Source organism: Pelosinus baikalensis, assembly GCF_020819555.1.
GTDB classification, from domain to species: domain Bacteria; phylum Bacillota; class Negativicutes; order DSM-13327; family DSM-13327; genus Pelosinus; species Pelosinus baikalensis.
In genome coordinates this window covers 1-57671 of record NZ_JAJHJB010000008.1, presented here as the reverse complement: position 1 = coordinate 57671, position 57671 = coordinate 1, and the positions used below count along the sequence as shown (strand labels likewise).

55 protein-coding genes are annotated in these 57671 nt (G+C 40.3%); 34 read left to right on the top strand and 21 right to left on the bottom strand.

The features are described 5' to 3' along the window. Positions 1-129: 129 nt before the first annotated feature. The 3 genes from LMF89_RS26180 to LMF89_RS08015 are packed head-to-tail and all read left to right on the top strand — an operon-like array spanning position 130 to position 1282. Positions 130-396 (top strand): spore coat associated protein CotJA, encoded by a 267-nt coding sequence (locus tag LMF89_RS26180; protein WP_229534579.1) that lies wholly within the window; start codon positions 130-132, stop codon positions 394-396. Positions 397-414: 18 nt separating this feature from the next. Then, complete coding sequence (locus LMF89_RS08020) at positions 415-672, top strand: spore coat protein CotJB (protein WP_229534578.1); 258 nt, start codon at positions 415-417, stop codon at positions 670-672. A 16-nt stretch (positions 673-688) separates the two neighbouring features. After that, on the top strand, positions 689-1282 hold the full coding sequence (locus LMF89_RS08015) for a manganese catalase family protein (RefSeq protein WP_229534577.1): 594 nt from the start codon (positions 689-691) through the stop codon (positions 1280-1282). Between the two features lie 357 nt (positions 1283-1639). Here the strand turns inward: LMF89_RS08015 and LMF89_RS08010 are convergent, their stop codons facing one another. Beyond that, positions 1640-2218 (bottom strand): hypothetical protein, encoded by a 579-nt coding sequence (locus tag LMF89_RS08010; RefSeq protein WP_229534576.1) that lies wholly within the window; start codon positions 2216-2218, stop codon positions 1640-1642. Continuing rightward, the gene (locus LMF89_RS08005; RefSeq protein WP_229534575.1) at positions 2208-2432 is read right to left on the bottom strand and encodes a hypothetical protein; all 225 of its coding nucleotides are present in this window, start codon (positions 2430-2432) and stop codon (positions 2208-2210) included. Before LMF89_RS08005 ends, LMF89_RS08010 begins: the two co-directional genes overlap by 11 nt. Positions 2433-2812: 380 nt before the next feature. Between LMF89_RS08005 and LMF89_RS26060 the strand changes: the two genes are divergently transcribed. The 7 genes from LMF89_RS26060 (at position 2813) to LMF89_RS07970 (ending at position 12156) form a co-directional block, all read left to right on the top strand. Beyond that, positions 2813-3502, top strand: a complete 690-nt coding sequence (locus LMF89_RS26060) for a methyl-accepting chemotaxis protein (protein ID WP_229534574.1) — start codon at positions 2813-2815, stop codon at positions 3500-3502. Between the two features lie 66 nt (positions 3503-3568). Further along, entirely contained in the window at positions 3569-4834 is a 1266-nt protein-coding gene (locus LMF89_RS07995) for an exo-beta-N-acetylmuramidase NamZ family protein (RefSeq protein WP_229534573.1), read from the top strand. Between the two features lie 166 nt (positions 4835-5000). Beyond that, positions 5001-5162, top strand: coding sequence for a hypothetical protein (locus tag LMF89_RS07990; RefSeq protein ID WP_229534572.1), 162 nt, complete (start codon positions 5001-5003; stop codon positions 5160-5162). A gap of 186 nt (positions 5163-5348) precedes the next feature. Beyond that, a complete protein-coding gene (locus LMF89_RS07985) occupies positions 5349-6899 on the top strand; it encodes a sigma 54-interacting transcriptional regulator (protein ID WP_229534571.1) in 1551 nt (516 codons plus the stop codon). 305 nt (positions 6900-7204) lie between these two features. Beyond that, positions 7205-8323, top strand: a complete 1119-nt coding sequence (ald, locus tag LMF89_RS07980) for an alanine dehydrogenase (protein ID WP_229534570.1) — start codon at positions 7205-7207, stop codon at positions 8321-8323. Positions 8324-8662: 339 nt separating this feature from the next. Continuing rightward, positions 8663-10042 carry an amino acid permease gene (locus tag LMF89_RS07975; RefSeq protein WP_229534569.1) on the top strand — a complete coding sequence of 460 codons (1380 nt, stop codon included), beginning with the start codon at positions 8663-8665 and terminating at the stop codon, positions 10040-10042. Positions 10043-10194: 152 nt separating this feature from the next. After that, positions 10195-12156 (top strand): PASTA domain-containing penicillin-binding protein, encoded by a 1962-nt coding sequence (locus LMF89_RS07970; protein WP_229534568.1) that lies wholly within the window; start codon positions 10195-10197, stop codon positions 12154-12156. A gap of 52 nt (positions 12157-12208) precedes the next feature. Here LMF89_RS07970 and LMF89_RS07965 read toward each other — a convergent pair whose 3' ends face one another. After that, positions 12209-12472, bottom strand: coding sequence for an alpha/beta-type small acid-soluble spore protein (locus tag LMF89_RS07965; protein ID WP_229534567.1), 264 nt, complete (start codon positions 12470-12472; stop codon positions 12209-12211). 194 nt (positions 12473-12666) lie between these two features. On the opposite strand from LMF89_RS07965, the gene hypA reads away from it, so the two are divergent. From hypA to LMF89_RS07940, 5 genes are all read left to right on the top strand, one after another. After that, entirely contained in the window at positions 12667-13008 is a 342-nt protein-coding gene (gene hypA, locus LMF89_RS07960; RefSeq protein WP_229534566.1) for a hydrogenase maturation nickel metallochaperone HypA, read from the top strand. A 1-nt stretch (position 13009) separates the two neighbouring features. After that, positions 13010-13678, top strand: a complete 669-nt coding sequence (gene hypB / locus LMF89_RS07955; RefSeq protein ID WP_229534565.1) for a hydrogenase nickel incorporation protein HypB — start codon at positions 13010-13012, stop codon at positions 13676-13678. Further along, positions 13678-13854, top strand: a complete 177-nt coding sequence (locus LMF89_RS07950) for an aspartyl-phosphate phosphatase Spo0E family protein (RefSeq protein WP_229534564.1) — start codon at positions 13678-13680, stop codon at positions 13852-13854. Before hypB ends, LMF89_RS07950 begins: the two co-directional genes overlap by 1 nt. 71 nt (positions 13855-13925) lie before the next feature. Then, entirely contained in the window at positions 13926-15044 is a 1119-nt protein-coding gene (gene alr / locus LMF89_RS07945) for an alanine racemase (protein ID WP_229534563.1), read from the top strand. A gap of 214 nt (positions 15045-15258) precedes the next feature. Then, on the top strand, positions 15259-16041 hold the full coding sequence (locus tag LMF89_RS07940; protein WP_007935824.1) for a CheR family methyltransferase: 783 nt from the start codon (positions 15259-15261) through the stop codon (positions 16039-16041). Between the two features lie 21 nt (positions 16042-16062). On the opposite strand, the gene LMF89_RS07935 is transcribed toward LMF89_RS07940, so the two are convergent. Continuing rightward, the gene (locus tag LMF89_RS07935) at positions 16063-17223 is read right to left on the bottom strand and encodes a D-alanyl-D-alanine carboxypeptidase family protein (RefSeq protein WP_229534562.1); all 1161 of its coding nucleotides are present in this window, start codon (positions 17221-17223) and stop codon (positions 16063-16065) included. A gap of 129 nt (positions 17224-17352) precedes the next feature. Between LMF89_RS07935 and LMF89_RS07930 the strand changes: the two genes are divergently transcribed. Beyond that, positions 17353-18051 (top strand): polysaccharide deacetylase family protein, encoded by a 699-nt coding sequence (locus LMF89_RS07930; RefSeq protein WP_229534561.1) that lies wholly within the window; start codon positions 17353-17355, stop codon positions 18049-18051. 26 nt (positions 18052-18077) lie between these two features. Here the strand turns inward: LMF89_RS07930 and LMF89_RS07925 are convergent, their stop codons facing one another. Further along, the gene (locus LMF89_RS07925; protein WP_229534560.1) at positions 18078-18473 is read right to left on the bottom strand and encodes a hypothetical protein; all 396 of its coding nucleotides are present in this window, start codon (positions 18471-18473) and stop codon (positions 18078-18080) included. A gap of 197 nt (positions 18474-18670) precedes the next feature. Between LMF89_RS07925 and LMF89_RS07920 the strand changes: the two genes are divergently transcribed. Continuing rightward, a complete protein-coding gene (locus LMF89_RS07920) occupies positions 18671-19666 on the top strand; it encodes a phenylacetate--CoA ligase family protein (protein WP_229534559.1) in 996 nt (331 codons plus the stop codon). A gap of 152 nt (positions 19667-19818) precedes the next feature. Here the strand turns inward: LMF89_RS07920 and LMF89_RS07915 are convergent, their stop codons facing one another. Continuing rightward, positions 19819-20136: a hypothetical protein gene (locus tag LMF89_RS07915; protein WP_007954985.1), complete on the bottom strand. Its 318-nt coding sequence runs from the start codon at positions 20134-20136 to the stop codon at positions 19819-19821. 270 nt (positions 20137-20406) lie between these two features. On the opposite strand from LMF89_RS07915, the gene LMF89_RS07910 reads away from it, so the two are divergent. From LMF89_RS07910 to LMF89_RS07890, 5 genes are all read left to right on the top strand, one after another. Beyond that, positions 20407-20865: a YaiI/YqxD family protein gene (locus tag LMF89_RS07910; RefSeq protein WP_229534558.1), complete on the top strand. Its 459-nt coding sequence runs from the start codon at positions 20407-20409 to the stop codon at positions 20863-20865. Positions 20866-21101: 236 nt separating this feature from the next. Beyond that, a complete protein-coding gene (locus LMF89_RS07905) occupies positions 21102-21746 on the top strand; it encodes a YigZ family protein (RefSeq protein WP_229534557.1) in 645 nt (214 codons plus the stop codon). Positions 21747-21818: 72 nt separating this feature from the next. Continuing rightward, the gene (locus tag LMF89_RS26170) at positions 21819-22973 is read left to right on the top strand and encodes an exonuclease SbcCD subunit D (RefSeq protein ID WP_229534556.1); all 1155 of its coding nucleotides are present in this window, start codon (positions 21819-21821) and stop codon (positions 22971-22973) included. Next, the gene (locus LMF89_RS07895) at positions 22970-26023 is read left to right on the top strand and encodes an AAA family ATPase (protein ID WP_229534555.1); all 3054 of its coding nucleotides are present in this window, start codon (positions 22970-22972) and stop codon (positions 26021-26023) included. The genes LMF89_RS26170 and LMF89_RS07895 overlap by 4 nt, the downstream gene beginning before the upstream one ends. A 122-nt stretch (positions 26024-26145) precedes the next feature. Continuing rightward, on the top strand, positions 26146-27828 hold the full coding sequence (locus LMF89_RS07890; RefSeq protein WP_229534554.1) for a glutamine--tRNA ligase/YqeY domain fusion protein: 1683 nt from the start codon (positions 26146-26148) through the stop codon (positions 27826-27828). 339 nt (positions 27829-28167) lie between these two features. Here LMF89_RS07890 and LMF89_RS07885 read toward each other — a convergent pair whose 3' ends face one another. Beyond that, the gene (locus tag LMF89_RS07885) at positions 28168-28425 is read right to left on the bottom strand and encodes a DUF1657 domain-containing protein (RefSeq protein WP_229534553.1); all 258 of its coding nucleotides are present in this window, start codon (positions 28423-28425) and stop codon (positions 28168-28170) included. 321 nt (positions 28426-28746) lie between these two features. Between LMF89_RS07885 and rocF the strand changes: the two genes are divergently transcribed. Continuing rightward, positions 28747-29694 carry an arginase gene (gene rocF / locus LMF89_RS07880; RefSeq protein WP_229534552.1) on the top strand — a complete coding sequence of 316 codons (948 nt, stop codon included), beginning with the start codon at positions 28747-28749 and terminating at the stop codon, positions 29692-29694. A 303-nt stretch (positions 29695-29997) separates the two neighbouring features. Here the strand turns inward: rocF and LMF89_RS07875 are convergent, their stop codons facing one another. Further along, on the bottom strand, positions 29998-30300 hold the full coding sequence (locus LMF89_RS07875) for a histidine kinase (protein ID WP_229534551.1): 303 nt from the start codon (positions 30298-30300) through the stop codon (positions 29998-30000). Positions 30301-30470: 170 nt separating this feature from the next. On the opposite strand from LMF89_RS07875, the gene LMF89_RS07870 reads away from it, so the two are divergent. Continuing rightward, a complete protein-coding gene (locus LMF89_RS07870; RefSeq protein ID WP_229534550.1) occupies positions 30471-30872 on the top strand; it encodes a helix-turn-helix transcriptional regulator in 402 nt (133 codons plus the stop codon). 313 nt (positions 30873-31185) lie between these two features. Here LMF89_RS07870 and LMF89_RS07865 read toward each other — a convergent pair whose 3' ends face one another. The 8 genes from LMF89_RS07865 to LMF89_RS07830 all read right to left on the bottom strand — a co-directional run bounded on the left by LMF89_RS07865 (position 31186) and on the right by LMF89_RS07830 (position 38176). Next, a complete protein-coding gene (locus LMF89_RS07865; RefSeq protein ID WP_229534549.1) occupies positions 31186-31875 on the bottom strand; it encodes a response regulator transcription factor in 690 nt (229 codons plus the stop codon). Next, positions 31872-33056, bottom strand: a complete 1185-nt coding sequence (locus tag LMF89_RS07860; RefSeq protein WP_229534548.1) for a sensor histidine kinase — start codon at positions 33054-33056, stop codon at positions 31872-31874. Before LMF89_RS07860 ends, LMF89_RS07865 begins: the two co-directional genes overlap by 4 nt. A gap of 181 nt (positions 33057-33237) precedes the next feature. After that, complete coding sequence (locus LMF89_RS07855; protein ID WP_229534547.1) at positions 33238-33771, bottom strand: hypothetical protein; 534 nt, start codon at positions 33769-33771, stop codon at positions 33238-33240. 147 nt (positions 33772-33918) lie between these two features. Next, on the bottom strand, positions 33919-34674 hold the full coding sequence (locus tag LMF89_RS07850) for an amino acid ABC transporter ATP-binding protein (protein WP_229534546.1): 756 nt from the start codon (positions 34672-34674) through the stop codon (positions 33919-33921). Beyond that, positions 34671-35387 carry an amino acid ABC transporter permease gene (locus LMF89_RS07845; protein ID WP_229534545.1) on the bottom strand — a complete coding sequence of 239 codons (717 nt, stop codon included), beginning with the start codon at positions 35385-35387 and terminating at the stop codon, positions 34671-34673. The genes LMF89_RS07850 and LMF89_RS07845 overlap by 4 nt, the downstream gene beginning before the upstream one ends. Beyond that, on the bottom strand, positions 35384-36589 hold the full coding sequence (locus LMF89_RS07840; protein WP_229534544.1) for a M20 metallopeptidase family protein: 1206 nt from the start codon (positions 36587-36589) through the stop codon (positions 35384-35386). The genes LMF89_RS07845 and LMF89_RS07840 overlap by 4 nt, the downstream gene beginning before the upstream one ends. A 33-nt stretch (positions 36590-36622) precedes the next feature. Then, entirely contained in the window at positions 36623-37324 is a 702-nt protein-coding gene (locus LMF89_RS07835; RefSeq protein ID WP_229534543.1) for an amino acid ABC transporter permease, read from the bottom strand. A 15-nt stretch (positions 37325-37339) separates the two neighbouring features. Further along, positions 37340-38176, bottom strand: a complete 837-nt coding sequence (locus LMF89_RS07830) for a transporter substrate-binding domain-containing protein (RefSeq protein WP_229534542.1) — start codon at positions 38174-38176, stop codon at positions 37340-37342. Positions 38177-38603: 427 nt separating this feature from the next. Here LMF89_RS07830 and LMF89_RS07825 point away from each other — a divergent pair, with 427 nt between their 5' ends. Next, positions 38604-38744 (top strand): hypothetical protein, encoded by a 141-nt coding sequence (locus tag LMF89_RS07825; protein WP_229534541.1) that lies wholly within the window; start codon positions 38604-38606, stop codon positions 38742-38744. A 330-nt stretch (positions 38745-39074) separates the two neighbouring features. On the opposite strand, the gene LMF89_RS07820 is transcribed toward LMF89_RS07825, so the two are convergent. Beyond that, a complete protein-coding gene (locus LMF89_RS07820; RefSeq protein WP_229534540.1) occupies positions 39075-39713 on the bottom strand; it encodes a cyclase family protein in 639 nt (212 codons plus the stop codon). A 68-nt stretch (positions 39714-39781) separates the two neighbouring features. Between LMF89_RS07820 and LMF89_RS25705 the strand changes: the two genes are divergently transcribed. Then, positions 39782-39913, top strand: a complete 132-nt coding sequence (locus tag LMF89_RS25705) for a hypothetical protein (protein WP_255711078.1) — start codon at positions 39782-39784, stop codon at positions 39911-39913. Positions 39914-39922: 9 nt separating this feature from the next. Here LMF89_RS25705 and LMF89_RS07815 read toward each other — a convergent pair whose 3' ends face one another. Further along, positions 39923-40636, bottom strand: a complete 714-nt coding sequence (locus tag LMF89_RS07815) for a flavodoxin family protein (RefSeq protein ID WP_229534539.1) — start codon at positions 40634-40636, stop codon at positions 39923-39925. A 380-nt stretch (positions 40637-41016) separates the two neighbouring features. On the opposite strand from LMF89_RS07815, the gene LMF89_RS07810 reads away from it, so the two are divergent. Both LMF89_RS07810 and LMF89_RS07805 read left to right on the top strand, forming a co-directional pair. Then, complete coding sequence (locus tag LMF89_RS07810) at positions 41017-41916, top strand: EamA family transporter (protein ID WP_229534538.1); 900 nt, start codon at positions 41017-41019, stop codon at positions 41914-41916. A 124-nt stretch (positions 41917-42040) separates the two neighbouring features. After that, positions 42041-42664, top strand: a complete 624-nt coding sequence (locus tag LMF89_RS07805; protein ID WP_229534537.1) for a CBO0543 family protein — start codon at positions 42041-42043, stop codon at positions 42662-42664. A 544-nt stretch (positions 42665-43208) separates the two neighbouring features. On the opposite strand, the gene LMF89_RS07800 is transcribed toward LMF89_RS07805, so the two are convergent. After that, positions 43209-43478 carry a helix-turn-helix domain-containing protein gene (locus tag LMF89_RS07800; RefSeq protein WP_229534536.1) on the bottom strand — a complete coding sequence of 90 codons (270 nt, stop codon included), beginning with the start codon at positions 43476-43478 and terminating at the stop codon, positions 43209-43211. 437 nt (positions 43479-43915) lie between these two features. Beyond that, positions 43916-44818, bottom strand: a complete 903-nt coding sequence (locus LMF89_RS07795) for a helix-turn-helix domain-containing protein (protein ID WP_229534535.1) — start codon at positions 44816-44818, stop codon at positions 43916-43918. A 227-nt stretch (positions 44819-45045) separates the two neighbouring features. On the opposite strand from LMF89_RS07795, the gene LMF89_RS07790 reads away from it, so the two are divergent. From LMF89_RS07790 to LMF89_RS07780, 3 genes are all read left to right on the top strand, one after another. Next, on the top strand, positions 45046-46998 hold the full coding sequence (locus LMF89_RS07790) for a glycoside hydrolase family 127 protein (RefSeq protein ID WP_229534534.1): 1953 nt from the start codon (positions 45046-45048) through the stop codon (positions 46996-46998). 121 nt (positions 46999-47119) lie between these two features. After that, the gene (locus LMF89_RS07785) at positions 47120-48538 is read left to right on the top strand and encodes an MFS transporter (protein WP_229534533.1); all 1419 of its coding nucleotides are present in this window, start codon (positions 47120-47122) and stop codon (positions 48536-48538) included. Between the two features lie 72 nt (positions 48539-48610). Further along, positions 48611-48862 carry a hypothetical protein gene (locus tag LMF89_RS07780; RefSeq protein ID WP_229534532.1) on the top strand — a complete coding sequence of 84 codons (252 nt, stop codon included), beginning with the start codon at positions 48611-48613 and terminating at the stop codon, positions 48860-48862. 224 nt (positions 48863-49086) lie between these two features. On the opposite strand, the gene LMF89_RS07775 is transcribed toward LMF89_RS07780, so the two are convergent. Further along, the gene (locus tag LMF89_RS07775; RefSeq protein WP_229534531.1) at positions 49087-49551 is read right to left on the bottom strand and encodes a hypothetical protein; all 465 of its coding nucleotides are present in this window, start codon (positions 49549-49551) and stop codon (positions 49087-49089) included. A 266-nt stretch (positions 49552-49817) separates the two neighbouring features. Here LMF89_RS07775 and LMF89_RS07770 point away from each other — a divergent pair, with 266 nt between their 5' ends. The 3 genes from LMF89_RS07770 (at position 49818) to addA (ending at position 57652) form a co-directional block, all read left to right on the top strand. Next, on the top strand, positions 49818-50069 hold the full coding sequence (locus LMF89_RS07770) for a carboxypeptidase-like regulatory domain-containing protein (protein WP_229534530.1): 252 nt from the start codon (positions 49818-49820) through the stop codon (positions 50067-50069). Between the two features lie 382 nt (positions 50070-50451). After that, positions 50452-53904 carry a helicase-exonuclease AddAB subunit AddB gene (gene addB / locus LMF89_RS07765; protein ID WP_229534529.1) on the top strand — a complete coding sequence of 1151 codons (3453 nt, stop codon included), beginning with the start codon at positions 50452-50454 and terminating at the stop codon, positions 53902-53904. Next, positions 53891-57652: a helicase-exonuclease AddAB subunit AddA gene (addA, locus tag LMF89_RS07760; protein WP_229534528.1), complete on the top strand. Its 3762-nt coding sequence runs from the start codon at positions 53891-53893 to the stop codon at positions 57650-57652. The genes addB and addA overlap by 14 nt, the downstream gene beginning before the upstream one ends. Positions 57653-57671 lie beyond the last annotated feature (19 nt).

Sequence of the window (57671 nt, the reverse complement as noted above, 5' to 3'; positions counted from 1 at the left end):
TGTCCTAGTAAGCGGTTTTGTGCTTGTGGTTCAAAAACGACTATGTTCTAGCATTTTTCTTATTTTAAGTCACATACAGTGACACCATTACATAAAATGTAATAAGTAGTATGAGGGGAGGATGGATCAGTGAAAAGGAATGTGGATGATGCGCAGGTTGAAGAAAAGGACGAACGAATTGAAGAAAATGATGAACGGGAAGAGCTGGAAAGGGACAATATGAATATGTGGAATATGAATGATACATGTAATTGTCAAAAGACAAGCGCAAAGATGATGTTAGCCCATGCATACGTTCCATGGCAGTGCTATGATGAAGCTTTTAGTCCTCAAGAGGCGTTAAAGAAGGGAACCTTATTCCCGAGCTTATATGGTGTATATCCGATACCAAGGTAACATTGGGAGGTGAAAGCAGTGAATTGTGAAAAGCAAATGAGTATGCTAAAGAAAATTCAAGAAATGCAATTTGTTGCTGTAGAACTTAATTTATATTTAGATACTCATCCTTGTGATGTAGAGGCGATTAATGATTTCAACTGTGCCGTTCAAATGCTAGAAAAACGTAAAAAAGCTTATCAAGATGAATTTGGACCTCTTTTAAATTTTGGATTTGGCGGATATTCTAAAGAACCATGGCAATGGGTGGAAAGTCCCTGGCCGTGGGAAATATAGATGGGGGAATTGCATAATGTGGATATATGAAAAAAGTTTACAGCACCCCGTAAAAGTAACTTGTCCTGACGTAGGTTTCGCCAAGCTAGTAGTTACCCAATATGGAGGTCCAGATGGCGAGCTAGGTGCATCCTTGCGATATTTGAACCAACGATATTCTATGCCGACAAATAAAGCAATCGCCTTATTAACGGACATTGGTACAGAAGAGTTGGCGCATATGGAAATGATCGCAGCGCTGGTATATAAACTGACTGAGGGAGCAAGTCCTAAAGACTATGAAGCAGCAGGGTGGGGAGGTCATTATGTCCAGCACAATCATGGGCTGTTTTGGACAGATGCGAATGGCGTTCCCTGGTCGGCGCAGTATATAGCTTGTCTGGGTGATCCGATAGCAGATTTAACTGAGGATATGGCAGCGGAGCAGAAGGCTCGCGTTACCTACGAACATCTCATTGAGATGACAGATGATCCTTGTGTAAAGGATATGCTGCGCTTTTTATGGCAAAGAGAAGTAGTACATTTCCAACGATTTGGTGAATGTTTGAATGATATACAGGAACATATGGGAAAGAAGAATATGTGGTGTGGGTGCACAGTAGAGAAATAAGGATGAAAATAACCGCCTTAGTGAGGAGACAATCTTCTTGCTAGGGCGATTTTGTTGAATATGACCGGCAAGAACAAAAACCGAACCAACCAGAACGTAGTGAAAAGGACCGACAAGAACGGGAACGTGCTGAGAAGAAACGACATGAACAAGAAATGAAGCGACGTCCTCATGAAACAGAAAATCAATGGCACGAAAGGCAGAAATGTGAAAAAGAACGCCATGAAATAGAATTCCGTAAAATACGGGAAAATAGATAAGATCAAATAGCAAATGAAATTGCAGCTCCTTCAAGGAGCTGCAATTTGCATAATCATTATAGTTTAGCATTTGCCTTTAAAATTAGGTGGATGGCTTTTAAAATAATTGCGTATATTCTATTTCCATTTTTCGAATCGGGATATTGCCTGTAATGGTTTTTACGTGACTATATTTCACAGCTAATCGATTGGACGGAGTTAGCGCATGAATAGTAGATAGCTGGAAGCCGCGGATACCATTATCGTAACCCCCTAGGCTGGATTTTCCTTTTGGAACAGAGTTATCGAGTAATTTTCCAATAATTAATTTAATCGTTTGCTGCTTAGTCGGGTAGTATTTCATGCCCAGAAGAAAAGCTTGATTTTCAGTGGGAGCGGAGGAATGAATCAGCTCAGTAAGCCATTCTGCTTTGCCCATGGGTGAACTGATGCTGAATCCCGAAAAATCATCAGCCTTTGTTGGTAGATTTGGTATGCGTAGATAGCTAAATAATAATCGGATACTGCCGGAATAACGAGCCCATTCCATTCCAAAAAAATTGCGGGATTGATTATCGTCAAAAAGAGCTGAATCAAGGCGGCCGCTAGACAGATGATAAGCATTGTGGCCTCTTTTATCACGAATATCAATACCCTGTAACATTCCTTCGCCAACGTTCAAGCTATTATCGAACATAGCTCCAGATGCACCCTATATAAGTCTCTTGGCTGCCGATCGTAACCGTTGTACGGGCATTCTTCCATCGTAGGCCATATTGATCAATTGCCGTTTTAGCTGAATCCGCCGCATCACCGCTATAAGACTGATGACCTAAACGCAGAAAAAGTGAGGTTCGTGCAGAGAGTGGAGCTGTTCCAGTTAGACGTATCGTCCGTTCGACAAAGTCCATATTGGCAATATTGGGATGTTTGTATTGGCGTGATTCGTATTTGACAGTTGTTTTCCCCTCCATTATCAGTTGCTGAGCTTGTGCAAGATTGGGTAAAGAGAGTAAAAAAATAAGGAGTAGGAGATAGGTCATCACTTCATTCCTTTCGATAATAATTGAATATAGTCATATGCTTCTTAGACTAATGAGTATTCTAAGAAGTAAGAGAAAAATCCTTTTTGGTTTATTTGTTTAATAGGAAAACCTATAAAGATCCCCCTCTTTTACTATATTAGGGAAGAAAAAACAATGAAAATATGCTGATGTGGATAATGGAGATTTATAGTATAATATATCATAAGAGAATGCTTGGCTTTGTAACAATATTGGGAGGCGAATATGTGATTAATATTTTGTTAGTTGGTGGCGGTAGAGGTGGCGTTGGGATTATAGAAATGGTGAGTCAAGTACCGGACATAGAAGTTGTCGGGGTTGTGGATGTAAAATCAGATGCTGTAGCAATTCAACTGGCACAAAGATTAGGAATCCGTACCTTTGCAGATGTTCGTGACGGTCTTAAAATGCCAACAGTTAATGTAGTGCTAAATATTACCGGCAATCAGAAAGTAAATCAATTAATTGAAGAACATAAATCGCCGAATGTCAAAGTGGTAGATGATTTTATTACGGGTATGTTGTACCATTTAATTAAATCTCAGGTTTTAATGAGCGAAGAATTGAATGAGAAGGTTGCTGTGTTATCACAATCCGTAAGTGAAGCTAAAAGTCATATTAATAATACTCACGAAGTGATTGATTTTATTAATAAGGTATCCCAGCAGACGAATTTACTTGGTTTAAATGCAGCGATTGAGGCAGCTCGGGCGGGCGAACATGGCAGAGGTTTTGCAGTCGTAGCCACTGAAGTCCGCAAGTTATCGGAAGATAGTGTAGAGGCAACCAAAAAGATTAATGATATCTTAGGAAATATTGAAATGTCCATGCAGCATATTATTACTGGTATTGAAGAAACGGCTGCAGTAGCAGAAAAACATACAAAAAGAGAATTAATTACAGGCGCAAGCATATAGTAAAATGAGATAGCCTTCGAGCAACCACAGCTCGCGGGCTCTTTCTTTGAATGGAGGCTAAAACTGATGAATCGTAATACCGCAAGGGTAATGCTATTATTCATGGTACTTGTTATAGGTATGGCAAATCTTATAAGCATTGGTGAGACAAAGAAGCAAGCAACACCAAAGAAGAATCCGGAAACCAAGCAATCTGTACCAGTACGATTAGGCATTGACCGGATTGATGCCTATTCACAGATTTTTGCAGGAAAACGAGTTGGTTTAATTACGAACTCTACAGGGATGAATAGTTCTTTTCAGAGTTCAGTGGATGTGCTGCATGAAAAAACAAATTTAGTCGCCTTATTTTCTCCAGAACATGGCATTCGTGGTGCTGCCGAAGCTGGGGATTCTGTGAACACCAGTGTTGATGAAAAGACAGGACTGCCCATTTATAGTTTATATGGTGCAACGAAAAAACCTACCCCGGAAATGTTGGCTGATATTGATGTATTGGCTTTTGATATACAGGATGTAGGTGCTCGTTCCTATACCTATATTTATACGATGGCTTATGCGATGCAGGCTTGCAAGGAATTGGGGAAAACTATGGTGATCTTTGATAGACCCAATCCAATTGGCGGCACTATGGTTGAAGGGAATCTTATCAAGCCCGGATTTGAATCCTTTATTGGAATGTATCCGATCCCAACAAGGCATGGCATGACGGTAGGAGAGCTGGCAAGACTATTTAATGCGGAGTTTGGTATTGGTTGTGACTTGGTGGTTATTGAAATGACAGGCTGGCAAAGAACCATGAATTTTGAAGAAACCCATTTGCCCTGGGTGATGACGTCACCTAATATCCCTACACCTGATACAGCCCTTGTCTATCCTGGAACGGGTATTTTAGGTGGTACTAATATTTCAGAAGGTGTGGGAACAACAAGACCTTTTGAGTTTGTTGGCGCACCGTGGCTTGATGCATATGAGCTGGCAGAAAAAATGACAGCATTACAGCTGCCTGGAGTGATCTTTCGTCCGGCTTACTTTACTCCAAACTTTGGATTATATCAAAATGAGGCATGTGCAGGCGTGCAGCTTCATGTGATTGATAAAAGGACATTCCTGCCTGTAAAAACAGGTATTAGCTTGCTATATACGATACAAGAAATGAGCGGTGATAAATTTTCCTTTACGCGTAATGGAAAAAATGAAAGCTCTATTGATTTGGTTACGGGTGACGACAGTGTTAGAAAAGGTACATATTCTTTAAATGAGTTATATAGTTTATGGGAAAAAGAGATGGATCAGTTTAAGACTATGTCTAAGAAATACTATTTATATTAAGTAAGCAGTCGAGAGCATCTGGTAAGAAACTTCTTCACTTTTATATTAGATCCATCTTAATACAACTGGTGTTAAAGAAAAATGGAAATAAATTACAAAAACAGTTAAGAAGAGCCTGTTATATTTCGATATATTTAATATAGAAGAAGTAAGGAGGGCGGTTCGAATGATTACTAAGGTATCAAGGGTTTATCCAATTGATTTCCAAAAGCATGACAACCCGCAATCCAGGGACGGAATGAAAAAGAAACAGCAGGAAGAGTTTAAAGACGTGTTAGCGAAAATGTTAAGCAATTCACCAATAAAGCCAGTGGGATTTAAAGGATAGGGATTTAGGCCGATTTTTTCTCTAGATTCACCTAGTCGCAGCAGGAAAATAAATTTAGTTTGAAGAAGTACTATACAAAGTTGTACAATGAGGTCAACAAAATTCAGTTGGGTTTTTAACACCAGCTGATTTTGTTGACCTTATTTGGATGAAGAAATCCTGATATGTAAGAGGAGCGTGTAAAAGATGTATTTGCGAATATTATACATCGATCGTATCGGAGTTGTTCATGATATTACCGCTATCCTAGCAAAACGTAGAATTAATATCGTATCTATGGAAGTTGAGAAGAATAAAATTTATTTGGAGTGTCAGAGCGTATCTGTGCCGCAATGCAAGGAATGCATAGCGGAACTATCTTGCATTATTGGCATACAAAGAATCGACGAGATCTCTGCCATGCCATCTAAAGAACGAGCTGAACAGCTTGATGCAATTTTAACATCTGTACATGATGGTATTTTATCTGTTAATTCTGATGGTCTTATTGCACAATACAATCCGGCAGCAGCGCGGATTTTGAATTTACCTGTGAAGAAAGCAGTAGGCAAACCCTTAGGGGCTGCCTTGTTTAAAAATCTGCTAATCCAGGAAACGCTGCAGACAGGCTGTCAGTACCATAATCGAGAGGTATATATTGATGGGGGTAATAGTTATTGTGTAGTCAGTACAATTCCTCTAAAGAATAATGATAATGAAGTTGTTGGCGTGGTTGCCTTAATTCGCGATACACAAGAAGTAAGAAGTCTAATGAACAACATGACAGCTTCCTTGCCGATGACCTTTGCGGATATTCCTTATGCTAGTGTAGTTATGGGACAAGTAGTCAACCAGGCGCGGCGATATGCTGCCAGCGATTCTACCATATTAATCCGCGGGGAAACAGGAACGGGTAAAGAACTATTTGCCAGAGCTTTGCACAGCTCATCAACGAGAGCCTCCGCCGCATTTGTACCGATTAATTGTGCTGCGATCCCTGAGACATTACTAGAAAGTGAGCTTTTTGGATACGCACGAGGGGCCTTTACAGGTGCAGCCAAGGGCGGAAAACCAGGGATGTTCGAACTAGCCAATGGTGGCACATTATTTCTAGATGAAGTAGGAGAAGTATCTGCCCACCTTCAAGTTAAACTACTGCGGGTACTGCAGGAAAAGCGGGTAAGGCGTGTGGGAAGTACGAAAGAAGTGGCTGTTGATGTACGTATTATTGCGGCAACCAACCGTAATTTAGAAGATATGGTTGCGGATAAAATTTTTCGAGAAGATTTATACTATCGTTTAAATGTAATACCTCTTTTAATACCACCCCTCAGGGAGCGCTTTGAAGACATTCAACTATTAGGAGAACTTTTTTTAAGACATTTTGCTGAGAAATTACATAATCCAGTTCAGGGTTTTTCTGCTGCTGCATTACAGCGGCTGCAGGATTATAATTGGCCAGGTAATGTACGGGAACTAAAAAATATTATTGAGAGATCAGTGAATTTAGTTGATAGAACAATGGTTCAACCAGAACATATCTTTTTGGGAAGGTTGTCTGGCTCCCAGACAGCACCGCCTACGGTGCAATTTGAAAAATATCAAACATTAGAAGAGCGCCTGGCAGAAGTGGAAGTGGTTATATTAAAAGAAACCCTTCGTCGTTTTCGCTCTTCGAGACGTATGGGAGCAGTATTAGGGTTATCCCATACGGCAGTATTAAAAAAATTACGAAAATACGACTTTTCACTGGATTGAATTGGAAATTTATGGTATTTAATTCAATAAAATGGAACCTATTCGTAACAGTGGAATCTATTGTGGAAATTAATAGTTCCGGAATAAATAGTTCTTGCTGGATTTTCGACTGACCAGCGAGGTTTTAAAATGTGACTACTTTTGAATTGAAACAAGTAAAAACCTGATATTTGTTTAGATAGAAGGGCTGATGTATCACAAAAATTCTCTGTTTGGCACGGTTTTTGCATTACTATAAGATCATAATACTAATAGTGTATTTATATATTGCTAAAATAGTATAACGAAAATGGAGGGAATTTATTATGATTATTGGCGTAGCAAAAGAGATTAAAAACAATGAAAACCGTGTGGGCCTGACTCCGGCAGGGGCAGAGGATCTTTGTAGAGCAGGGCATACTGTATTAATTGAAAAAAATGCAGGTATTGGTAGCGGCTTTTCTGATGAAAGCTATAAGCAAGTAGGAGCTACGATTATCGCTGATAAAAAAGAATTATTTGATACATCAGAAATGATTATTAAGGTGAAAGAACCGTTGACGCCAGAGTATGAATTATTTCATGAAGGTCAAATTTTGTTTACGTACTTACATTTAGCTCCCGAGCCTGAACTGACGAAGGCATTATTAGAGAAAAAGGTGATTGGTATTGCCTATGAAACCATTGTAGGCCGCAATAATTCATTGCCTTTATTATCACCAATGAGTGAAGTGGCAGGTCGTATGGCAGTACAAATTGGTGCGCAGTTCTTGGAAAAGCCTTGGGGCGGCAAAGGGATCCTTCTAGGTGGCGTACCTGGGGTAGAATCAGGTCAAGTCGTAATTGTTGGTGGTGGCATCGTAGGTACGAATGCAGCTAAGATGGCTGTTGGTATGGGTGCACGTGTTACGATTCTTGATAAATCCACAGATCGTCTTGCTTACTTAGATGATATTTTTGCTGGAAGAGTAACAACTGTTATGTCAAATAGCTATAATATTGCAAAATGGGTAAAACAAGCGGATCTTTTAGTGGGCGCTGTACTCATACCTGGAGCAAAAGCCCCTAAGCTAGTGAGCGAAGAAATGGTAAAAACCATGGAAGCTGGTTCCGTCATTGTAGATGTGGCGATTGATCAAGGCGGTTCAGTTTCAACGATTGATCGAATTACAACTCATAGCGAACCTACCTATACCAAGCACGGCGTAATCCATTATTCTGTAGCCAATATGCCAGGAGCGGTGGCTCGCACGTCCACCTTGGCCTTAACAAATTCAACATTGCCATATGCGCTGCAGATTGCTAATAAAGGCTGGAAACAAGCCCTTATTGATGATGCTGGATTAGCAAGAGGACTTAATGTTTATGATGGAAAAGTAACATTTAAGGCTGTAGCCGATGATCAGAATTTACCTTACACTCCCGTAACAACCGTATTAAGCTAAAAAGTTTGCTGATGATTAAACCTGCTCTAAGACTCCCATTTTTTATAAGTGGGAGTTAAGAGCTGCTAAGTGCGATTGCGATTCAGGTGAGTAAAACGCTAATCAAGCCCCCTTTAGTAAATCAACAAAGTAGCAAAAAGCATACTCATATCTGTGCTAAGAGTATGCTTTTTGCGTATATTATAAAACAAATTATCTGAATATATAGAATAATGGGATGATTGAATTTCCGCCATATCGGTGTATGATAGTTTATAATAAGGCCTGCATGGATTGTAAGGAGGTGGTCGTAAAATAACCTACCGTAATCCCAAGTATAATATATGAGGGGGAGAATTTGTGGAAAAAAATAATGCATTGCAGGAAGGATTGCATCGGGGATTAGAGGAACGTCATATTCAGTTAATTGCATTAGGCGGAGCGATTGGTGTAGGGTTATTTCTTGGAGCTGGTGCTGCAATAAAAGCTGCCGGTCCATCATTGATACTTGTATATTTCCTGGCTGGTATTATTATGTTCTATATTATGCGTGCCCTAGGTGAAGTAACAGTTGCTTATCCCGTTTCCGGTACCTTTAGTGCCCATTCCAATATTTTCTTAGGGCCTCTGGCTGGTTATATTACAGGATGGACGTACTGGTTTATGTGGGTTGTCACATGTATGGCAGAGATTACGGCAGTTGGGGTATATTTTTCCTTTTGGGTGCCGGAAGTGCCCCAGTGGATTCCTGCCTTGTGTGCTTTGGTTTTAATGGCATCTGTTAATTTAGTCAGTGTTCGTGCTTTTGGTGAGTTTGAGTTTTGGTTTGCTTTAATTAAAGTAGTAACGATTTTAGCGATGATTGTGGCTGGATCGGCCATGATCGCTTTTGGTGTTGCCAATCATGGGGTGGCAATCGGCATTTCCAACCTCTGGTCTAATGGCGGGTTTTTCCCTCATGGTATAGAAGGTATGATTATGGCGAGTACCATGGTAATGTTCTCCTATTTAGGCATTGAATTGATTGGTGTTACAGCCGGTGAAGCAAAAAATCCCGAAAAATCCTTACCGGCTGCGATTGATAAAGTGTTCTGGCGTATTCTCATATTTTATGTTGGTTCCTTAACGATCATAATGTCGTTATATCCCTGGAATCAAATTGGCACAATGGGCAGTCCTTTCGTTTTGACTTTCAATAAACTTGGAGTAAGGGCAGCAGCTGGCATTATCAACTTCGTAGTACTGACTGCAGCCTTGTCTTCTTGTAATAGTGGGCTGTTTAGTACAGGCAGAATGCTTTATAACTTATCATTACAAGGAAAAGCTCCAACAATGTTTAGTAAATTAAATGACCGCCATGTTCCTGTAAAAGGAATTTTGGTTTCGTCAGGTTTCTTATTGATCGGCGTAGTTCTTAATTATATGGTTCCTGCACAGGTATTTGTGTATGTTACAAGTGTTGCTACCTTTGGTGCTCTTTGGATATGGGGAATTATCTTGTTGATTCAGCTGAAGTATCGCGAGAGTTTGTCACCTGAACAAATTGCACAAATCAAATATCCGATGCCTTTTTCACCTATATCCAATTGGATCAGTTTAGCTTTCTTAGCATTCGTTGCCATAGCCATGTTCTTTAATCCAGATACTCGTGTTGCATTGTATATTGCGCCAATCTGGTTTGGACTGATCGCTGCTTCGTATTATGCGGCAGGAATGCATAAAGGTAATGGTCAACAATAGATGTATCTCTTTATAATGAAAAAACACCTGCTGAAGGTGTTTTTTTCATTACTAGTGCCTACGATAAGCTCCTTTTCTTGCAGGGAAATACTGCAAATGAGACGAATAATAAGACGTTGCAGTATTGTGTTCTTAGGAAGGGTTGATTATAAATGATGGAAAAAAACGCTGTAATTTTGCAGCAACGTATAGCTTCATTTTTAGTTTTACTATTGATGATGATTATTATCTTGGCAGTGCGCATTGGCTGGCTGCAATTCATCGACGGTGATCGTATGGCCGCAAAGGTGGCGAACCAAGTGAAAGACAGCCAGATTTTACAGACGCCTCGCGGAACGATTTATGATAGAGAAGGACGGGAGTTGGCAGTTAGCAATTTAACCAAGTCCTTATATGCAGATCCTTCTGAAATTAAAGACCCGGATATTATAGTATCGCTGTTGGCTCCGTTATTAGAAATGCAGCCTGGAGATATGAAAGAGCGATTATCTGCAGGGGGACGTTTTATTTGGATCAAGCGCATGATCGAACCTGGGGTGACAAAGCAAATAGAGGCTATTATCAAAGAATCCAATCTTAGAGGCTTGGGCTTTTTAGAAGAAAGTAAGCGGTATTATCCCAATGATAATTTAGCTGCTCACGTTTTGGGATTTGTGGGTACGGATGACGTTGGTTTAGATGGCATGGAACTGGCATTGGATAAAGTCATTAAAGGAACCTCTGTGGAACACTTCGTTGATACCGATAGCCGGGGCATACCCATTTTTAAGTCTATTTTTACATTTGCTCCACCTAAGCAGGGGAAAAATGTATACCTTACCTTAGATAGTACAATTCAATTTATTGTTGAGCAGAGCTTGGATAAGGCAATGCTGACTAATCGCCCCCAAGGGGCAACCGTGATTGTCATGAATCCCCACACGGGAGAAATACTGGCCATGGCCAATCGACCTACTTATAATCCCAATCAGTTTTATAAATATAGCATGCGGGAGTGGAAGAATCGGGCAGTGGCATATAATTATGAACCCGGATCTACCTTTAAAAGTGTTGTAGCAGCTGCTGCATTGCAGGAAGGACAGTTGTACCCCGAAGAGCGATTTATTGATAATGGCTATGTAGAAGTGTCAGGGCGGCGTATTCGAAATTGGAGTGACGAAAGTTATGGCAATGTTTCCTTTGTCGAAGTTATTGAAAAATCCATTAATACCATTTTTGTACAGATTGGTATGAGGCTGGGAGCTTATAAATTGATCGAATATGCCAAGGCCTTTGGTTTCGGCAAGGCAACGGGTATTGAATTACCCGGTGAGGAAGAAGGGTTGTTATTTAGGCCAGAAGATATGCGTGACTCTGATGTGGCGACGATGTCCATTGGGCAAAGTATTGCTGTCACACCATTGCAGCTCATTACGGCTGTATCGGCGATTGCCAATGATGGAGTACTCTTAAAGCCGTACATTATCAAAGAAGTACGAAATGTGGATGGATCTATTGAGCGTGAAGGGGTCACTCAATCGGTGCGTCAGGCGATTAGCCCCGAAACAGCTAATCGGTTAACGGGCTTAATGGAAAAGGTTGTATTGGAAGGTGGCGGTAAAAAAGCTTCTATTAAAGGATACCGTTTTGCAGGGAAAACAGGTACAGCAGAAAAGCTGCAAGATGATGGCAGTGGCTATTCTGCAGGACGTTATGTAGCCTCATTTGTTGGTTTTGGTCCAGTAGAAGATCCTCAAGTTGCAATTTTAGTTGTCCTTGATGATCCTAAAGGAAGCTATTATGGAGGTGAGATTGCAGCGCCCATTGCAGGCGAAATTTTAGGAAAAATTATGCGTCATCTTAATATTTACCCTCAAATTGCTAATGAATTTCCTGCTCCAAAAGAAAATATTCAAACGAGTTCGATGCCCTTGCCTAACATTCAAGCCCCTCCAGGAAAGGTAGTTGTACCGAATGTGGTTGGAAAGAGCATCCGTGAAGCAGGAGATGCATTAACGCAAGCAGGACTATCGATTGTTCCTGTGGGAACAGGTGTTGCGGTAAGACAAAGTATAATGGCAAATACAATTGTAGAAGCAGGAACAGAGATTAACGTTTATTTTGAAGCACGATAGGAATACTAAAACAAATAAATAAAGGGCGGCTTTAAGCCGCCCATGCATACGATTAAGGCTGTTTGTTCGCATCATATTGAGCAGTTAATGTGCCGCTAGTTGCTTGAGTGGTAGTTCCGCTCATGCCGGATTCATATTGCTCAATCATTCTGCGAACCATTTGTCCGCCCACACGTCCGCAGTCAGCGGAAGTCATGGTTGCCCAACCTTGAGAACGTACTCGATCAGCAATTCCGAGCTCACCAGCGATCTCATATTTCATGCGATCGAGTGCGCTTGCAGAGCCTGGGTTAACAGGTTTGTTACTTCTGGCCATTGATAATCACCTCCTTGTGTTGGTGTAATCATAGTATCAGCGAAATAGAAAGTGATTATTCGAGTTTATATTATGTAAATAGTTCCAATCGTAATAAACATTGAATGTGAATCATTGAACTTATTGCTATGGCAGGAAATCATTCTTTCATGACGAATTAACTGTATGAAAATGGTAAACGTGGAGTGAAGTATATGCATGAAATGTCCATTGCTCAAGGAATATTGGACATAGTATTAAAAACTGCTGCAGAGCATAATGCGGTAAAGATAAGTTGCATTAAACTGCTAATTGGCCAGATGACTCAAGTTGAGCCTGAATCTCTTAAATTTGGTTTTGCGGCTTTAGCTGCAAATACAATAGCTGATGGCGCAGTGGTAGATATTACGATTGTACCTCTGGTTGGCAAATGCAATAGCTGTGGGCAGCAATTTACAGTGGAACGATATTCTTTCCTATGTCCCCTATGCCACTCCGCTAATATTCTAGTGGTATCGGGCCGAGAGTTAGCAGTTGATTATCTGGAGGTAGAATAAAGTGCAAATAAAAGTGATGACTAATATTTTAGAGAGAAATGATCAGGTTGCTGCTGCATTGCAGAAACGATTTGAAAAAGCAGGTATTTTTGTATTAAATTTACTAGGGTCACCTGGTTGTGGCAAAACGTCTTTATTAGAAAAAACCATTAAAGCATTAAAAGAAACACTTTCAATCGCTGTTATTGAAGGTGATTTATTTACGGCGAAGGATGCCGAGCGTATTGAACAGTATGGCGTACCTGTGGTGCAGATTAATACAGGCGGTGGCTGTCATCTAGATGCGAATATGATTCAAGGCGTGCTTGACTGTCTTGACCTTGGGGAACTTGATATTATTGTTATCGAAAATGTAGGAAATCTGGTTTGTCCGGCGGAATTCAATATTGGTGAGGACTGTAAAGTAACGGTTCTTAGTATTACAGAAGGTGACGATAAACCTTTAAAGTATCCATTAATTTTTAAACAAGCCAGCGCTGTTATTTTAAATAAGGTAGATTTACTGCCATATACTAATTTTGACCTAAAAGCTGCAGAAAAAGACATTACTGCTATTCATCCTGGAGTTACCCTATTGCCAGTTTCATGCCAGACTGGTGAAGGACTTGAAGCTTGGTTCAATTGGCTTATTAAACAAGTGCAAATTAAAAAAGGCAAGGAGAGCAAGTGATGTTTAATCTGCAAAAGCTGGCACAAGAAATTGAACGTGTACGCGTACATCTTCATGAATTGGTAGAAAAAAAATCAGGTAATTTAATAGACCCAGAAGTTGCAGAAGTCAGTATTCAATTAGATAAATTAATTGTAGAATATGAGAGAGTAAAAATGCAGCACGTAAGACGATGAGCGTATTTCATAGGTACAAAGCCCCGAATTAACGTCTCTTTGTCACCTATTTTTTTGCTAGGAGGTTAGATATGTTTAATCGACCTGTATGGGCAGAGATTGATTTAACAGCCATTGCTCATAATGTAACCGAAATCAGAAAAGCAACAAACCGTGATGCAAAAGTTTGTGCCGTTGTTAAGGCTGACGGGTATGGGCATGGAGCGGTAGCTGTTGCACGGACTGCATTACAGGCGGGAGCAGACCGTTTGGCCGTAGCGATTGTCAATGAAGCAGTGGAATTAAGAAATGCAGGGTTTGAAGTGCCCATTTTGGTGTTAGGGTATACGCCAGTTTGTCAGGCTGATCTAGTGGTCAAGAATAATATTACGCAAACGATATTTTCTCTTGAATCAGCACAGGCTTTATCAGCGGCGGCCATATCAGCAGGTAAAACAGCTAAAGTACATCTTAAAATCGATACGGGCATGGCTAGAGTCGGCGTTAGCCCAACTGATGCAGGCGTTTTTGCAGCAGCAGTAGCCGCTTTGCCGGGAGTTGAAATCGAGGGCGTATATTCTCATTTTGCTACTTCTGATAGCTGGGACAAGGCCTTTACCTATGAGCAATACCGGCATTTCTTAGAAGCTATTGAATACATTAAGGGACAAGGCATTCACATACCCATCCGCCATATTGCCAATAGTGCAGCGTTATTAGAATTGCCCGAGATGCATCTGGATATGGTACGGCCTGGCATTATTCTGTACGGGTTATGGCCTTCAAATGAAGTAAAAAAGAGTTTGCTGCTTAAACCAGCGATGAAGTTTAAAGCTCAAGTCGGCTTTGTCAAGGATGTACCGCCTAACTCGTCTATAAGCTATGGAAGGACTTATTATACGGATCAAAAGAGTAGAATTGCCACTCTGCCCGTAGGCTATGCAGATGGTTGGTCTCGTTTGCTGGCGGGTAAGACGCAAGTATTGATTCATGGTCAGCGGGCCCCTATCGTCGGACGAGTCTGTATGGATCAGTGTATGGTTGATGTCAGCCATATTCCTGATGTTACCATTGATGATGAGGTGCTTTTATTTGGCGGAGCTGAATTGCCAGTGGAGGAAATTGCTCAGATCATGGGAACGATTAATTATGAGATCGTATGCATGGTAGGAAAAAGAGTGCCTAGGTATTATATCAGCAAGACTTCTTAAAGAGCATCTATATACAATGCAGTAAAAAACTTGATAGGGATAACAGGTAGTATCAGACCCACTCCACCTTTATAGCTGGTGAGAGTGGGTCTTTTCTACTCTTTGCTTGAATGCTTGTCAGGAAAATTCGTCAATTGTAAGTCTTTTGGTGGGAAGGTAGGAAATTAATAGAATATGTCGAATATACTTCTAGAAATCAGTTGGAGGTGTTGGTGTGGTTGGTGAGAAAGATTGGGAGTTGTTTAAGCAAAAGTTTAATGCAAAATCAAGCATTAACCTTAATGATTATAAACCGGCTCAGATGCAGCGACGGATTAATAATTTAATGACTCGGTATGGTGTGAATACATATGTAGATTTTTTTAACTTATTGGATAAAGATGCGAAGATGTACAAGGAATTTGTTGATTATATGACAATCAATGTAACAGAATTTTTCCGAACACCAGAAAAATTCTCTGAGCTGGAAAGCAAAGTGCTGCCAGATTTATTAGCACAAAGTCCTAAACTTAATATTTGGAGTGCTGGCTGTTCTGTTGGCGCTGAGCCATATTCCTTAGCAATGATCTTAAAGGATATAACGCCAAATGTAAAACATCGAATTTTAGCTACAGATTTGGATGTAGAAATGCTGGCAAAAGCCAAAAGTGGTATATATACCAATACTGAGTTCAAGAATATTTCTACTGGCAGAGCTTCTAAATATTTTAAACAAGCTGGTACTACATATACGATTGATGAAGATATCCGTTCTCGGGTAGAATTTAAACGTCACAATTTATTGCTGGATAAATTTGATACCGGATTCGATTTAATTTTATGTAGAAATGTAGTTATTTATTTTACCGAAGAGGCAAAAGATGGCTTATATCGAAGATTTTTAGGTGCTCTTAAGCCCGGTGGTGTATTATTTGTAGGTGGCACAGAAGCCATCCTAAATTTCCGTGATATTGGCTTTAGCCAATACATGCCATTTTTTTATCGTAGACCTCTATAAAGCAAACGAGATCAGTTAGAGTTAGAGTGCTCCCCAGCTGGATAACAAACGAAAGGTACGCAATAAATATTGCAGTAAGATTTTACTATTCGTGCGTTCTTCTATGGTTTGGCCCGATGTAATGTCTACGGTTTTTATTGCTTGCTCATGAACAAGAAAGACAATTTCACCAATCTTTTGCCCCTGATATACAGGGGCTTTTATTTGTTCTGGTAGATTAACATAGACGGTAACATGCTCATAATCTGCGGTTGGCACTACTACACTTGCATTATTACTCACTACCGCATCGATCAGAGGTCCAAGGCCTCTTTCTACAGGAATCGATCCTAAAATATCACCTTTAACAGCATATTCATATAGTTCAAAGGCATCAAAGCCGTATTTTAATAATTTCATGGAGTCATACCAGCGGGAATGATCATGAAGTACAACCGCAATTAATTTCTGATTTCCCCGGGTAGCGCTGGAAATTAGGCAAGGGCCCGCCTGATTGGTGGTTCCTGTTTTGACCCCATCCGCCTCTTCCAATAACCATAATAGTTTATTGGTATTTTTGAGACTTTGATCATGTTCTTTGCCTTTTCGATCGAGCCATTCAATATTCGTTTCTTTCGTGTTCACAATCATAGAAAAAGTCGGATTGGTTAACGCATATCTGGCAATCCAGGCTAAGTCAAAGGCTGTAGAATAATGGTTGACAGCAGTCAGACCATGGGGATTGACAAAATTGCTATTGGCAGCATCCAATGATTGGGCCTTATCATTCATAAGCATAACGAAATTTTCGACAGAACCAGCCAAATGCTCCGCAATCGCCACGGCTGCATCATTGCCTGAACGCATCAAAAGACCGATCACTAGCTCCCGCATGGAAATGAGCTGCCCCGTACTTAAATGCATGGAAGAACCTGTTGTATTGGCAGCTCGAGCGCTGACCTTTACCTCTTCATCTAGTCGTCCGCTTTCAATAGCAATGATGGCTGTTAGTACTTTTGTGGTACTGGCAGGAGCATTGCGAATATGACTATTCTTTTCAAAGAGAATTTGCCCTGTTTTTGCATCTATTAAGATGGCTGCTTGAGCCTCAATTTTTGGTGGTGAGCTATTGGCAATGGGTGTAGCTAAAGTAAAGAAAAGGCAAAATAGGAGTATGACGTTACGAGCAAATGATATCCACATATGCATCCTCCTCGTGAATGGCTTTTATAGTATATTGCGGTTATGGCATAATCATGCAAAAACATAAAGCATATCTTTCTAGCCTTTTGCGTAATATCCACTGAGGTAGTGATAGGAGGTAAGGATGATATGAAACGAGGAAGTTTAGTTTTCGCAGGCGTAATAGGAATTATTTTTTCTGCTGCTATAATGGTAGACGGAGTTGTAGAGGATAATGATAAAGCAATACGAAAAGTTCCCACGACTCATAAAGTTGTGGCACTGACCGTGGACGATGGTCCACACAATATGATGACACCGCAGCTATTAGCAGTTCTTAAAGAAAAAAATGCAAAAGTAACATTTTTTGTTCTAGGCGAACATGCTGCTGCTCATCCGGAAATAGTAGCACAGGAGGTAGCTGATGGACATGAAGTGGCCTCCCATGCTTATAAGCATAGGTTTTTATCCAAAATAAGTAAGGAAGAAATGGTTGAAGAATTCGACAAGGCTGAAAAGGCAATTATGGCAGCTGCTCCGAAACCTGTATTGTTTCGTCCTCCTGGCGGAGCCTACAATGATGCTGTAGTGGCAGAAGCAGAGCTGCGTGGCTATACGACGATCTTATGGTCAGTGGACCCTGGTGATTGGCGGCGGCCTAGTGTATCTTCTGTTGTTGAGAACGTAATGAATCATGTAAAGCCTGGCAGCATTGTGTTATTGCATGACGGTCAGTATCCGCTGCCTACACCAGAGGCCCTTGGTATTATAATTGATAGACTTCGTGAGCAAGGTTACAGCATTGTTACAGTCAGTGAGCTATTGCAGTATTACGAAGTTCGTAATTAGAATGTGCTCAGCCTTTAGAGTAGAGCTTATTCAGAGTGTTGATAGGGTTCTAGATTCTGCCAGTGAGATTTGATAAGCTGATCAAACCTTACCATTGTAGCAGTGCGTTCGTTGCGCAGGCCTTGAATCGAGCTTAACAGATTTTGATTAAAAGCATAGACTTTATGCTTGGGTACAAGAAGGGGAGCAGAGTATTCTCGCAACTTTGTAGCTACTTTCATATTTACCTTAAGCTGTTTAATAACGACTCCCGGCTCTAATAAATCAGAGCCATCATAGCGATAAATAAGACAATTGGGCTGAATGCGGTCGATTACATTTTTGCATTCCCCGTCCATAACAATATCTGCATTGCAATCCGGGCAGTTTTTTGCCTGTGTGGTCATCCAAGTATGACAATTGGAACAAATCATTCCATCCATGTATACACCTCCTAGGACTAGTTTGTCCAATCATAGATGGAAATATGAAATAAATCGGCCAGGAACTAGTACCTCATCTGTGTTAAAAAAACTGCTAAAGTAGCGCATTAATCTCCTAAAGGGAAGGTTATATCCTGGAAATAGAGAATAAGAAAAGTATTAAAAACGTCTTTATGGTCATGAAAGGAGATGCAGATATGATTTGGAATCAACAAGTAGAAACCTTGTCTCGTACGGATATGACAGCATGGCAATCTTATAAACTAACAAAAATAATAGAGCGAGTATATGAAAAAAGTATCTTATACCAAATTCGCATGAAAGAATGTGGGCTGCTGCCAGAAAATATTACAAATCTGGATGATCTGAAAAAACTTCCTGTTACTACGAAACAGGATATAGCAGCTAATTATCCTTATGGACTATTAACGATGCCAGTGAGTGGTGTTGCCTATATTCATAAAACGCTAGAGGCTCAAGACCATATTGCAGTGAGTTACACCCGAAATGATATGGCTATGTGGAGTGAATTAATGTCCCGTATACTGGTTGCTGGAGGGATGAATATGACCTCCGTTTTTCAATGGGTGGGTACTGCGAAAGAAAATGCACCCAGCTTAGGGGTGCATTTTGGAATACAGCAAATTGGCTCAACCTTACTGTCTGACAGTAGGAGCAATATGCTCGCACAGATACATTTCATCGAGGATTTTGGTATTACTTCTATATTTTCTGCTGCTTCACATCTGCTCCAGCTTGCACAAGAAGCCGGTATAAATGGGTATAAGCCTGCAGAATTACCATTGCAGAATATTTTCTGTGATAGTAATCTTGTATTCCAAAGTCAAGGTGAGAAAATTCAACAGATTTATGGAAAAAAACCAATCCAAGTTTATGGCATGTATGACATTTGGGGAATGGGGATTGCAGGAGAGTGCCATTGTGATGCTGGTTTGCATGTTCAAGAGGATTGTTTTTATCCTGAGATTCTACATCCTATAAGTGGACAAGTTCTGCCCATCGGAGAAATCGGTGAATTGGTTCTTACCAGCCTGACATTGGAGGCGATGCCTCTTTTGCGTTTTACTACGGGCATATTGTGTAGTTTAGAAGACAGCCCATGTGCTTGTGGACGGACGTTGATACGAATAAGAAAAGAAACAGAAAAAAATGATCTTTATCCATGTGAATAAAGATGGTAAGTCTACACCTCATGTCGTAGTAGTAAAACCTACGGAAGCAGAAGATATTGAATTAGAAGAAAGAGCGAAGGCTTTACTGAAAAAATAATATGTACAAAGGGTTTTGAGATTTCTCATCTCAGAACCCTTTGTACATTTATTTTTTAATAGTAATCGCCACTATCACGATATTGCTTTACAATATCAATGAGATGATTACTTTCTGTATGTTTTCCTAACAGTTCAAAAAAATGATGGGAATCTTCAAAACTAACACTCCAGGAAAAGGCCCCATCTGCAGTGTAATAAGCAAAAATGATTTCTTGCTCTAGATCTTCTGGTATAATACCATCACCATCAGTGACTAAGGCGTAATCGCCATTATTTAGTGTTTCATAAAGAAGAGCAGTACAGCCATCTTCATTTTCTGTTTCATAAAAGCCGAAAGGTTCATAAAAATCTAATACTGTGTTGTCACTCATTTTAAATCATCCTTTTATTATTAGTAGTAAGAGTATAACCAATTGTTAGTATTGGTATCTATGTATCCAGGAAAAATTGCTGGACAAAGCAACTAGGATTTTAGATGGTGTTAGAATTCCAACTAAAATCAAGTCTTCTTTATCTTAAAATAGTAAGGCGCATTTGACAAGTAATTTTTGAGATAATCTTAGAGGTGTGATAAACTTTTCAATAAACAATGCATGAAAAAAATTGTATAATTTCGTTGTAAGGTACAGGAGTTGATCGATATGAAAATTTTAGTGGATGCAGATGCTTGTCCTAAAAATGCATTACAAATTTGCATGGAATTGGGACGCAAATACCATATCCCTGTCTGGACGGTAGCTAGTTTTAATCACATGATTGTATCGGATCATCATGTGGTAGTGGGCGATGGTTCTCAGGAAGCTGATATTAAGGTCCTGAATCTGACACAAGCTAAGGATATAATTGTGACCCAGGACTGGGGGCTCGCAGCAATGGTCCTGGGGAAAAAAGCGTATTGCTTAAGTCCGGTAGGGAGAATATTTTCGAATGATAATATTGAATTTTTGCTGGAGGAACGAGAAGTTAAAGCCAAATTGCGTCGTGGAGGCGGCCGAACGAAAGGTCCCAATAAACGAACGGCAGAAGAAGATAAACGATTTTATCACTCGTTGGAAGAATTGTTAGCTGACGCAGCTAGCTTGGATAATCCCCTGCAATGATGATTTGAGACTGAGGATTGCAAATTTTGGTAATGGGAATCAGAGTTTATAAGTTTTGTAAGTAAAAAAACATAAGAAATTATGAACCACAAAGGCACAATGCCGCTGATGCGGCACACAAAGGAGTGCACAAAAAAATATAAATAAAATCCTTTGTGTCCTTTGCGTCTTTGTGGTTCGTTTTATATTTTTTAAAAGGGGATATAAGGGAGTTACTATAGATTGAGGTGTATAGGATGTTATCTTTTTATTTAACGGTCAGTAGCTATGGTGAGGCGGAAATTGAGATTCAAAAATCACGATTTATTGCTTATGTACAACGTGCAGAACAGGAAGAGGCTGCAGTCGCTTTTATAGAGAAAATTAAGAAAAAGCACTGGAATGCCACTCATAACTGTTCTGCATATGTAATAGGAGGGAATGATCAGTGGCAAAAAGCAGATGATGATGGTGAACCGTCAGGTACGGCTGGTAAACCAATTTTAGAGATCATCAAGAAGAATCAATTAAAAGATACGGTGATTGTCGTTACACGCTATTTTGGCGGCATTAAGCTGGGGGCGGGAGGTCTCATTCGTGCCTATGGCAAGAGTGCCAGCGCAGGTTTAAAAGCCGTAGGAATTACCCAGCGGCAAAATCATACACGCATTGGGGTAGAGATTGACTATACTTTTTTGGGAATGCTGGAAAATCAGCTTAGGCTGCAAGGTTATCAAATTGAGGATAAAATATTTACCGATACAATACGATTGATTGTATTAGAAAAAGTGGGGCAAGAAGAAATTCTGGAACAAAAGGTTATCGATTGGACGGCAGGTCAAGTGACATTAACCCGTGAAGGAGAAGTCTATGTGGAGACGCTTGTTACTTGTCAGGAGTAGGTAATATTATTTTGTAGGAATTTTTTATGTGTATCACGAAGAAGGTAGAAAATAGCGGTAGGAGGTCGGATTGTGCGGTTTTTACATACTTCAGATTGGCATTTAGGTAGGTTGTTCCATGGGATTCATTTGACGAATGATCAGGCCCATGTACTGGATCAGTTTCTAGCTTTAGTACGTGAGAGTAAACCAGATGGGATTATTATTGCCGGAGATATTTATGATCGTGCTGTGCCGCCTATTGAGGCAGTAGAATTATTAAACCAATTAATCTCGCAGATTTTAGTAGACTACAAGGTGCCTACGATTATGATTGCAGGTAATCATGATAGTGCAGAACGTCTAGGATTTGGCAGTCGTCTATTAGCGGCTCAAGGGCTGTATGTAGCAGGGGCATTAAGTCGGGAAATAGAACCTATTATTTTATATGATGAGCATGGACCGGTGTACTTTGCTCCGCTTACCTATGGGGAGCCTGCATTCGTTCGCGAACGTCTTTCTTGTCCTGATGTTTCAAATCACGAACAAGCAATAGAGGCTATGGTGCAGCATGTAATAAGAAAAATTCCAAATAAAGCACGTTCAGTTGCTATTGCTCATGCTTTTATTGCGGGGGGCATGGAGAGTGAATCGGAGCGTCCTTTATCTATAGGCGGCAGTAGTATGGTAAATGGGGCTGTATTTCATCCTTTTTGCTATACAGCTTTAGGGCATTTACATAATTCTCAGCAGGCAGGAAATCCAAGCATTCATTATAGCGGATCACTGCTGAAATACTCTTTTGCAGAAGCTTCTCAGCGAAAAGGTATTCATTTGATCGAAATGGATAAAGTCGGGGGCATCACCGTTGAGAGAATTCCCTTATCTCCTCGTCGCGACGTTCGTTGTATAAAAGGCTATTTTAAAGATATCCTGGATCATTCCATTGATGAAGGGAATCAGCAGGATTATGTATCGGTAACGCTGCTAGATGAAATGCCAATCTTAGATGCCATGGGGAAACTGCGTGAGAAATATCTTAATGTACTGCAGATCGAAAGTCCGCGTTTTTTGAAAAAGGGTGTGCTGAGCGGCTTGCCTAAGGATCATCGTAAGCTTAGTGAAAAAGAACTATTTGCGGCCTTTTATCATCAGATGACTGGAGAAAATATGACACAGGAGCAGCAGATGCACTTAGTTAATGTGATCGAAACCGTATACCGTGAGGAACGGGAGGCGATTCTATGAGACCATTATGTTTAACTATGACGGCTTTTGGCCCCTATGCGCAACAGCAAAAACTTGATTTTAGGGAATTGCAGGATCGGACATTTTTCTTGATTCATGGCCCCACAGGATCAGGAAAAACGACAATTTTAGATGGTATGTGCTTTGCCTTGTTTGGTGATGCCAGCGGCACGCAGCGTGAAGGAAAATCCATGCGCAGCGATCATGCCGATAGTGCTGTAATTACAGAAGTGATTTTTGATTTTGCGATTGGCGAAGCTTGTTATCAAGTAAAACGAATTCCAGAGCAGGAGCGGCCTAAGAAACGGGGAGAAGGCACCACCACCATGCTGGCACAAGCTGAATTGTGGAGTATGCCTTTAGTGGGTGAACCCATTTTGCTGGCAGCGAAATGGCTGGACGTTACGAAGCAGATTGAAACACTGCTGGGCTTTAAGAGCAGCCAATTTCGTCAAGTTGTGCTGCTGCCTCAAGGTGAATTTCGTAAATTATTAACTGCTAACTCCAATGAACGGCAAGAAATTATGCAGGCATTATTTAAAACAGACCTATATCAAAGGATTGAGGAAAAATTAAAGGACAAGGCTCTACTGCTAAAAAAGGTGAGTGAAGAACAGAGCAAACAGCGTCAGTGGATTTTGCAGGAAGCCGGCGTAGCGCAAGATTATGAACTGCTGGATTCTATACAGCAAAATGAAAGGGAAGTAGAAAACGTACTCGTTCAGATCAAAAGTATCAGTGAAGAATTAAAAAGTGCTCAACAGGCTGTGAACCAAGGGGCAATCATACAGGGAAAAATTCAGGAAAAACAAAAAGCAGAGCAATTATTTGCGACGCTTATCGAGCAAAAGCCGATCATCGAAGAAGAACGAGCAGGTCTCCTGCAGGCAACGGCGGCAATGGGCTTGTTCGATGCAGAAAAGAATCGATCGAACTATGCTCAGGATGTACTGTCGTTGGAAGAGAACTGTAAGACTTATAAGGCTGAGCTGGATATTGAGATGCAGAAGCTAAAAGAGGCGCAGCAGCGGTTTGAAATAGAAGCTGCTAAAGACGAAGAGCGGGAAATGCTGGTTCGGCAAATAATCCATTTACAGCAGATTGAGGATAAAATAAAACTACTGGAAAAAGCCTTAGAAACAGCAACGATAAGAAAAAGTGAACTGCAGCAGGCAGCAAAGAAAAAAGATGCTATTGAACTCGAATATACGAAGATACAAGAAAAGATGGACCATATCATTCAAGAAGAACAGAAAGTTGTTCAACTTGCGTTAGAAGTGGGCAGCAGGGAAGTACAATGGCAGCATGCCCAAGGATTGCTTACGAAAAGTAGACTTCTAGAGGAACATAGGAAAAAATTTACCCAGCTAGAACAGCAAGTTTCTGCTTCGGGCCTGAATTTAGCAGAGCTTGAGAAAAACTATGCGGCTGCTAAAAGCAGTCTCACCACATTGCAGCATGAATGGATGCAAGGGCAGGCAGCTTTCATGGCAAGTACCTTGACAGCAGGAGAGAGCTGCCCTGTCTGTGGTTCAGCGGATCATCCTAAGCTGGCCGCTCCTAGAGGAATCATGCCGAATGAAAGTCAGTTGAAAACGGCTCAAAAGCAGTTCGAACTTCTGGAACAAGAAAGAGATACTTGCCGCAGTCAGCACAGTTTGCTGCAAACCGAGAGGGATACATGGAAAAAACGGATTGCCGATCTTGCTGGGGAACTTAAAGAGCAAGCTGCATTACCTTTGCTAGAGTTAGATCTAAAAGTTCAGACTCTGCGTCAAAAGTATGAGCAAGCCTTGGTTGGAGAACAGCAGGTCAGGAATGTGACTAAGCAGTTGGAGCAGTTAAGGAAACAACAAGAGGACCTGCATAAGGAATTCGTTCAGGTGCAAGAAGCGTGGCGTCAGGCAGAACAGTCTTTTACAGCCGCAGAAACCATAGTGGCAGAAAGACGTTTTGCGATACCCGAGGAACTGCAAGGGATGGGGAAATTGGCAGCAGCCCTAAAAAGTACCCAGAATAAGCAAGAGCAATATAAAGCAGCCTGGGAACAAGCTCAGCATCATGTGCAGCAGGGAAAACAGCTGGTAACCCAGAAGGTGACACTCTTGGAAAATACCAAATATCGCTTAAAAGACAGCAAGATAAAATACGAAGAGGAACAAAACTATTTTGTAAAACGAGTAGCAGCAGCTGGATTTATGGATCAGCAAGACTATGAGAATGCGAAAAAGAGTCCAGAGAGTATGAGCCTTACTGCAAAGAAAATTGCTGCCTTTGATTCGGAATTTAGTAAAGCTACTCTGTTCCTGGAACAGGCTGCCCAGGCAGCGGAAAATCTGGAATTACCGGATATGCTGGGGTTGCAGCAAGTAGTTACAACTATGCAAAATCGATATAATGATATGTTTGCTGCACACACGAATCTAGAGGCACTTCTAAAACGTCAGCAAGCTTGGTTGAAAAAGATCAATCAAGTGGATGAAGCCTTAGGGACATTAGAAGCCCAATATGCTGTGGCAGGACGTTTGGCAGAAGTGGCTAATGGCAGCAATGAGCACAAATTAACGCTGCAGCGATTTGTTTTAGGAACGTTATTAGAAAATGTAATTGTGGCAGCGAATGAACGTTTAAAAATGATGAGCCGCAGCCGTTATTCCCTGCAGCGAACCCTGGAGCGAGCCAGAAAAAACGCTGCTGGTGGTTTGGATCTAGAGGTTTTTGACAACTATACAGGCATTGCCAGAGGCGTGGGGACCTTATCTGGGGGTGAGACCTTTTTAGCATCTTTGTCATTAGCCTTAGGTTTAGCTGATGTTGTTCAGTCCTATGCAGGCGGCATACATTTAGATACAATCTTAGTAGATGAGGGCTTTGGTACTCTTGATCCAGAATCCTTAGACTTTGCTATCAAGGCTTTAATCGATTTGCAGCAGGGGGGGCGACTGGTGGGGATTATTTCTCACGTTCCTGAACTAAAGGAAAGAATAGATGCCCGCTTAGAAGTTATGGCAACAGAAAGAGGCAGCACAGCCTGTTTTAAAATTGGTTAATTTATATAGATTTTGGTTATTTTATCTATATACTGTAGTTGTATGTTTGCTATAAGCAGGAAAAGGGCGATAAATGACGAAATGTGTATAAATAAAAAGATAATCGAGAAGGGGTTTCAAGGATGACGACAAATACGACAATATCTTCAAACTTTATTGAAAATATTATTAATGAAGATTTGAAGAACAATAAAAATAATAAGAGGGTACATACCCGTTTTCCACCAGAACCCAATGGGTATCTGCATATTGGTCATGCAAAGTCCATCTGTCTTAATTTTGGGATTGCTCAGGATTATAACGGCTTATGTAATTTGCGCTTTGATGATACCAATCCAAGTAAAGAAGAAGTTGAATATGTTGAATCCATTCAAGAAGATGTAAAATGGCTGGGATTTGATTGGGACGATCGTATGTTTTATGCTTCTGACTATTTTGAACAGCTTTATGAATGTGCTGTTCAATTGATAAAATCAGAAAAGGCCTATGTTTGTGACTTGAATCCCCAGGAAATGCGGGAATACCGGGGGACTTTGACTGAACCAGGAAAAAACAGTCCTTATCGCAGTCGTTCGATAGCAGAAAATCTAGAATTATTTGATGGTATGAGAGCTGGAAAATTTGCCGATGGATCTAGGGTATTGCGAGCAAAAATTGATATGGCATCGCCAAATGTAAATTTGCGTGATCCTATTTTATATCGTATTATGCGAGCCGAACATCATCGTACAGGTAATACCTGGTGCATATATCCTATGTATGATTTTGCTCATCCTATTTCCGATGCCTTAGAAGGAATTACTCATTCTATTTGTACCTTGGAGTTTGAAGATCATCGTCCATTATATGATTGGCTGATTTCTTCTCTTGAGATGGAAAACCGTCCTCAACAGATTGAATTTGCACGGTTGAATGTTACCAATCTGGTAATGAGCAAAAGAAAACTTAGGATGCTAGTGGAAGAAGGTTTGGTGGATGGCTGGGATGATCCGCGGATGCCAACGATTTCTGGACTGCGCCGTCGTGGTTATACGCCGGAAGCTATTCGTGATTTTTGTGAACGCATTGGCGTAGCCAAAAGCAATAGTACTGTAGATATTGCGATGCTGGAACATTGTATCAGAGAAGATCTAAACAGCAAGGCTTTGCGAGCGATGGCAGTGCTGCGTCCATTGAAAGTAGTCATTACCAATTACCCTGAGGGACAAGTAGAGGAACTGGAAACGGAGAATAATCCAGAGCAGCCTGATATGGGCAATCGTAGTATTCCTTTCTCACGGGAGATCTATATTGAGCAGGATGATTTCATGGAAATTCCAATTAAGAAATTCTTCCGTTTGGCTCCCGGACAGGAAGTGCGTCTAAAAAATGCTTATTTTATCAAATGCGAAGAAGTGATTAAAGACCCGGAAACTGGTGAAGTGATAGAATTACGTTGTACTTATGATCCTGAAACCAAAAGTGGTACAGGAACAGCAACTCGCAAAGTGAAAGGGACGCTGCACTGGGTATCTGCTGCCCAGGCTGTTAAGGCTGAAGTGCGATTGTTTGATTATTTACTTGCAGAAGAAGAGACCGATCAAGGTGAAAAAGACTTCAAAGATGATATCAATCCCAATTCTTTAGAGAAACTTACATCTTGCATGTTAGAACCTAGCTTACTTCAAGCTACGCCTGATCAGCGTTACCAATTCATCCGCAACGGCTACTTCTGTTTGGATGCGAAGGATTCTACGGCAGAATTACCTGTTTTTAATCGTATTGTAGGATTGCGCGATTCCTGGGCAAAAGCGCAAAAAGCGTAAAAGATAAAGAGCTCGTCAACGAAGTGGCGGGCTCTTTATCTTTTGTCTTACCATAGTTTTCTTTGAAGTTCACATCATCCCCAGACCATGTAATACATGCAGCAACCAAAGGGAAACTGCAATGAAGAGAAAAGCAAAAAATCCCAATTGAAGTTCCACCATGTTATGAACTCCTTTTCTTTGTAGTTTTTTATAAATTGGAATGACTTATATACTTAGTGTTATTTTGTCCCGGAAATTTAAAAATGTACATTTTTTTGTTTTCACAAAAGAAACCCTATTCCGAACATAATAGGAATAGGGTTTCTATAAAGTAAAAACAGGGAGACTGCGTGTCTATTAGTTTTGCTGATTAGTTACAGTAGCACTACTATTGCTATTCGTTACAGTAGAAGCGTTGCCTGCGTTCAATCCCACAGCAGCGTTAGAGCTAAGACGATCTTCAATATTGGAAATATGCTGCTTCATATCTTGAGACATTTGGGTAAACATTTGTTGAGCCGTTTGGTCCTCAGTAGATGTGGCAAAAGATGCATAGGTTCCTTTAGCTGATTCAGCGGCAGCTAAAGCCTTTTCTAAATCCTTTTGTACAGTCATAAGATTACCTCCAGCATCCTTTTGTGGATGAGTTATCTGTTAGTATTCTTCCTGATTTTTGGTGTTTTATTACAGGATAATACTGGTATGGATATTTTCTATATTTAAATCGTTTACTGAAGTAAAAAAATATTGGATTTCTTCAACTTAGATAGCTGCAGTACTTTGTTCTTGAATGATCTCGGATCACGACTGTTCTTAAATGGGAATAAAGGTTATGTATTTTATAAAACTTTTCTTGCACACTAGACAAGAAAGGTTTAAAATAAAATTCGCAGCAAAAAAATAATGCAAAAGATTGGGGCGGTGATAGTGAATTTCATGAAAAGAAAGATTTCGATTGTTGGTGTACCAATGTGGTTGGGACAGACTCGTTATGGTACCAACTTAGGACCCCAGGGTATCCGTTGTGCAGGGTTAATGGAGCGTTTAAAAGGTGTCGGACAGGATGTCGTAGATGAAGGTAATCTTCCTATTGGCATTACAGGATGCTTTAGACAAAGCGGCGAGAATATTAAAAATGTAAAAACCCTTGTTGATTCAAGTGAAAAGTTGGCAGCAAAGGTTTCAAATATTATACAAGAAGGGCGCTTTCCTCTTGTTTTAGGCGGAGACCACAGCATTGCTATGGGGACATTAGCTGGTGTTGCAAAACATTATAAAAATGTTGGTGTCATTTGGTACGATGCTCATGCTGATATGAATACACCTGAAACATCACCGACTGGCAATATTCATGGCATGCCTTTAGCAGCCAGCATGGGATTAGGTCATTCGGCTTTGACGAATATTGGAGGCTACCAGGGAAAAGTGAAACCGGAGCATATTGTGTTGATTGGTGCTCGGGATGTGGATAAAGGGGAGCAGCAGCTCATTGAGGAAAAACATATAAAAATGTACACTGCCAATGATGTAAAACGACTGGGCATGGAGGTGGTCATCGCCGAGACAGTACGTTATTTATCAGAACGTTGTGATGGAATCCATTTGAGCTTTGATGTAGATGGTATTGATCCTGCAGAATTCCCAGGAGTAGGGACTCCTGTTGCCGATGGACTTAGCTATAAAGAAAGTCTGCAGGCCGTACGGTTATTAGCCGCAGCTGAAAATTTGATTTCCGCGGAATTTGTAGAGGTCAATCCATTGCTGGATAAAGATGATATGACGGCTCGTCTGACCGTTAACCTGATTGGAGCATTATTTGGTGAGACTGCTAAAAGCAAACAGGTGCAAAGAACAGATCGAAAAAGAAGTGCTGAAGCGATATGACAAGGTGGGTTTAGTTCATAAGAGTTGGTCTAGGACTTAGATTCTACCTTATTTTCATACTAACATTCTAAACAAGGCCAGGAAAGATTGCATAAAAATGTAATCTCTTCTGGTCTTTATTATGTTGCGGATATGAGATTTTTATCGCTATATAATGCATTGAGAAAATTATATATCGATTGTTATTTTTGCTAGAATGGAATAAGGGACTTGCCTCCTAGGTAACGCTGCTCACTCCTATATTCCATTCCTAACGATTGCCATGTATAATATTATTTCAGCTGCACTCGTTATTATTATAAATTATGACCGAGGTTTCTTATTCTGAGAAATTGTTATAAAGTGGTTGATCAATAGCTCCACTCGATTTAATTCTTGAAACACGAGCGGTAACCACTCTTGTTGATTGTTTACAGTATTTTTTTCGAAGACTTGTAAATAGCCTTTGATGACCGTGAGCGGATCGCTGATTTCATTTACCAGCGTAATTGCATTCGCAGCAATTGCATCGACTTGAGAATTCTTGTATACTGTAGCTTGCTTTTTAGGTTTGTTGTCTATCATTTCCAATACATCCATTTTTCTAGAAAACGTTACTACCTGCACGAAACTGCCCCTCCTTTTTTAGCATCTTGCTTTTTTATTTAACGAGAATTAGTGTCTATAAGACACTAATTCTCTGGATTGTTGTAAAATCCTGCCAAGGGAGTGTCTTATGGACAGAATAATTGCACTGCTATGATAAGCACGCTATCGTAATAATGAGGGGTGTGCTCATGGAAACAACATTAGGAGATCGAATAAAAGAATTACGGAGTGAGTTAACCCAAGAAGCATTAGCGACGATTCTTCAGGTTGATCGCTCCACGCTAGCTTCCTGGGAAATTAACCGTCGTGAACCGGATATTGCAACACTGCGGCGTATTGCCAGTTATTTTAAGGTAAGTATTGATTGGTTAGTCGGATTTGACGCGGAAGATTCGTCTTCAGATCAGGGGAACTGCATTCGTGAGAGTATTCCTGGCTATCAGGCAAATACGGATAAAAGATGGGATAAAGTAATAACTCTTGCTGAGCAATATGGGTTTGATCCAGATCTAGTATGCCATATTTTAGAATTAAACGTAAAATTAACGTTGTCATTGAAAAAGGATTGCTATCCAAAGAAGACGCTTTGAGGTACATATTTTTGATTTTCAATCGAGCCAGTCTGCCCACATGATAAAGGGAAGACTGGTTTTTTCTTTATATCTTTAATATTTTCTTAACCATTTGTTAACTTAAAGAAATATAGCTCAGTGTATAATGAAACTCATATAAAGGAAGAAAAAATATTTGCTGGCATCATCCGGAAAATCTGATAGTGAGAGGTGCAGCAATCGCAGCCAACCCCTCTAAGCAATCCCACAAAAAACAGATTTTTATCGGTGCATGAGAATAGAAGCCATTTTCCGTTTAGTGGAAATGGCTTCTGTTTTTTTATAACCGTGTTTAAATTGAATTAAAGCGATATCCTGTACCCCACAGGGTTTCAATGAATTCAGGATTGGTTGAGTCTTTTTCAATCTTTTTGCGGATTTTTTGGATATGGACTGCTACAGTGGCTACCTCACCAAAGCTTTCATTATCCCAGATGGTGTCAAAAAGATGCTCTTTACTAAAAACAATATTCGGATTAGAAGCTAAAAAAAGTAAAAGCTCATATTCCTTTGTCGTCAATTGCGCTTCCTTACCATATACAAAAACTTTGTGAGATGCAGGATTAATTTCCAAGCCTTTATGCTGTATCACTTCAAGAGAGAGAGAGGGTCCTTTTAGTCTCTCGTAACGCTTGAGGTGAGCCTTTATTCTTGCTACCAGTTCTGCGGGACTGAATGGCTTTGTTAAGTAATCATCTGCACCAACATCCAGCCCTCTGATTTTATCAATATCGTCTACTTTGGCAGATACGACAATCACGGGGATTTCCTGATTTTTTCGAATCTCTTTGATGATTTCAAAGCCGTCTTTATTAGGGAGCATCAAATCCACGACAACTGCGTCATATACGGATGAAGCTGCCTTTTTTAATCCCAGCATTCCATCTTGAACAATTTCTGCTTTATAGCCGTTTAGTTGCAGATAATCCCGTTCCAGTTCTGCGATATCCAGATCGTCTTCAATAATCAAAATGCGTTTCATTGTGCAATCTCCCCGTCATTTTTCTGGCAAATGGGAAGCTGAATCGAAAAACAGCTTCCTTGATTTAGGTTGCTGGAAAGGATAATTTTTCCACCATGTGCTTCGATAAGCTCTTTGGTAATGGCTAGGCCCAGCCCGGTACCTGCTGTTTCTTTTGGGCGTTCCGTATGGATGCGATAAAATCGGTCAAAGACAAAGGGGAGCTTTTCTGTGGGAATACCAGGTCCATTATCTTTGATGTCAATACAGACAGCGTCTTTTTGCTGATAGACGATTACTTCTATCGATAAACCCACTGTAGGACCATATTGAATGGCATTGTTCAAAATATTATTAATGGCTTGGTGAAAGCGTTTTCCGTCCAAATCAACTTGGACATCTTCCTCTAGCAGCACATCATAGTAAAACTGAATATTCCGCTCGCTAAAATCAAAACGATATTCTGCAATCAAATCATCCATAAATGATCGAATCTTTGTACATTGATATTGAAACTCTAGTTTTTGCATGTCTAATTTTGCGAACATGAATAAATCATCAATTAGTTTATTAACGTAAATTGCATTATGATGAATGGTTCTTAAATATTTAGTTTGGTTTTCTTTCGACGTAATGGAAGAATCCATAAGTGCTTCTACATAGCCTTGAATGGCGGTTATTGGTGTTTTGAGATCATGGGAGATATTGGCGATTAATGCCTTGCGGTTTTCTTCATACTCCATTTGGATCTTTTCATTTTCATATAATTTTTCCGTCATTTCATTAAAAGCATCAATTACGATGCCAAGATCACTGGACAGTTCATTTTTTACTTTAATCGTATAATTTCCCTTGGTGACTTCATCCAGGCCCTGTTTTAAGTTAATCATGGGCTTAAATATATTTTTTTCTAAGCGCCACATAAAGAAAAAATGGATTATTTCTTTCACTGCAAGCAGCGTGGCAAAAAGGATGCCAATCTCCTTGTTACCCCCCCAGTAAAATGCTAAGTAGAGAATAACAAAGGTAAATACAATGCCTAGTGGGCGAAGATAGCGAAAATAGGTATAGTGCTGCAGAAAACGTTCATGATGGTGCCTGTGATGATGATGATGAAATTGCCGAAAGGTTGCAGGGAAGTCGCCTTTGTCTTTTTTATTCAAATTGTTATGGGAATATTTTTGGTCGTCATGTCTGTGCATCAATATCACCTTTCGCTTTTTTCGAGGCCTGTTGCTACCACTATTATATTCTAAAGAAAGGGAAGTATAAACCTGCTGTAAAGGATTCTTAAAATTTTTATAAAAAAGGTTAAAAGGTTTTATTTTTTTAGCAAAAAGAGAAGTCATCGGCCCTTATATTAGGCAGACAGCTTCTCTTTTGCTAATTGGCAGGAATGTAGCCATCACTATGGAGATCTTCATGTATGTGCTTCCAGGTTAAAGCTTTGAATTGTACAGCATCCTGCAATTCTTGCTTCGCTTTTGAGTAGTAACCTGTATTTCGAAGACTTATGGATATTTTCATATCTTTTAAGGATTGATGCAGCATATCAAAAGTTCGAAGCAGCTGGATTTTATCGTCCTCGTATTTGCCAGTAAAGTTCAAGGAATATGTTTTACTGCGGGTGTCCTTTATTGATTCATTCAACTTCGACAAATTCGTATTCATCTCACTTGGAGTTACGCGATCATTGCTATAATCGTCAATGAACCCTTGGTACTCTTTTATATCCTTTTCAAGGGCGGTGTTGATTTCTGAAAAAGTTGTAAAAATCTCTGCAAGCTGCTCTTGGCTTTGAGGAGGAGCTGATTCTTCTTGGATGACGTCAGCAGGAGCCGCATTGACGGGAGAGGCATTAAAAATAAGCATACATAAACTGACGACGATAAGGGTCGTCCATGATTTCTTAATCATTTCTACACATCCTTTTTAATCAGAATATCATGATGGAAACAATTAGGCAATATCCGATTCCTCAGCTACAGTAAGATATATGGGCAACAAGAATCACCCAGGTTTTATGAAAAACCTGGGTGATTGGTATTTACGCCAGCGAATCCATTAGATATTATATTCAATTAATGAAATATAACGGGATAAAAATTGTTTGGTGCGATCTTCTTTTGGATTATTTAGTATTTCTTGTGGTGGTCCTTGCTCTACGATGACGCCGCCATCCATGAAAATGACATGATCCGCAACCTCGCGGGCAAAGACAATTTCATGAGTAACTACCACTAGGGTACAATTGACTTCCTGGGCTACTTTTTTCATTACTTCCAGTACTTCACCGACTAATTCCGGGTCAAGGGCTGAAGTTGGTTCATCAAATAAGATTACATCAGGATTAAGGGCCAGCGCACGAGCAATGCCAATTCGCTGCTGCTGACCACCTGACAATTCATGAGGATAGGCATCGGCTTTATGGCCCAGACCGACCTTTTCTAAGAAATATAACGCTTTTTCTTTAGCAGCGGCTTTGGGTACTTTTCTTACAATCGCCAAACCTTCCATAATATTCTCTAAAGCGGTTTTGTTCTTGAATAAATTATACATTTGGAAAACCATAGCCGTACGCTGCCTGATTTTATGAATATCTGCCTTTGTAGCCTTTTCCACATCAAGATGGATATCATCTAAAATGATTTCCCCGCTGTCGGCTCTTTCCAGGAAGTTTACCGAACGCAGCAAGGTTGTTTTTCCAGAGCCGCTTGGTCCGACAATAACCGTTACAGAGCCTGTAGGAATTGTACAATTAATTCCTTTTAAAACTTTATTTTCACCAAATGCTTTGTGGATATTTCTAAATTCAATCATATGTTAGCTTCCTTCTTGAAAATTCCTAATTTCTGTTCGGCAAGCAAAAAGAGCTTCTCAAAGACGATACTGATGCTCCAATACATAATCGCTACGACTAAGTAGGTTTCTAAATAACGATAGGTTTCCACAGAAGCAATTTTGGCACCACCTAACAGTTCGATCACCGTTATGGTAAATACAATGGATGTGCTTTTAATCAACCCTAAAAATTGATTTGCAAGCAGCGGTACGGCAACTAATGCTGCCTGCCTGAAGATGATTCGATAAAACCCTTGAAACCAAGTCATACCAACAGACAAGGCTGCTTCCATCTGTCCTTTATCAATGGATAGTATGGCAGCTCTAAAGATTTCTGTTAGATAGGCTCCGGTGTGCACTGTAAGGCCTGCAATTGCAAAGACCATTGGAGGTATATGCTGATATCCTGTATCGATTCCCGTTTTATCCGTGAATACCAGCAGCAGAAGCGGCAAGCCGAAATACACGATATACAGCATTACCATGGTGGGTACTGCCCGGCCAATTAGCAAATAAACAGTCGCGATTTGTTTTAGAATCGGTATATTTCTAAGTTGCACGATGGCACTGGCCAAACCAATAATACTTGCTAAAATCATGCTGATAATTGCCAAAAACAAGGTAACAGGGATAAATTGCAATAAATGAATAAAAGTATCCCACATAAATGAAAATTCTAATATATTGTTCATACTCTTAATCCTGCTTTTTGTAAAAATGCAATGGCTGCAGCGGTTGTAACCCTTACACCAATTTCTAATGCTTCATCGGAAGCTGTGAACATTGGACTGTGAGCGGGTTCTATCTTTTCGGAAGGATCATGATTTACCCCAATACGGAAAAACACAGAGGGTACTTCTTTCGAAAAACGGTAGAAGTTCTCTGAGCCATTGCCGGGAAATCTAGCTTTTAACACATTGTCTTCACCGATGATAGCAGCTGCTGCTACGAATTCTTTAGTCAGTACCGGATCGTTATAAACAGCTCCTGATCCGAATCGAAAGGATGCGGTTCCCTTAATGCCTGTAATCAATTCGTGGGCTTTTAGAATGTTAATGATATGTTCATGAATTTGTGGATGCAGCGTGTTATTTTGGGTTCGAATGGTTCCAGTTAACGCTAATTCTTTAGGGATTATATTACTGCGGCTGCCGCCATGAATACTGCCAACTGTAATCACTGCTGGTTCAAGATGGTTTATTTTTCTTCCTGGAATGGATTGGAGTTCCAGAATCAATTTTGCTGCTGCCAAAATGATATCGTCTGTTTGATGAGGTGCTGAAGCATGACCGCCTCGACCGCTTAACTGGATGGTAAACTGGCTGGAGGCCAGCATCACTTCTTCTTCTTTCACTTGAATATAACCTGTTTTCACATCTTCAGAAACGTGCGCAGCTAAGAAAGCTGTTACCTTTGGATTGTTTAAGATACCAAAATCAAGTATTTCCTGGGCACCGCCGCCGACTTCTTCAGCCGGCTGAAATACTAATTTGGCGGTACCAGCAAAGTGATCCTTTAACTGGGACAGTACATATCCTGTACCCAAAAGATTTACTGTATGAAGATCATGTCCGCAGGCATGCATGACACCTTTATTTTTCGAAGCAAACTCCAGTGATGTGCCTTCATCAATTGGCAATGCATCCATATCAGCTCGTATACCAATGCTTTGATCGCCCTCTAGGTTTCCTTTCACTTGGGCTATAATTGCCGTACTGTTCGGCAATCTCGTGTATTGTATGTTCCAATCTGTAAGCACTTTTTCAACTAGCCCAGCTGTCTGATATTCCTGATTGCTCAACTCCGGATTTTCATGTATCCTATGACGAAGCGCAACTAATTCAGGATAGAGAGCTGCAGTAAGTACATTTATTTTTTCATTTATATCTTTCATAATCGATTCACATCCATATCAATTAGTCTTTATTTATAGATTGCTCATTTGATGATAACCGACTTGTCTTTTTTCGATAAATGTTGATAATTTACTGATAATAAATACCAAAAGAATATAGATTATGGCAACATTGATATACAGCTCTAAGCTTCGATGACTGTTTGCACCCATCAAATCTGCCTTACGCATCATATCAATCACTCCCACATTAAAGACTAAGGAGGTTCCTTTTAATGTCGATATAATAATATTGCAAATGGTAGGGATTGCAATACTAAAGGCTTGAGGCAATATAATCCGGCTATAGGCTTGAATCGCTCCCATACCAATGGAATAGGCCGCTTCTAATTGACCTTTGTCTACAGCTAAAACGGCACTGCGAATGATTTCTGCAATATAAGCTCCGACATGGAGGGAAAATACAATAAACACATAAAACAACGTCGGTATCTCGCGAATCCCCTGATAACCTAATTTTTGTATAAGCTCAGGCAGACCAAAATAAGCCAAGAAAAGTTGTACTAAGAAGGGGGTTCCTCGTATGAAAGAGATATAGATGGCAGCCAATTTATCTAAAACTGTTATCTTATTAATACGAATCAATGCTACGATACTTCCGATGACGATGCCGATTACCCCTGCAACAAGGGTAATCAGCAATGAAGTATGCAAATAGGACAGTATGATCGGGAACGTCTTAATCAAGTAGCCTAAATCAAAATAATTTGCCAAAGTAAGACCCCTTTTCTATTCCTTAGAGGAAGATGTATAATCTGCCCCTAAGAATTGTTCAGATAATTTTTGAAGTGTACCGTCAGCTCTCATTTCTTTTAACGTGGCATCTATTTTGTCAGCTAATTTTTGAGATTCATCGTCTTTTCTTAGGATAAAGTAAGTAGGAACCCCAGAAATTACCTTGCCAACACTTTTCACATCCAGACCTAAAGTTTTCTTTGCTTCTGTTACTGCAACTTCATAGTCGGCACTGGCATCGGCCCGGCCTGTGGCAACTAAGTTCAATGTTTCAGCAGATCCTTTATCCGTATAAATCAAATTGATTTTAGGCTCGGCAGTTTCGTTAAATTTCTTAATTAATCTGGCTGATTCGCTGGTAGGGACTAATACCATAGTTTTTCCTTTTAAGTCATCCAGTGTAGTGATGTCATTTCGATCACCTTTCACTGTAATTTTGGTGCGTGTGTAATTGTTAACTTCTTTGGTAAATGTATATTTTGCGGCCCGCTCTTCATTGCGTCCCATTTGATTTGCAATGAGATCAATCTGGTTTGATGTCAGACTGACAAAAGCACTTTCAATACTCATAGTTTTAAACTCAAATTTGATATCTTTATTCCTTTTTTGTATTTCTTTTAAAAGCTCAATATCATAACCGGTTAATTGATCTTTGTCATCTACATAGGTAAATGGTTTAAATGTTCCTCTGGTTGCTACATAGTAGGTCTTAGCCGTATCAGCCTGTTTGTCGCTGCTGGAACTGCAGCCTGTGATGAGGGCTAGCCCTGTAAGTAATAGAAAAACTAAAAATATATTCAGTAGTGCTCTTTTTTTTGTTGCTGTTTTCATGATTTCATTCTCCTTTTTATGTGCCTAATTTTTATTTATAAACTTCTTTTTTGTAAATGTACTGGCAGTAATGAAAAATAGCCAAATCAAAAAAGGCTGATTCCTCTAACGTTTAGAGAAATCAGCCTTCAGTTTTCTGATCAGCGATACATTCTGTGTAATTTATATATTGTAATTGATTATATATAACTATTGGAAAAACGTCAAGTATATTTTGCATTGATCAAATTACCCTATATGCCTTAAGGGGAAGAATTTTAATACCGTTTAAAAATAAATAAACTAACTGAGATAAAACTGCTAAAAATTTAATTTTTTGGAACAAAGGAATATCAAAGAGAAATTTAAATGTATTTCAAATTTGAGGAGACGATACAGGTAATTGTTCCCCCAATAAAATTAATAAAAAGGAAAGGAGGAGAATATAATGGCAATACCAGCAATCAATACAAACATTAATAGCCTATACTACACGAATCTGCAAAAAAAGAATCTGTTATCTAAAAAGATTGAAGCTAATAAGCCAGAAACCGCAAAAACAAATAATATCGTTGATGTAAAAGCGTAGCTTTTAGTAAAGAAATATGGTTCACTTTCTCCAGAGGCCTTAACACTACACACTACTATCGCTAGTTTATACTCCTATTAGGAATGTATAGACTAGCGATATCTTTTGTTTAAATTAGGAAAAGCGTGGCATGTATCGAAGCTGCCACGCTTTTTTATGTACCCATGTTATTCTCTGCGCGCAGATCATATCCTAGTCCTATCAAAAGGGAAAATTGTTGAACAGGGTACTCATAAGGATCTGCATACAAAAACGTGGCAAATATTATACCATGTGGCAGGCACAAAGGCAGGCAGCGGGCTAACGAAATAGAGAGAGTATATATATGAATTACCGAATCATAGCTACTGCTCTGACTGGTGAGCCATCGGCATGTTTGATCCAAAGCGGCATGCTAAAGAACTCAAAGAAATCTGCATCAATTGCATTTAAATTGCTTAAATTTTCCACGATCAATATCTCTTTATCCAGTAGAATTCGGTGAATCTCAAAATCGGTACTGGTAATTGGATCAATCGAAATCGCATCCAATCCAATTCCTTTCAGTGGGAAACTAGTCAGCCATTTGGCGGCTTCAGGGGTAAGAGTAGGATAGTTTTTGAAGTACTGCTCACTCCCCCAGTATTTACTCCACCCAGTTTTGAGAAGTAAATATTCGATCTGGTGAAGGATCGGCTCATACTTTTGGATAGCTTCCAAAGTAATCGTTTCAGATGACAACTCGGCAAATTCAGCAATTGCCGCTTGGCCGGTAAAGTGGTGAACGGAAAATGCATCTAGTGTTTTTCCACTTGCTATCATATGAGCAGGAGCATCCATATGAGTCCCTACGTGATAATTCATTGTTGCATTGGCCACTCGAAATCCGTTAGTTTCCACTCGGGCTACTTGTTGAAATTGTGGCTGCGGGGCACCTGGAAATACTGGCATTTCAGCATGGATTAGTTGTGAAAGATCAATGATTTCCATGTGTAACCTCCTCGACTTGATTGTTATTAAGTTCATAAATATTTCAATACTAATTCTATCGTTGCAATGTGGCTAAGAAATCCTTAAAGGCAAGGGAAAAAAAGGCGTTGGATCAAATGATTGCCGAAGCAGAACAGGGGTATAACAAAGAAGAGTATATGACTCTTGCCGACCTGAAACGGGAGGATGAAAATGTATAATTAATAAAACTATTTTTTCAATATAGCATCAACATATCGCTTAACTTCTTGGATGTAAATTTCATTGGGAATAAAGTTTTTTTCCAACAATTTCGCAGTTTCCTCTGTCAACTTCATGTCGGTAGCAATTTCTTTACCTGCTGTTTCTAGCACTTTCAGATAGCTAGAAATAATAGGCCTCACCTCAGCTTCTCTGGTACTCAGAAGAGCACCCTGTGAAGCATATATTTCACCGATTATCTCAGTATTTATATTGCGCGCATGTCTTCTAATCCAGTGAGAGATCACTTGAAAGTGGGATCTTTCGGGATAGCCGCAGTTGGCTATCATTATAAGTTTCGGAGGTAAACTGGTTGTTAAATGCCGGCATTCCCCATCTTTATCCGTTCCCCAATAAGGACTGGCTGTCACTATCATTCGGTCCATAAAGACTTTTAACATACTTGAGATATTGTCAAAATAGAGCGGTGTAGCTAATACACGAATATCTGCGCCTTCCATAAGAGCTATTATCTCAGCCATATCATCTTTAATCACGCACTTTCCTGGACTATTGAACCAACAGGCCTTACAAGCCTTGCAAAATTTAATTTCCTTTTCCGCCAAAAAAATATTTACTGTTTCCGCCCCTGCTTCTTGCGCTCCTTTTAAAAGGGCGGTAACTATTATATTGGTATTGCCATCCTTTCCTCTATGACTCCCATTAATAACTACAATTTTCATTAATCCACCTTCTCTCACGTAATCTATAAACAATTATATCAATCAGTTCCAAAAATTTACAGTCTTAAATTTTCAGCAGATCTATAGTATAATATTCATAGAAAATAGTGCGTTTAAAATCACTTTATGTTCAATGATATAACACATGCTATTATTAGCTACAGACCTAATCACAAATACTAGGGTAGACCCTGAAAACGTCTAGTTCTTGACAGTTCCTATATGTGGGACTATAATTATTAAAAATAACATAGTCGCAAAACTGCATAAACAACCATGCGGTAGGTGGACTTTCTGAAAATCTAAATTTTCATTTCGCCACTCATCTCTTTATTAAGGGATGGGTGGCGTTTTTATTTTATGCAACAGGAGGATTTTGGATGATGGGACTTTGGAAATATTCGATTCTAGTTTTTCTTGGTGGATGTTCATATGGCGTTGTTTCAACCTTTGTGAAGCTTGCATACAGAGAGGGTTTCATAGTCAGTGAGGTAACTGGCAGTCAATATTTTTGTGGAGCAGTTATGTTATGGATGGTGGCCGCCTTTGTTCCTAAGATAAAACTATCAGCGAAACAATGGATGCTTCTTCTTATCAGCGGGATGCCAATGGGGTTAACGGGTATTTTTTATAATCAATCCCTTGGATATATTAATGCTTCATTGGCAATCATTCTACTTTTGCAATTTATCTGGATAAGCCTTGGTTTACGGTATGTACTTGATAATAATATTCCGAGCCGAAAAAATGTTATTGCGATTGGGATTATACTTTTTGGTTCGGTCCTTGCTTCTGGCGTTCTTAAAAGCGGCATTTCTTTTTCCTGGATTGGAATACTATGGGGACTATCTGCTGCACTATCCTTTGCTACTTTTATTTATGTGAGTGGACTTAGCAGCATTCCCGTCCACCCGATCTATAAAAGTGCAATTATGACGAGTGGAGCGACCATAGTTGTTTTTGTACTGATGCCCCCGGAATTTCTCTTTAATGGAGTACTGGCAAAGGGGCTTATTAGCTATGGAATTTTTACAGGACTCTTTGGGTCAGTGATTCCACCAATATTGTTCAATATTGGTATGCCCAAAGTGCGCAGTTTAGGTAATATCTTGAGTGCTTCGGAACTGCCAATGGCTGTACTCATGTCTACGCTGGTTCTCCGTGAAACTGTGCACTCTTCACAATGGATCGGCATTCTATTTATTCTCCTGGGAATTGTATATCCCAACTTAGAAAAAAAACGACTTTCATCTACCTATTTGGTACAAGAAAAATCGTAAAGGAATAAGTCTCGAATCGTTCATTAGTAAAATTCATAATATTCACGTAACGATCTAGTCCACGCATAGATTATTCAACCGCAGGGTAATCTAAGGCTGATGCGAAAAAAGGGAGGAGACTTCCATGGATATTATTGACATGATTTATAAATCTACATTTGAATTGTGGGGCTACCAACTCACAGATTGGTATAGAAATCTCTTTACGGTTCGGTGGTGGTTCATCATTGGCAGTATCGCTATCGCATATGCAATTTGGTGGAAGTATGTAAATAAACGTTATTTAACGCAAATACTCTTGTTTGGCTCGTTTATAGCGGTTTTCAGGTTAATTATGGATGATGCTGGATCCTCTGCTGCTCTTTGGAGCTACAGTGTAAAACCATTACCTTTTGGTCAAGCATTATTTTTGAACGATTTAACGATTGTGCCATTAGGATTTATGTTAGTATACCAATATTGTCGTTCATGGAAAAAATTCTTTCTCTGGACCGCTATCGTTGAAGCGGGTTACTCTTTTCTCCTTCTTCCCATGCTAGTAAAATTTGATATTCTTCGATTGTACAATTGGCAGTATTACTACACTTTTATTATGATAATCGTCGCAATCGTTATGCGGGCGATCCTTCTTACTGTTTTAAAAATAGAACAAAAACATGAGTTCGGATATTCTAGCAACTCCTTAACGCCAACGATGCAACCCGCAATGAAACCACTGGACGAAGAGAATAAGAATCGGAAGGATTAAAGTAGGGTATAGATGGTATTTAAATGGCTACTGCCTGTATGCTGGCGGTAGCCATTTCTTGCACCTATCTACTTGACGAAGATAAAAATTTTAAATTGTCGCAATTGTGCCTTTTAACGGAATAAACTTTCTAATTGACAATGATTATTGATTGTTATATATTTACATTAAAGCTAGTAATTCAGTTCGAAAGGAGTGATTATAACGGCTAATACCTATTGTCACGACGGATATTGTGAAACAACAAGGAAAGAAGATCCCAACGAGAGCTTTGATAAGAAAGTCATAATTGGTGGATATATCTTATTCTTGATTGCTTTAACAGCGATTGTATTGTATGGAGTTTCTATAGGAGTTTATATAGATCCTGCAACTCTAACTTAATTTTTAGTCCTCGCACTTGACGAACAAGAAGTGTGAGGATATTTTATTTTCTCCTAATAATAAATATGTTTATATATAATAATTGAAAAATACAAATTATACTTTGCATATTTATCGTATAATCTATAAACAAGTAGCACCGATAATCCGGTGCTACTTGTTATTTTCTCATATAAGGATTTTGTACTTCTGTTGAATTAAAGAATGCTGCGATATCCACGTCTAAACCTTCAGCGATCAACAAAAGCATATCAAGTGAAAAGCTTATATTTGTATTTAGAGCCTCTATTTTAGAAAGATGACTTGTGCTAACTTCAATTTTTGCTGCAAGTTCTTCCTGACTCAAACCACGAAGATTACGATAAAATGCAATCTTTCTACCAATTTCTCTATATACTGAAAAGAATTTATCGGTATCTTTTTTTCGCACAAGGTTACACTCCCAATAATTAGTACTATTAATTATAGAGAGCAATGCAAATTTATGCACTTCTTTAAAATGGAATAAATATTTCTAGCACAAAGAAAGATATGGTATAATATGGATTAATGTTGAGTAATTTTTAAAAAGGAATGGTTATGTGAGTTATAAACTATCAGTTCAAAAGAAAATGGAATATGATAAAATATGTAATACCATCTCAGAGTTAAGTCAGGAGATTGATAGCTTAAAAAAAGAAAATAAAGATACCTCTAGGATTGATGAACAACTTGAAACTATACTGAATAAATGTGCTGAATTTATTCGGAAAGAATTTTATAACAGAAATATCTAGGATAACTTAAGTTGAACGCTGCGTTCGGCTTTTTCTTTTTGTACAAATTTATATCAACAAGCAAGATCCTCTGAAGGTTATATCTTTAAAATTATTTTTTATTGAAGTGCTTGCAAAAGAAGGTGTTTCGATATTGGGTTGGTGTTAAAGATTCCATTTTTTTAAAGAGTTTCATGAAGTTTTTTTCATCGATAAACCCAGTAGCATTTGCAATTTCTTTAATGTTTGCCGAAGAATTAAGCAGCAATTGTTTTGCCTCAGAGATTTTTAATCGATTCAAATATTTAAGCAGTGGATAACCAGTGAACTTTTTGAAAACTAAGGAAAGATAATCGGGATTATAACCAAATTTATCAGCAATTTTTTTTACAGAAAGATCCGTATTGTAATTGACTCTAATCCATTCAGCTATTTCTGCGATTTTGTAATTGCTGTTTGAAATGTCCTGTATTTTGGGAGTAGACGTATCGATGAAGTTTTGCGAAAGCTCCATAAGCAGCAAACTCAGTGTATAGTTGGTGACGATGGCTTTAGAATAGTAATTGCGGTTCGATAAATCCAATAGTTGATTAAAAATCAGGTCAATACGATTTTTAATCAGAATTTCTCCGAATTGAGGCAGGATGTAATACGTTTTAAGAATGCTTTCGGCTACGGTGTTTTTTTCAATATGCAGATATTGGTTCATTTGCTGTTCTGTCAGAAATTTGTACTGGTTATGACATGTCTGAAAATGGCACCAGTAATAGTGAAGTCCGGGCTCTGATTCACGGTAGCCATAGTGCTCGTGCCCAGGAAATAACAGCATAAACTGATTTGGTTTTAATTCATAAGGTTGATCATCTTGGGCGATATATAAAGTACCTTTAGAGCCGACCAGAAGAACAAATGTGTCAAGGTTTCTTCGTAAATGCAAAAAAGGTTCATCACTGATCAGCTTTCCGCAAGAAAAATATTTCAGAGGATATTTGTTTTTTGCAATACAATACATCATATAGGATTTCACCACCTATTCTAATATAATGCTAGTTGTATGACAGTTATACCCATATTATACTATGGGTATAGCAAATACAATATATTGTTTTCTATGAAGGTTCCTTTTATTAATAAAAAGCTGAAAATTATGAATAAATTTGTAATTTCGAAGGTGTATATACGGTTTTAGACACCTTGATAAAGTGTGCGCAAAATACAAATACAGTGAAGAGGAGAATTTCTATGGATGATAAGCAATTTTCAACACCTGCCTCAATTGCCGAAGTGAAAATTAAGGATCAATTTTGGCAAACGTTAATGGAACTGATTCGAACGCAAGTGATTCCCTATCAGTGGGACGCATTGAATGATCGAATAGAAGGTGCCGAACCAAGTCATTGTATGAAGAATTTTAAAATTGCTGCAGGTTTGGAAAAAGGAAAGTTTGCAGGGCGTGTTTTTCAGGATAGTGATTTTGCCAAATGGATAGAAGCTGTAGGATATTGTTTGGTGTGGCATAAGGATTCGGCCTTAGAAAAGGTGGCGGATGCAGCAATTGATATCGTTTGTGCTGCTCAGCAAGCAGATGGTTATCTGAATACATATTACATTTTAAATGGCCTCGATAAGCGATCGACCAATTTACAGGATAATCACGAATTGTATTGTTTGGGTCATATGATTGAAGGTGCAATTTCTTACTATCAGGCAACCGGTAAGGATAAATTATTAAAGGCTACAATCCGGTATGTCGATTATGTAGATACGATTTTAGGTCCTGAACAAGGGAAAAAACATGGTTACCCTGGACATGAAGTGATTGAATTGGCGCTGGTGAAACTCTATCACATCACAAAGGATGAAAAGCATTTAAAATTAGCAAAATATTTTATCGATGAAAGAGGTCAGCAGCCTTTATATTTTCAAGAAGAAACAAAACGTTATGGCAATGACTTTCCGTGGAAAGACAGCTACTTTCAGTATAAGTATTACCAGGCAGATCAGCCAGTACGCAGTCAACAGGTGGCAGAAGGTCACGCAGTGAGAGCGACGTATTTGTATTCCGGCATGACGGACGTAGCACGATTAACCAAAGACGAAGAATTGTATGCAGCCTGCAAACGTATCTGGAACAATATGACTCAGCGTCAGATGTATATTACTGGAAGTATTGGTGCTTCAGCTTATGGTGAATCGTTTACCTATGATTATGATTTACCAAACGATACCGTTTACGGTGAAACCTGCGCTTCGATTGGTGCTGTTTTCTTTGCCCGCAGGATGCTCGAAATTTCTCCTGAAGGGGAGTATGCGGATGTCATTGAAAAAGAGTTATTTAATGGAATTCTGAGCGGTATGTCCATGGATGGTAAGAGCTTTTTTTATGTAAATCCCCTTGAGGTTGTACCAGAAGCATCTAAGAAAGATCAATTGCACCGTCATGTAGAAGTTGAGCGGCAAAAATGGTTTGGTTGTGCATGTTGTCCACCGAATATCGCACGATTGTTTGCATCTCTTGGAAGTTACATTTATTCGTATTCGGCGAAAAGCAATACGTTATGGCTGCACCTCTATATCGGTGGTGAATTGACCCATACATTTGATAGCCAAGAAGTTAATTTTACAGTAGCGACCAATTACCCATGGGATGAAGATGTAGAGATTACAGTTTCGTTAGCAGAAAGCAAGGAGTTTACATATGCATTGAGGATTCCAGGCTGGTGTAAAGCGTATGAACTTAACGTTAACGGAGAAAAAGCGAATGCATCAATTGTCAGTGGATATGCATATTTGAAGCGAGAATGGGAGAATGGAGATGTCATTCATCTGCATTTTGCTATGCCGATAGAAGTTATGCAGGCGAATCCGAAGGTAAGAGAAGACCTTGGCAAGGTAGCAATGATGAGAGGACCTATTGTATATTGTCTTGAAGAAGCGGATAATGGTCCGAATTTGCATCGAATATACCTTTGCGATACGCAAAATTTTCACGTTCAATTTGAACCGGATTTGTTGGGTGGTGTTGTTAGCATTATCTCTAGTGGGAAGATGTTGGACGAAAAATCATGGAAAGAAAATACACTATATCAATCGTATCGCGAGCCTGTATGGCAAATAAAAAAAATAAAATGGATTCCCTATTATGCATGGAGCAATCGTACACCTGGAGAAATGACCGTATGGGTTAAATACTGATTATCAACTTTATCTTAGAGACTGCATTAATTCATCTGTTTTTATATGAAGCATTTTTATTGGCATTCTATAATAAACAAAAATTCTTTCTGAAAAATTGAATGGATGGGAGAAATGAATTATGGATCCTAAGCTTAATGACATACAACTCAATAAAAATTCTGGTAAAGTGGAAACTTTAAATACAAATCTGCTCAATACGAAAAGTGTGGGACCTGCTAAATTACCGTTAAAACAGCGCGTCAGTTATGGAATGCTGGATGCTGCGGGAAATCTGCTGTATTGCTTTGCAACATCCTATATTCTCTACTTTTATACTGATGTAGCAGGAATTTCAATCGTAACAGCCGGAATGATTCTGCTTCTTGCAAGGATTATTGATGGTATAGATGCTCCAGTTTGGGGAATTATCATTGATAAGACGCATTCAAAATACGGGAAATGCCGACCCTGGTTTCTTTGGTTGGCAATACCGTTTGCTGTTTTCAGTGTATTGATGTTTTATGTACCAGATGTAAGTCCGACAACGAAAATTGTCTATGCGGGAGCTACTTATTTCGTTGCTAATATTATATTTACTGGATTCAATACGCCAATCACAGCAATTTTGCCATCGCTTACGCCTCAGCCGAAAGAGCGTCTTGTGTTGAATTCGTTCCGTATGGTTGGCGGGCAGGTCGGATTTTTTTTGATGAATGTCGCTGCGCTACCTCTGGTTGCTTTTTTAGGCAAGGGCGATGATAAGCAGGGCTTTTTCTATACCTCAATCATCCTTGGTGCTGTTTTTGTATTGATGGCATTCTATGCATTTCAGAATGTAAGAGAAAAATATACAGTAAAACAGGAAGAAAAAATTCCCCTGAAAAACAGTTTTCTTGCGATCAAAGGCAATTGGCCATGGGTGATTATGACAGCCAGTAATTTGCTTTTTTGGATTGCAATGATGGGAAGAACTTCATCGGTGATTTATTATTTTACCTATAATATGGGACAAAAAGACATGGTTGCTTTTGTAAACAGTATTGCCTCTTTACAAATTATTGCAATGGTTGCAATTCCCTTTATCTGCAAAGTGGTAAGTAAGCGGAATACGTGGATTATGGGATTGGCAGCAGCTATTATCGGTCAGATGATTATGTTCCTTTCTGGCAGTAATCTTACGGGAGTAATTATTGGCTGGATTTTATCTAATATGGGCGGTGGAATTGCTTGTGCAATGCCTTTTGCAATGCTAGGATCGGCAGTTGACTTTGGCGAATGGAAAACGGGAATTCGTTCCGCCGGATTTCTTACAGCAATCGGCAGTACATTCTGTATTAAAGCCGGCAGTGGCATCGGTGCTGCTATCCCTGCGTGGATTATGGATTTATATGGCTATATACCAAATCAGGTCCAGACGATTTCTAGTTTGGCAGGTATTAAATTTGCATTTATCTGGTTTCCAGCAAGTGTATTTCTGTTAGCCATTATTCCACTTCTGTTTTATACTAAATTTGAACAAATGGAAGGTCAGGTTCTTATAGATTTAGGTAAAAAGTGACTAATCTGTAACATTGTTGTTACATCAATGGATTACAATAAAGCAATAAATACCAGATAGGAGTGATTTCTCATGAAAAGCATGGTTAAAAAAATAGCTATATTGTCAATGGCAGGTGTGATGCAAGTCAGATTGGGTGCATCGTTAATAGAAGCTTCACCGCTACATATTGAACCATCCTCTGTGCAGCAGCAAGATGATCGTAATCAGATTGAAAATGAAAGACATGAGCGCGAAATGAAGCGACGTCCAAATGAGAGTGAACGGGAGTGGCATGAACGTCAGAAAGCTGAAAAGCAACGACACAAAGAAAATCTAAGGTGAAGTGTCTATGATATTTTGATTCTTGAGTAAGAAAGATTATGGGTATGAATCATTTAATGGAAAAAGAAGCGGGAAAAATCGTTTACGATTTTTCCCGCTTCTTTTTCTGCTTTGCATCCCAGAATACGATTTCTAGATATCACTAATTCATAATGGAGGGGATTGTTATGAAGTTCTTGATGCATCGCCCTGCGGAATTTATTTCTATTTTTCTGCTATTAAGGTTAAAATTTTAATGTTGCACCCAATCCAGTGCGGTTACTATTACTGCCTTCGTCTGGCATAAAGGAGCGGTAGTTTACATTGACGTCAAGATTATTAGTTAGGTTGTAGTTGGCCCCAACTTGCAGTTCTTTAAAATTAGTAGCGCCAACCAGAGAGGCGTAGCCATCCAAAGAAGGAGCTAATGGACTCGTCACTGCTGCTCCTATGTAGATTCTCGAGTTGGAATTATAATCTCTGCTACCAATGATAGCTCTAATGTTATTGTTTACATTAACCTGTCCATAAATGTCGTTCTTTTGTAATCCGAGCGTAAGATTGTCAGACATCTTGTGTTGGAGATAGAAGGAGTCATCTATTACACCGATGGCTGTCTGACCTTGTACCAGATTATTAATAGGAGCGGCAAAACCAGTGCTGGCACCGAAAGCAAGTAGTGAAACTACAGTAAGTGCAATTTTCTTCATAATAAATCCTCCTAAAACATTTAAGTCTGTCTAGTAATAGACATTTTTTCACTAGTTAGCATTATGTACGATATGTGTAATGAGTAGACTACTTTTAATTATATCCCTTAAATTCGACAGAAGTATGACAAATAACCCCATAAGCAAACACCTGTTAATCTTTATTATCCAAGGGAACAGGTGTTTTTTGTCATACTTTCGTCACAAATTTATAGTAATATATTGCTTACTTGTGTCAAAAATATTATCGATGAGGAGTGCTTGTTTTGAAAAACAGAAAGATTTTCCTACTAATTCTCGGTTCTTTTCTTTTCGTAAACCTGTTTCATTTTAACACTGCGGCGGCAACAGCAAAGTACCTTATTTCTGGGAAAATAACAGATTCAAATTTGAGATCAATTGATGGAGCAAAATTAGTGTTCGAACTGGAAGGAGGCTTAAATAGTATACAAGTTGCAAAGACTAACAATCGAGGTAATTATTCAATTTATTTGCCAGTAACAAAGTATACTGGGTAACGATAGGTAAAGAAAAATACAAAACATACCGCGGAAAAATTTATTTAAAAGATGGTAGTGATAACTTTAATTTTATTTTACATAAATAAATAATATATTAACATATGTCTTCATTCTACCCTTTTGGGTCCTATATTTTTACAATTTAATTTCCTGTAAGAACATAAAGTCATAGAAACTGGGGAGCTCGCTTATGAAAGGCGTTAGCTCTCTTTGTTTTCTTTATAGTAGCTGCAAGTGGCGTAGCTATTTGAATGGGATTCATGAAATTCTTCTTTCTATGAATACTTTCCCTGTGCAATCCTATCGTGTAGGACTTTTCCCCCCTCATACCGAATGTTACTGCTAATAGCAAGATACAAGGTAAGAGGTGAAACATAAGGTGAAGCTTCGTTTAATTATAGGAAGGGCTGGGGCTGGTAAGACCCAGTATTGTTTAGAGGAAATGGGGCAGATGCTGGCGGCATCACCAGAGGGACGGTCTATGATCATGATCTTGCCGGAGCATGCTACCTTTCAGGTGGAGCATGAGCTGGCATCCAATCCTGACATTGCTGGCTTTACGAGGGCCTATGTCTTTGGTTTTCGCCGTTTAGCACATCGGGTTTTAATGGAAACGGGTGGTGCGGTTCGTCCTCACATTACAGAACTGGGGAAGAGAATCGTATTAAATAAATTGCTGCATGATCATCAAGCAGATTTTAAGATCTTTCATCGGGCGGCTGCTCAGCGAAGTTTTGCCGATATTTTAGTCAGTATGATTCAGGAATTTAAAGCTTATGGTGTATCACCAGAGTCTTTGGCGGAAGTGGAAGAACAGTGTGCGGATTTGCCGATTGGTGATAAACTTCATGATTTAGCCTTAGTATATCAAGGTTTTGAGAATTTTTTGCAAGGGCGCTATACGGATCCGGAAGATTATCTCACCTTGCTGGCAGAGAAGATTCCTCAGTCTGCAATTTTGCATCAGGCCCAGGTGTGGATTGATGGTTTTACCTGGTTTAATCCCCAGGAGGCAGGTGTGGTGGCACAGCTATTGCAGAATTCTGTCAGTGTAACCATTACTTTGTGTTTGGCAGATGCTAAGTCTGGTGAGCAGGCTAGTGAGACAGCATTGTTTCATCGCCAGTGGGATACACGGCGGAAGCTATTGGACATGGCAAGGAAAATAGGGGCAGAGGTTGAGGAAGTGGAATTAGTCCAGACTAAGCGCTTTAGTGCTCCAATTCTTGGGCATATGGAAGAGCAGTTATTTACCTTTCCTTCTATGGTTTGGACGGGAGAAGCGCGAGGCGTAGTGGTAACAGAGGCTGCTAATCGTCGGGTAGAAATCGAGGGTATGGCAAGAGATATGCTGCGTTTAGCCCGAGAGGAAGGCTATCGCTGGAGGGATATTGGAGTTTTGCTTCGGAATGGGGATAGTTACGCTGAACTTGTAGAAACAGTGCTGGCTGATTATGAGATACCTTTTTTCAGTGATCGCAAACGTCAGCCGGTACATCATCCCTTAGCAGAATTATTGCGTTCTGTTTTAGAAGTGATCACGGAGCGGTGGAGTTATGATCCGCTGTTTCGCTGTTTTAAGACGGATTTATTTGAACTGTCTCGGGATGATATTGATAAATTGGAAAACTACGTATTGGAGTTTGGGATTCGCGGTACAAAATGGACCAATGGTCAGCCCTGGACGTTTATTCGTCGCTTTTCCTTAGGGGAAGATGAGGAATTGAATGAAGTGCAGCAGGAGCAGCTGCAATCCATTAACGAGATTAGGATGAAAGCTTCTGCGCCTCTGATTGTCTTTGAGCAGCAGATGAAAGCTGCAACTACTGTACTGGCGATGACGACGGCCCTATATGAATTTCTAGTGGGGTTGATGGTGCCTGAGAAACTAGAAGTGTGGGCGGTTCATGCCGAAGAAATTGGGGATCTGGAGCAGGCACGGGAGCATCGTCAGTTATGGGACCAAGTCATTCAGTTAATGGAACAACTTGTGGAAATCTGCGGAGCAGAAGAAATGAAAGTCACCGATTATGGGATTATGCTCAGTGAAGGCTTGGAAGGACTGACCCTCAGTCTCATACCTCCTGGACTTGATTATGTTACTGTTTCTCCCATGGAGCAGACCAGCTTGGTAAACATTCGAAGTATTTATATCCCAGGCGTAAACGATGGGGTATTGCCCATGCGTGGTCGCGGTGAGGGTTTATTAACGGATGCCGAGCGAGGTCAGATGATCCAGCTGGGACTGGAATTAGCACCCGGTTCTCAATCGGATTCTTTTGCCGAGCGGTTTTTGGTTTATACAGCTTTAACAAGGTCGAGAGACTATTTGTGGCTGAGTTATCCTCTGGCAGATGAAGAAGGCAAGGGGCTAAGCCCATCCCTTTTGATCAAACGGGTGCGAGAATTGGCCGCCGTACCCTTTCATTCCTTGCCTGTAGAACCTGTACCGGGAAGTGAACGACAATATATCGCTCATGGGAAGCGCAGTATTTCCTCATTGGCAGCTGTGCTCCGCAGCTACAAGAGCGGCGAGGCAATTGCTAGTGTGTGGTGGGATGTTTATAACTGGGCGATACAGCATCAGGGACTGGAGTGGTATGTGCAACGAGCGGTAGCAGGACTGTTTCATCACAACCAGGTAGAGTCCCTGCCAGGAAATTTGGCGAGACGTTTATATCCGAAGAAGAATAAGCTTAGGGGCAGCGTCACTCGTTTTGAATCCTATCAGGCTTGTCCCTTCAAGCACTTTGCTCAATATGGACTTAGTCTCAAGGAACGAGCGGTTTTTCGCCTGCAGGCTCCTGACTGGGGACAGTTTTTGCATGCTGCTCTAAAAGGATTTGGCGACAGCCTGCAAGAGGCCGGGCGGGATTGGGGCAGTATGAGCGAAGGAGAGTACAAGGAGATTGTCAATCAAGTGGTAGAAGAACTGGCCCCAAAGCTGCAAAATGAGATTTTATTAAGTTCAGAGCAGCACAAGCATTTGGTGGGCAGACTGAAACGGACGGTGACCCGTGCAGTGCGTCGTCTAGTGGAATTTGACCGAGTAAGTACCTTTAAACCCATGGCAATGGAAAAATCGTTTGGTCGGGGGGATGATGCGCTGCCTCCTCTCGTTTATATGCTGCCAGATGATATTTCCTTGGAAATAGTGGGGCAGATTGATCGTTTGGATGTTGCCGATTTAGAAGGCAAGAAATATATGCTCATCATTGATTATAAGTCAGGGGGCGCTTGGCTGAAATTGGTGGATGTATATTATGGACTGCGGCTGCAGTTATTAACCTACCTATTGGTAGCGAGTAAGGCGTACGAAGATTGCCTGCCCGCAGGAGTGCTGTATTATTTCTTAAAGAATCCGAACTTATCCGATAAGATAAAACTGGATGCAGATGAAATCTGCAAAAAAATCAATGGCCTGTTGAAGATGCCGGGCTGGGTCTTAGCAGATTCTCAGGTCATACGGCTATTGGATCAAAGCATTGACGGCTATTCAGAATTCTTGAAGGTCGCCTTGAAAAAGGATGATACCTTTTATAGCAATTGCTTATCTTATGTCAAAGAGCCAGAAGAATTTCAATTGCTACTCCGTCATGTAGAGAAGAAATTAGTGGACACGGCACGAGAAATTATGGCGGGCAATATTGCAATTAGTCCTTATGCCTTAGACAAACGAACGCCATGCGGATTTTGTCAGTATAGTTCAGTGTGCCAGTTTGACAGTTTATTGCCGGAAAATCAGTACCGCAGACTGGCAAAGCCGGATGAGAGTAGTATTATGGGGAAAATTATCCAGGGACAGGAGGTGAAACCCGATGAGTTGGTCTGAGCAGCAGTTATTGGCAATTGAAACTCGCAATAAAAACGTATTGGTAGCGGCGGCGGCTGGATCGGGTAAAACTTCTGTATTGGTTGAGCGGATCATTTCCCGTATCTTGGATAAGGACCAGCCAATTGATGTGGATAAGGTACTAGTTGTTACTTTTACCAATGCGGCAGCGGCTGAAATGCGGGGGCGAATCGGCTCGGCATTGAATGAGGAGCTGAAGAAACAGCCTCGTTCCGAGCATATTCAGCGGCAGTTGGCACTCTTAAATTCCTCCGCCATTTCAACCATCCATGCTTTTTGTCAAAACGTTGTACGGCAGAATTTTCATCTCTTAGATTTAGATCCTCAGTTTCGCATTGGGGGTCAGGCAGAAGTGACGATCATGAAGACCGAAGTCTTAGAAGCCCTCTTCGAGAGCAAATATGCTCAAGGAGATGAGGCGTTTTTGGATCTGGTGGAACACTACGGGGATGAGCAGAGTGATGATTCTTTGTATCAACTGGTGTTAGGGTTATATAACTTCTCCCAGAGTCATCCGTGGCCAGAAGACTGGCTGGCTGATCTTTCTAAGCGTTTTGCTTTGCCTGAAGGGACAAGGGTTGATCAAACACCTTGGTCTCAGTTGATTCGGGAGAAGATCATATTGGATTTGGAACAGGCGGGGCAGCAGCTGGATGCTCTTTGCCTGGAAGCAGGAAAGTCAGGTGGCGTGGAAGCCTATGTAGATACCTTTATGGCAGATCGGGCCGTTCTTGATGAAGTACTGTCTGCGGCTGCCCATTCCTGGGAGCGGCTGGCTGGTGCAATAGCCAGTTGTAAGTTCGAGAAAATTGCTGCTGTGCCCAAGGGAACGGATGAGTCGCTGAAAAAATATTTTCAACGGGGCAGGCAGAAGGTAAAGGATAAAGTCAATGACTGCAAGGTGCACTTTTTTGATCGTCCGGCAGAGGAACTATTGGAAGATATGCGAATCATTGCTCCAGTGGTGGAAACCTTAGGCAAGTTAGTCATTGAGTTTGGCCGGGAATTTGCCAAGATGAAGCGCAGCAAAGATGTATTGGATTTCAATGATTTGGAGCATTTCTGTTTAGAAATATTGCTTGCACCAACAAGCCGGCCAGGGGAGATAGAGGCTTCCTCTGTCGCAATTGAGTTGCAAGAGCGTTTTGCAGAAGTGATGGTTGATGAATACCAAGATACCAACGGGGTACAGGAAACTATTTTGCGTTTGGTAGCGAGTACTAAGCAGCCTAATTTATTTTTAGTAGGTGATGTGAAGCAGAGCATTTATCGTTTCCGCTTAGCCGAACCAGAATTGTTTATGGAAAAATATCGCCACTATCCCACCGCTGGCAGCCAGTATGCCCGCATTGATTTGTCTCAAAATTTTCGCAGTCGGGCGGGAGTGCTGCATGCTGTCAATTTCCTCTTTGTGCAGCTTATGGCACCGCGAATTGGAGAGCTGGAGTATGGGGAAGCGGAAAAACTCAATCCTGGTCCTGATTATCTGGAAGAGCAGGGCAAACTATTAGAAGGACCTGTAGAGTTGTGCATTGTAGATCGGGATGAGGCTGAGGAGCCGATGGCTTCTCCTGAAGGGGAAATGGATAACGGTGAGGGCGTAGAATCTCCGGATGGTCCTGCAGCTGAGCTGATGGAAGAAGCGGAACTCAGTGGTTTTGAACTAGAGGCGCGTTTGATTGCTAAAAAGATGGCTGAATATATGACAGGCAGTTATCGTGTGTATGATAAAGCTTTAAAACAATATCGCAATCTCGCTTGGCGAGATATTGTTATTTTGCTGCGGTCAGTAAAAGGCAAGGCGAATGTCATGCTGGATGTACTGCGAAAGGCAGGCATACCAGCCTATGCCGAACTGGATGCCGGTTATTTTAGAGAAATTGAAGTGCAAATCATGGTAGCGTTATTAAGTGTAATTGACAATCCACGCCAGGATATTGCCTTGGCGGCGGTGCTGCGTTCACCCTTAGTGGGTTTTACGACGGAAGAGTTGGCAGAAGTTCGTTTGTGCTGCCCGGGAGAAGAGTTGTGGAGCGCCTTGAGCTATGAGATAGAGCAGGGGAGCATAGATGAAAAAATGCAGAAGAAAGTGGCAGCCTTTGTGAGGCAGTTTGAAAAATGGCGTAATTTGTCTCGGCGCAAGGGTGTACCTGAACTGATCTGGCAGATTTATCGGGATACTGGGTACTATGATTATGTAGGCGGCATGCGGGGTGGAATGCTGCGGCAAGCAAATTTGCGGGCGCTATATGATCGGGCTCGTCAATATGAATCGACAAATTTTCGAGGTTTATTTCGCTTTTTGCGCTTTGTAGAACGGATGCAGGACAAAGGTTCTGATCTTGCCGTTGCCAGAGCTTTGGGAGAAAGTGAAGATGTGGTACGAATTATGAGTATTCACAAGAGTAAAGGGCTGGAATTCCCTCTTGTATTTGTGGCTGATTTAGGGAAGAACATCAATTTGCAGGATAGTAAAGCCCTGGTACTGAGCCACAAAATCTTAGGGGTGGGTCCTTATGTGACCAATCCGGAACTGCGGTTTCGGTATCCAACTTTAGCAAGGCATGGCATTCGTCATAAGCTCATCATGGAAACCAAGGCGGAGGAGCTGCGCATTCTCTACGTAGCCTTAACAAGGGCGAGAGAAAAACTGATTCTCGTAGGTTCTGTGAGCAAGCTAGCAAAAAAAACGGCAGGATGGTGTCAATATACCGATCGTCTTCAGCCTACTCTGCCAGATGCAATGATTGCAGGAGCTGGTAATTATTTGGATTGGCTATGTCCCGCTGTGGCACGGCATGTGGGGGGGGCACCTCTTCGAGAATATGGGGAGTGTGAACAAGAGCCCAGCCGCATTTTCGCTGACGATCTGTCAGCGTGGAAGGTGGATATTTATTCCCGCAGCCAATTGCTGGAGGCTGGTGAAGAGCAGTCTGAAACGACTACGTTGTTAGAAAATATCCGTACTCTGCAGCCTGTTGAGGGTGGCGAAGATTTTGTCTGGGTAGAGAAAACCTTAGGTTGGCAGTACGCTTATCAGCATATTGTGGGCAAACCTGCTAAATTGTCTGTGACGGAAATCAAACGGCGTTTTGATACAGAGGTGGAAGAAAGCAGTAGCCAGCCAATTTTTGCTAAGAAATCCATTGCTCTGCGTCCTAGGTTCATTCAGCAGTCAGTGGGACTTACGGGTGCAGAACGAGGCACATTAATGCATAGCATCATGCAGCAGATGGATTTACAGGGGAATTTGTCTGAGTCTGGTATCAAAGAGCAAATCACAGCGATGGTGAAGAAGGAAATGATCTTGCCGGAACATGCTGAAATTGTGGATACTAAAGGCGTGGCAGCCTTTTTCCAAAGTAGTCTTGGTCAGCGCTTATGCGCTTCGCCGAAAGTACGGCGAGAATTGCCCTTTAGTCTGGTTCTTCCTGCTGAGAAATTTTATGATGATATGGTAGGGGCGGGAGAAGGTATTTTCATTCAAGGGATTCTCGATGTACTGTTTGATGAGGCGGATGGGTTGGTGTTAGTGGATTATAAGACGGATTGGGTGACTGATAGCAGTGAATTAATTGACCGTTATTCGGTGCAGCTCAATCTGTATGCAGAAGCTGTAGAGAAGATTTTTAAGCAGCCGGTAATCGAAAAATATTTATACGTATTTAGCACAAAAGAAGCTGTCAGGATATGGTGTGCTACCCGTCAAGAGGACAATAAAAAATAATAAATTTTTCTATCGCCAG

Excerpts from the sequence above, each read along its gene's own strand:
- LMF89_RS08015 (WP_229534577.1), top strand. The coding sequence starts at position 689 with ATGTGGATATATGAAAAAAGTTTACAGCACCCCGTAAAAGTAACTTGT.
- LMF89_RS08010 (WP_229534576.1), bottom strand. The coding sequence starts at position 2,218 with ATGTTCGATAATAGCTTGAACGTTGGCGAAGGAATGTTACAGGGTATT.
- LMF89_RS08005 (WP_229534575.1), bottom strand. The coding sequence starts at position 2,432 with ATGGACTTTGTCGAACGGACGATACGTCTAACTGGAACAGCTCCACTC.
- LMF89_RS07995 (WP_229534573.1), top strand. The coding sequence starts at position 3,569 with ATGAATCGTAATACCGCAAGGGTAATGCTATTATTCATGGTACTTGTT.
- LMF89_RS07990 (WP_229534572.1), top strand. The coding sequence starts at position 5,001 with ATGATTACTAAGGTATCAAGGGTTTATCCAATTGATTTCCAAAAGCAT.
- LMF89_RS07985 (WP_229534571.1), top strand. The coding sequence starts at position 5,349 with ATGTATTTGCGAATATTATACATCGATCGTATCGGAGTTGTTCATGAT.
- ald (WP_229534570.1), top strand. The coding sequence starts at position 7,205 with ATGATTATTGGCGTAGCAAAAGAGATTAAAAACAATGAAAACCGTGTG.
- LMF89_RS07970 (WP_229534568.1), top strand. The coding sequence starts at position 10,195 with ATGATGGAAAAAAACGCTGTAATTTTGCAGCAACGTATAGCTTCATTT.
- LMF89_RS07965 (WP_229534567.1), bottom strand. The coding sequence starts at position 12,472 with ATGGCCAGAAGTAACAAACCTGTTAACCCAGGCTCTGCAAGCGCACTC.
- hypA (WP_229534566.1), top strand. The coding sequence starts at position 12,667 with ATGCATGAAATGTCCATTGCTCAAGGAATATTGGACATAGTATTAAAA.
- LMF89_RS07950 (WP_229534564.1), top strand. The coding sequence starts at position 13,678 with ATGTTTAATCTGCAAAAGCTGGCACAAGAAATTGAACGTGTACGCGTA.
- alr (WP_229534563.1), top strand. The coding sequence starts at position 13,926 with ATGTTTAATCGACCTGTATGGGCAGAGATTGATTTAACAGCCATTGCT.
- LMF89_RS07935 (WP_229534562.1), bottom strand. The coding sequence starts at position 17,223 with ATGTGGATATCATTTGCTCGTAACGTCATACTCCTATTTTGCCTTTTC.
- LMF89_RS07930 (WP_229534561.1), top strand. The coding sequence starts at position 17,353 with ATGAAACGAGGAAGTTTAGTTTTCGCAGGCGTAATAGGAATTATTTTT.
- LMF89_RS07925 (WP_229534560.1), bottom strand. The coding sequence starts at position 18,473 with ATGGATGGAATGATTTGTTCCAATTGTCATACTTGGATGACCACACAG.
- LMF89_RS07920 (WP_229534559.1), top strand. The coding sequence starts at position 18,671 with ATGATTTGGAATCAACAAGTAGAAACCTTGTCTCGTACGGATATGACA.
- LMF89_RS07915 (WP_007954985.1), bottom strand. The coding sequence starts at position 20,136 with ATGAGTGACAACACAGTATTAGATTTTTATGAACCTTTCGGCTTTTAT.
- LMF89_RS07910 (WP_229534558.1), top strand. The coding sequence starts at position 20,407 with ATGAAAATTTTAGTGGATGCAGATGCTTGTCCTAAAAATGCATTACAA.
- LMF89_RS07905 (WP_229534557.1), top strand. The coding sequence starts at position 21,102 with ATGTTATCTTTTTATTTAACGGTCAGTAGCTATGGTGAGGCGGAAATT.
- LMF89_RS07895 (WP_229534555.1), top strand. The coding sequence starts at position 22,970 with ATGAGACCATTATGTTTAACTATGACGGCTTTTGGCCCCTATGCGCAA.
- LMF89_RS07890 (WP_229534554.1), top strand. The coding sequence starts at position 26,146 with ATGACGACAAATACGACAATATCTTCAAACTTTATTGAAAATATTATT.
- LMF89_RS07885 (WP_229534553.1), bottom strand. The coding sequence starts at position 28,425 with ATGACTGTACAAAAGGATTTAGAAAAGGCTTTAGCTGCCGCTGAATCA.
- rocF (WP_229534552.1), top strand. The coding sequence starts at position 28,747 with ATGAAAAGAAAGATTTCGATTGTTGGTGTACCAATGTGGTTGGGACAG.
- LMF89_RS07870 (WP_229534550.1), top strand. The coding sequence starts at position 30,471 with ATGGAAACAACATTAGGAGATCGAATAAAAGAATTACGGAGTGAGTTA.
- LMF89_RS07865 (WP_229534549.1), bottom strand. The coding sequence starts at position 31,875 with ATGAAACGCATTTTGATTATTGAAGACGATCTGGATATCGCAGAACTG.
- LMF89_RS07860 (WP_229534548.1), bottom strand. The coding sequence starts at position 33,056 with ATGCACAGACATGACGACCAAAAATATTCCCATAACAATTTGAATAAA.
- LMF89_RS07855 (WP_229534547.1), bottom strand. The coding sequence starts at position 33,771 with ATGATTAAGAAATCATGGACGACCCTTATCGTCGTCAGTTTATGTATG.
- LMF89_RS07850 (WP_229534546.1), bottom strand. The coding sequence starts at position 34,674 with ATGATTGAATTTAGAAATATCCACAAAGCATTTGGTGAAAATAAAGTT.
- LMF89_RS07845 (WP_229534545.1), bottom strand. The coding sequence starts at position 35,387 with ATGAACAATATATTAGAATTTTCATTTATGTGGGATACTTTTATTCAT.
- LMF89_RS07840 (WP_229534544.1), bottom strand. The coding sequence starts at position 36,589 with ATGAAAGATATAAATGAAAAAATAAATGTACTTACTGCAGCTCTCTAT.
- LMF89_RS07830 (WP_229534542.1), bottom strand. The coding sequence starts at position 38,176 with ATGAAAACAGCAACAAAAAAAAGAGCACTACTGAATATATTTTTAGTT.
- LMF89_RS07825 (WP_229534541.1), top strand. The coding sequence starts at position 38,604 with ATGGCAATACCAGCAATCAATACAAACATTAATAGCCTATACTACACG.
- LMF89_RS07820 (WP_229534540.1), bottom strand. The coding sequence starts at position 39,713 with ATGGAAATCATTGATCTTTCACAACTAATCCATGCTGAAATGCCAGTA.
- LMF89_RS07815 (WP_229534539.1), bottom strand. The coding sequence starts at position 40,636 with ATGAAAATTGTAGTTATTAATGGGAGTCATAGAGGAAAGGATGGCAAT.
- LMF89_RS07810 (WP_229534538.1), top strand. The coding sequence starts at position 41,017 with ATGATGGGACTTTGGAAATATTCGATTCTAGTTTTTCTTGGTGGATGT.
- LMF89_RS07805 (WP_229534537.1), top strand. The coding sequence starts at position 42,041 with ATGGATATTATTGACATGATTTATAAATCTACATTTGAATTGTGGGGC.
- LMF89_RS07795 (WP_229534535.1), bottom strand. The coding sequence starts at position 44,818 with ATGATGTATTGTATTGCAAAAAACAAATATCCTCTGAAATATTTTTCT.
- LMF89_RS07790 (WP_229534534.1), top strand. The coding sequence starts at position 45,046 with ATGGATGATAAGCAATTTTCAACACCTGCCTCAATTGCCGAAGTGAAA.
- LMF89_RS07785 (WP_229534533.1), top strand. The coding sequence starts at position 47,120 with ATGGATCCTAAGCTTAATGACATACAACTCAATAAAAATTCTGGTAAA.
- LMF89_RS07780 (WP_229534532.1), top strand. The coding sequence starts at position 48,611 with ATGAAAAGCATGGTTAAAAAAATAGCTATATTGTCAATGGCAGGTGTG.
- LMF89_RS07775 (WP_229534531.1), bottom strand. The coding sequence starts at position 49,551 with ATGAAGAAAATTGCACTTACTGTAGTTTCACTACTTGCTTTCGGTGCC.
- addA (WP_229534528.1), top strand. The coding sequence starts at position 53,891 with ATGAGTTGGTCTGAGCAGCAGTTATTGGCAATTGAAACTCGCAATAAA.